Below are 57,671 nucleotides of genomic sequence, written 5' to 3'. Positions count from 1 at the left end.
GGTGGCCAGCGGGTCGAGGACGCGCAGGACGTTCACGATGGCGGGCAGTGCCGTCTCGTCGCCGGCCAGCAGGAAGCGCTCGGCCGTGCCGGGCGTCCAGTCCACGCCGGCCGCCTCGTGGCCGGGCACCTCGGCATCGGGCCCCCAGAGCATGACCGGGTCCCCAACCTGCACGCCCAGCGCCCAGCGGGACCCCGGGCCGGTGTCGCCGTGCACGGCCACGTCCACGTCCACCTCGCCCTCGGAGCGGCGCACGGCCGAGGGGGTGTAGGTGCGGAAGGTGTTGCGGCGGTCCTCGGGCATCTCGCGCCACTCCAGGTACCAGGTGTCGCCGGTGGGGAAGCTGGCGAAGGGATCGGCGTCCGGCTGTGCGTCGGGGCCGGCCTCGAGGGGGAACACGAGCTTGATGCGCTGGTCCAGACAGGTGTCGCCGAAGCGGCGCAGGTCCGGATCGCGCAGGGTGACGCGGACGAAGCTCGGTGAGACCCGGCGCACGGCGGCGACGGTGGCACGGAAGTCACGGAAGGTCGGCTGGGCCATGCGCGCAGCCTACGTGAGGTGAGGCTGACCTCACCCGCGGCTCGCTCAGAGCCAGTCGACCTGCGGGGCCACGAGCGCGTACCCGACGAAGGCCACGAGGTCGATGAGCACGTGCGCCCCCACCAACGGCGCCACGCGGCGCGTGCGCAGGAACCAGGCCCCCAGCAGCAGGCCCATGGCCACGTTGCCCACTCCCCCGCCGATGCCCTGGTAGAGGTGGTAGCAGCCGCGCAGCAGGGCCACCGCCACCACCGCCGCCACCGGCCCCCGGCCGAGCTGCCGGGCGCGGGTGAGCAGGTAGGCCAGCACCACCTCCTCGAGCACGCCGTTCTTCACGGCCGCCAGCACGAGGAGACCCAGCGACCACCACGGCGCCCCCTCGGAGGCCGCCTGCACGGTGGTGTTCACCCCGGCCGCCGTGGCCACCAGGTAGAGCCCCAGCCCGGGGATGCCGATGAGGGCGGCCAGCAGCGTGGCGTCGCGCAGGTCTCGCCCGGGGCGGCGCAGGTCGAGGCCGAGACGGCGGGCCCCGGCCAGGAGGGGGCGGTCCGCGTCCCGGGTGTCCGCGGCGCCCCGGCCCGTGGCACCCGTCGTGCCCGGCGCCGCAGCGTCATCCCGGCCCGTCACGGCATCGCGGCCGAGGAGGAACAGCACCAGGGCGGCCGGCACGAGGGCGAGGCCCACTCCCACCAGCTCCGTGGCCACCGACAGCCACGGGCGCCCCGGGTCGGCCGGCACGTTCATGCGCGTGGTGGCGCCCGCCAGCCCGCCGGGCCGCGTGAGCAGGTCCACCAGCCGCAGCAGCGACCAGACGGCCGAGGCCCCGAGGGAGAGGCCGAGCACCAGCCAGACCTCGGTGCGCAGCACGGAACGGTTCATGCACGGAAGGCTACGGCGACGTGGGGTCTGGGAGGATGCGGCCCATGCTGCGCCCCGCCCTCACCGCCGCCCCGCACACGGCCGCGATCTTCGTGGTCAACGGCTTCCTCATCGGCACCTGGGGCGGGCTGCTGGCCAGCGTCCGGCAGCGCGTCGGCATCCACGAGGGCGACGTGAGCGTGCTGCTCGTGGTGCTCGGCTGCTCAGCGGCGGTGACCATGCAGGTGACCGGGCGCCTCGCCGACCGCATCGGCGCACGCCGCCCCACCGTGGTGGGCGCGGGGGTGATGCTGGTGGCCTTCGCCGTGCTCGCGGCGGCGACCTCCTGGCCGATGGTGCTGGCGGCCGCGGTGCTGCTGGGCCTGGGCAACGGGGCCATGGACGTCTCCATGAACGCCATGGCCGTGCACGCCGAGAAGCGGTCGGGCCGGCGCATCCTCAGCACCCTGCACGCGTTCTTCTCGGTCGGGTCGCTCCTGGGGGCCAGCGCGGTGCTGCTCGCCGGGCTGCTCACCGACGGGCCGGGTGGCACGGTGGTGGCGGCCACGCTGGCGGCCGTCGTGCTGGCCGGCGGTCTCCTGGCCGTCACCGCACCTGGCACGCCGGACACCCCCGTGGTCTCCCACCGCACCGAGGAGGGCCACCGCACCCGGCTGCCGGCGGTGACCTGGCTGCTGGCCGCGATGGCGGTGCTCTTCGGCATCACCGAGGGGACCGGCTGGGACTGGTCCACCATCCACGTCACCGACGTCACCGGCGTCTCCCCCGGCCGGGGCGCGGCGGGGCTGGCCGTGTTCTCGGCTGCGATGGTGACCCTGCGCCTGTGCGGTGACTGGCTGGTGGAGCGCCTCGGCGCCCGCACCGCCCTGGCCGGGGGCGCCGGCATCGCGGCCGTGGGCTACCTGGTGGGTGTCACCCAGGACGCGTTCTGGGTGGTGCTGCTCGGCTGGCTGCTGGTGGGCACGGGCGTGGCCGTCCTGGCGCCCCTGATCTACGGCATGGCCGGGCACCTCGGCGGCGGACGGATGCTGGCCGTGGTGGCCGGCGCGGGCTACCTGACCTTCCTGGCGGGCCCCGCCCTCATCGGGTGGACGAGCCTGCACTGGGGCATGGGCGGCGCGATGGTGGTGCCCACCACCACTGCGCTGGCCGTGGCCTCGCTGGCACTGGCCCTGCCGCGCAGCGCCGCGGAGGCGGCCACGGCCGAGGCCGGGGGCGACTCCGCGGCGCACTGAGCGAGGTCCTCAGGAGGCCGAGGCAGCGGCGTCCGGGGCGGGCGCGGTGGTCGCCGCGTCGTCGGAGGTCTCACCGTCCCCGGCGGAGGGGGCCTGCTCGCTGCGCTCGCCGTGGTCGCCGTGGTCGCCGCGATCGCCCTGCTCACCGTGGTCGCCGCGCTCACCCGGCTCGGGCAGCTGCTCGTCGAGCATCTCGGTGAGGCGCTCCTTCTCGTCGGCGAGCATCGCGTCCACGAGCGTCTCGCGGTCCACGCCGGCAGCGTCCGCGACCTCGCCCAGGGTCTGGTCCCCGAGCTTCTCGCGGAGCTGGTCGGTGGTCAGGCCCAGGGTCTCGGCGGCCGCGTCGAGGGAGGGCCCGCCACGGTGCTCGTGCTCCGGGCCGCCCTGCGGGCCGTGGCCGTGGTGGCCGCCGGGGCCGTCCTGCGGGCCGCGCACGTCGTCGGGACGCTCCCGGTCGGTGTCGCCCTGCCGACCGGGGGCCGCCTGGTCCCCCGCCGTGACCTGGCCGCCGGGGGTCACGCTGCTGGCAGTGGAACTGGAGGCCTGGCCGCTGCCGCCCGTGTGCCCGTCGGCGAGGGCCGGGGCGGCGAGGGCGACGGACGCACCGGCGACGGCGACGGCCGCCAGGGTGAGGGGCTTGCTGAAGCGAGGTGCCATGACGCACTCCTGTCGTCTCCCGGGAGGACCCCGGACCGGCAGCGGTTGCCGGTGACGGGTGGACAACGGGGCGACTCTGGGAGAACACCCCCGGAGGCGCTGTGGTGGCGCTGTGGATCTGCCCCCAGGAACCTGTGAGCGGCGAGGGGGTGTGGGCCGGGTCAGTGCACGGCGGCGCGGGCGGTCTCGCGGCGACCGATCCACACCAGCAGCGCCACCCCCATCACCACGCCGGTGAGGGCGAAGGCCACCCCGTAGCCGTAGTGCTCGGCCACCAGCCCGACGAGGATCGGGCCGAGGATGGCGCCCACGTCCTGCGCCATCTGGAAGCCGGCGAGCACCGTGCCGGCGGAGCGTTCGTTGCCCACCACGTCGGCCACGGCGGCCTGCTGCGCGGGGTTGAGCAGACCGGCGCCGACGCCCGCCACCGCCATCACCGCGAGGTACACCCACACGTTGGTGATGACGCCGGAGAAGGCCGTGAACACGCCGCAGAGCACCAACCCGCCCAGCACCAGCGGGCGGCGGCCGATGCGGTCGCTCAGACGTCCGGCGTGGTTGAGCACGGCCACGTTGCCCACGGCGAACGCGGCCAGCGCGAACCCGGCGGTCTGCGGACCGGCGTGGAGCACCTCCACCACGAACAGCGGCACCAGCGCCACACGGACGCCGAAGTTGGCCCACCCGTTGGCGAAGCCGCTGGTGAGGCAGGCACGGTAGACCGGGTCGCCCCAGGCCTCGCGGACGCTCATGCGCGGCGGCACGGCCCCGACCCCGGCCGGCGATCGGATGGCCTCGGGGCGGATCCCCAGGCCCACCACGACCGCGGCCACCAGCAGCGAGCCGCCGTAGATGAGGAAGGGCGCGCGCAGCCCCAGCGGCGCGAGCAGCCCCCCGAGCACGGGTCCGAAGACGTTGCCCAGCAGGAAGGCCGAGCCGTAGGCGGCCGAGACCCGCCCCCGGTGGGTGGGCGGGGAGAGCCGCACGAGGAGCGCCACCGCCGAGACGGTGAACATCGTGGAGCCGATGCCGCCGACGGACCGGAAGGCCAGCAACCAGCCGTAGCTCGAGGCCAGCCCGGCCGCGGCCGTGGAGAGCGCCACCACGAGCAGGCCCACGAGGTAGACGGGCCGTTCGCCGAACCGCTCCGAGAGGCGCCCTCCCACCGGGGCGAAGAGCAGCCGGAAGGCGGCGAAGGTGGACACGATGGTGGCCGCGGCGGTGGGGCCCACCCCGAAGCTCCGGGCGAACTGCGGGATGGCCGGGGCCACGATGCCGAAGCCCACGGCCACGACGAAGGCGGCGCCGATGAGGATCCAGACCTCCCTCGAGAAGGCCTTCTCCTGCACCTGCGCCGCCTGCGTCGTCATCGGGGGCAGCCTACGGCGGGCCACCTGCCCCCGACCGTCGGGTCACGCCGTGGTGTGCCCCTCGGCGTCCACACCGTGGCTGCGCTGCAGCTTGGCGCCCTCCACGTCGAGGTCCGGCAGCAGCCGGTCGAGCCAGCGCGGCATCCACCACGCCTTCTCGCCCAGGAGGTGCATGAGGGCCGGGGTGAGCGTCATGCGCACCACGAAGGCGTCCACGAGCACGCCCAGCGCCAGGCCCAGACCCATCGGCCGGATCATCACCAGCTCGGCGTGGATGAAGCCGGCGAACACCGACACCATGATGAGCGCGGCGGCCGTGACCACCGAGACCCCGGCGCCGAAGCCCTTGTGCACCGCCTCGCGGGCGCTGGCCCCGTGGGCCCAGGCCTCGCGCATGCCGGAGACGAGGAACATCTGGTAATCCATGGCCAGCCCGAAGAGCACACCGATGACGATGGTGGGCAGGAAGGACAGGATGGGTCCGCCCTCGTTGACCGCGAAGACCGGGCCCAGCCAGCCCCACTGGTAGACCGCGACGACGGCACCGAAGGCCGCCCCGACGCTCAGCAGGAAGCCGGCGGTGGCCACCAGCGGCACGAGCAGGCTGCGGAAGACGAGCACCAGCAGCAGCAGGCTGAGGCCCACCACCACGGCCAGGTACAGCGGCAGGCTGCTGGCCAGTGCGTCGGAGACGTCGATGTTGGCCACGGTGAGGCCGGTGAAGCCCAGCTCCACGTGGTCCTCCTGCTCGATGCCGGTGGCGGCGTCGCGCAGGCGGTTGACGGTGTCCACGGTGGCCGCGTCGCCGGGGCCGGTGGTCGGCGTGATCTGGAAGGCCATCACCGAGCGGTCCTCGCTGGTGCCGATGGGCACCACGTGGTCCACGCCCTCGACGTCCTTGAGGGCCATCCCGATGGAGGTCTGGCGCTCGGCCACCTCGGCCTTGCTCAGACCCTCGGGCGCCTCGGCCATGGCCACCAGGGCGCCGTTGGCACCGGGACCGAACTCCTCGCGGATGGTGTCGAAGGTCTGGTAGCCCTGCGACGCCGCAGGGGCGGTGGAGCCGTCGGGCATGCCCAGGCGCATGTCGGTGACCGGCCACGCCATCGTGCCCAGGACGGCCACCACGGCGGCCACGGTGAGCCACGGGGCACGGGTCACCCAGCGGGTCCAGCGGGGGTGGTCGTCCTCGGGCGTGACGTGCTTCCAGGCCGAGGTCGCACCACCGGCGGCGCGCTTCTCGGCCGGGGTGGCGGCGTGGGCGCGGGCGTCCAGCTCGGCGCGGCGGGCGGCGCGACCACGACGGCCGAGCACGCGGTCACCGAGGAGCGACATGAGCGCCGGCCCCAGGGTCCAGGTCAGCAGCACCGCCACCAGCACGGTGCCGGCGGCCACCAGGCCCATCACGGACAGGAAGGGGATGCCGGTGAGGGTGAGCGCCGCCAGGGCGATGACGACCGTGGCGCCGGCCACGCCCACGGCGTTGCCCGCGGTGCCGGTGGCCAGGCCGAGGGACTCGTGCTTGTCCATGCCGGAGGCCATCTGGGTGCGGTGGCGGTGCAGGATGAACAGCGTGTAGTCGATGCCGACCGCCAGGCCGAGCATCACGGCCAGCGCCGGGGTGATGCTCTGCATCGTCACCACCGAGCTGAGGGCCATGGCGGCCCCGACCCCGACGGCCACGCCGATGACGGCGTTGACCAGCGGCAGCCCGGCGGCGAGCAGGCCGCGGAGCATGACCAGCAGCACGAGGGCGGCCACGGCCAGGCCGATGATCTCGCCGGGCCCCATGATGGAGCTCGCGTCCTGGCTCATCTCCTCCGAGAAGGTGGTGGTGATGCCGTGCTCGGACAGCCCGTCGGCCTTGGCCATGACGGCCTCGCGCTGCTCGATGGGCAGGCTGCTGAGCTGCTCGGTGAAGCGGATCTGGGTGTACGCGGTGGTGCCGGAGGAGGCGACGAAGCGCATGCCCTCGGACATCTTCTGCTGGGCCTCGCCCTGCTCCAGCTGCGTGCGGCCGTCGGCGAGGTCGGACTCGGCGTCGTCGAGCTTCTTCTCGTTCTGGCGCACCTGCTGCTGGCCGGCGCGGAGCTTCTTCTCGTTGCGCTCCAGCTCGGCCTGCCCGGCCTCGAGCTCCTTCTCGCCGGCCTCGAGGCGGGCGCGGCCCTGCTCGAGCTGGGCGGTCATGCCCTGCACGCGGGGGTCGTCCGGCCCGGCCTGGGCGCGCAGGGCGGCGAGCTGCTCCTCGGCCTGCTCCAGCTCGGTGCGCTTGCCCTCGAGCTGCTTGCGGCCGGAGGCCAGCTCCTTGCGGCCCTTCTCCAGCTGCTTGCGGCCGTCGGCGAGGTCGGCCTTCGCCTTCTCGAGCTTCTCGCGCCCGGCCTCCACCTCCTTGCGACCGGAGGCCAGCTCCTTGCGGCCCTTCTCCAGCTCGTCGCCGCTGCCGTCGATGCGCTTCTGCAGGGCGAAGGGGTTCTCCGCCCCGGTCACGCCCTCGGAGTCGGCGAAGTCCTTGACGGTGGCGGCGATGGCGCGGCGCTGCTCGGAGGTGAACTCCGAGCCGTCCCGCGTGGAGAACACGACGGTGCCCACACCGCCGGCGGCGTCGGGCAGCTCGGACTTCAGCTGGTCATTGACCCGCTGGAACTCGGTGCCGGGAATGGTGAACTCGGTGCTCAGCGGCTTGGAGAAGGCCGCGGCGGCACCGCCGACGGCGCCGAGCACGAGGAGCCAGGCCAGCAGGACCGGCCACACGTGGCGGGAGGCCCAGTGGCCGAGGGAGTAGAGACGTTCGGCCATCAGGCCCGTCCTTCCGGGGTCGTGGGGAGGGTGGTCGTGTCGAGGGAGGGTTCGGGGGAAGCGGGGGCGCTGCCGTACCCGGCACGCAGGTGGTCCAGGGCACGGCGGGCGTGCTCGAGGAAGAGGGCGCGGGAGTCCGCGTCGGCCCGCCCGGAGGTCTCCTCCAGCCAGACCCCGGCCGCGGTCTCGATGACGCCGAGGCCGCTGCGGACCAGCCCCCCGAGGTAGAGCCGGTCGACCGACCCGCCGGGGGTGCGCAGGCGATCGCTCAGCAGGTGCACGGCATCGGCGACGCAGCGGGCCACCAACGTGGCCTCGGCCCGCTCGAGGGTGGGGCTGGAGGTGGCCACGGCGCGGATGCGGGCGAAGTGCTCGAAACGCGCCTCGTCGAACACGCGCGGCAGGGCCTCACGGAGCACGTCGAGCGGCGGCGTGCCGGCCGGCGCCCGGTCGAACTCGGCCACGACCGCCTCCAGCGCGGAGCCGACCGGGGCCAGCAGGCACTCCTCGACGCTGCCGAAGTAGTTGAAGAGGGTGCGGCGCGAGACGCCGGCCTGCTCGGCCACGGCCTCGGCCGTCAGCGCGGCGATGCCGTCGGAGTCGACGACCCGGGCCGCGGGCAGCCACGAGGGCTGCCCGCGTGCGTTCCTTGTGGGCCGCTCTCAGTGACATGGCACCAGCGTAGGAAGGAAGATGCACTGCGTGCAAACTTGCCCGTCGTGCAAGACCCTCTCCCCTCCCCCGCATTCGGCACCACGTCAACGAATCGCCCCACGAGCGTGTGACCGGCCGCACAGCTGATGCGGGGAGCGTCACGCTCGGCACCCCGGGAACCGGGCCCGAGCCGTGCAGAATGTGCGCATGGCAACCCCCCTCACCACCCCTGACACCGAGCCCACCAGCGGCTCCGGCGGCACCGACGGCGACCAGAAGCAGTCGACCCTCGGCCTGCCGCAGCTCACCGCGCTGGTCGTCGGCTCCATGGTCGGCGGCGGCATCTTCGGCCTGCCCATGAACATGGCACAGGCCGCGGCCCCCGGCCCCCTCCTCATCGGGTGGGGCATCACCGGCGTCGGCATGCTCATGCTCGCCCTGACCTTCACGCTCCTGGCCCGACTGGCCCCGAACCCCGACGGCGGCGTCTACGGGTACGCCCGCGACGGCTTCGGTCGCTTCCTCGGCTTCTCCTCGGCCTGGGGCTACTGGATCAGCGCCCTGCTGGGCAACCTCTCCTACTTCATCCTCGTCTTCTCCACGCTCGGCCTCTGGTGGCCGAGCATCTTTGGCGAGGGCAACACGCTCGCCTCCTTGGCCGGGCAGACCGTGCTGCTGTGGCTCTACGTGGCCCTCATGCTGCGCGGCGTCCGGGAGGCCGCGGGCTTCAACCTGGTCATCACCATCGCCAAGATCGTGCCCATCCTGGCCTTCGTGGTGCTCACGGCCGTGGCCTGGGACTACGGCGTCTTCTCCACCGACTTCTGGGGCCACGAGACCACCGGCGACAGCATTCTCACCCAGGTGCGCGGCATGATGATCGTGACCGTGTGGATGTTCGTCGGCATCGAGGGCGCCACCGTGTACTCCCAGCGCGCCCGCAACCGCAAGGACATCTCCAAGGCCACCGTGGTGGGCTTCCTCGGCGTCATCGCCCTGCTGGTGGCGGTCAACATGCTCAGCGCCGGCATCCTCAGCCAGGCCGAGCTGGCCGGCCTGCAGGACCCGTCCATGGCAGGCGTGCTCAAGGAGGCCGTCGGCCCCTGGGGTGCCGGCCTGGTGAGCGTGGGCCTGCTGGTCTCCGTCATCGGCGCCCTGCTGGCCTGGATGCTGCTGTGCGCCGAGATCCTCAGCGTCACCGCCCGCGACGGCGCCATGCCCCGCGGCCTGGCCACGGAGAACAAGCACGGCACCGCCACGTGGTCGGTGCTCGTGAGCGCCCTCGCGCTGCAGGCCTCGATCATCTACGCCCACTTCGCCGGGTCCAACTACCTGGTGGTCATCCTCATGGCCGGCTCGATGATCCTGCTGCCCTATCTGCTCTCGGCCCTCTACGGCGCGGCCCTGGCCTGGCGCCACCGCAACGGCCGGGGCGCCTCGATGGTGCACGTGGTGATGGCCGCCATCGCCGCGCTCTACTCGCTGTGGCTGATCTACGCCGGCGGCCTGAACTACCTGCTCATGACCATGCTGTTCTACGTGCCCGGCCTACTGGTCTACCTGTGGGCCCAGAAGGAGGGGCGCGTGCGCCCGGCCATGAAGGGCTACGAGTGGGTCGTGTTCGGCATCATGCTCGTGGGCTTCATCGCGGCAGTGGTGGGTCTGCAGCAGGGGTGGCTCTCCACCGAGTGACCCCCGCACCCCACACACCCGGAGGGCGGTCCGTCACCGACGGGCCGCCCTCCGGCGCATCCATCAGTCCCCTGTGTCCCCGGTGACGACCTCGCGGGCCACCTCGGCCAGCCGCACGTTGGTGGTGCGGGAGCGCTGGCGCAGCAACTCAAAGGCCCCCTCGGGGCCGGCCCCAGTGCGCTCCATGAGCACACCCTTGGCCTGCCCGATGAGGTCCCGGCTGTCCAGGGCGCGGTGCAGGTGGCTGATGTGCTGGCGGTGGCTCAGCGCCAGCGAGGCGGGGGCCTCCACCAGGCGAGCCCGGTGCTCTGCGTCGTCGTCGAAACGGTGCGGGGCGTCGGCGTAGAAGTTCAGCGCCCCCAGGCCGGCGCCGCCGACCTCGTCGACCGCCCCCTCGAAGGTGTGCAGGCGCACGCCCATCATCGAGGCCACGCCGTGGTCGGCGGCCCAGCGGCTGAAGCGGGGCCAGGTGGTGTCGGTGGCCGTGTCGGGCAGGTGGGTCACCGGGGCCTCCCGGACGGCCGAGACGCACGGCCCCTCGCCGTACTGCTCCTGGAAGCGGTCCACCTCGAAGCAGACCGGTACCGTCGCGGCCACGGTGTCGATGCGGCCCCCGGCCCGCAGCAGCGTCACGGCCACCTCGCACCCCTCGCCCACGAGTTCGCGGGCCGCGCGGCAGATCTCCGCGGCGAGGTCCTCCACCTCCTCGGAGGCACGGAAGCGGTGGGTGATGGCGGCCAGGCGTGCGGCGAGGTCACCGGTGGGGGTCTGGGTCATGCCCACCATCGTCGCCCGCCGGCGGCACGAGTGCCACCGCAGTCAGCCGAGGACCTCCTCCGGGGAGCCGCGGCGCAGCACCCGGCCGGCGTCCATGAGCACCACGGCGTCGGCCAGCCGGGCCTCGTCGTGGTCGTGGGTCACCAGCAGCGCGGTGGTCGAGCTCTCGGCCACGAGGCGCCGCAGGTCCTGCCCCAGGGCCACGCGCAGGTCGCGGTCGAGGGCGCTGAGGGGCTCGTCGAGCAGGAGCACGTCCGGGTCCGCGGCCAGCCCCCGCGCCAGGGCCACACGCTGCCGCTGGCCGCCGGAGAGGGTGCGCGGGTCGCGGTCCTGGGTGCCGGGCAGGCCCACCTGCTCCAGCAGCTCGGCCGTGCGCTGCCGGCGGGCGGCGCGGGAGACGCCGCGCAGGCGCAGGGCGTAGCCCACGTTGTCGGCCACGGAGAGGTGGTCGAACAACTGGCCGTCCTGGAAGACGAGCACGAAGTTGCGGCGGTGCGGTGGCACGCCGGTGACCTCCCGTCCGCCGAAGCACACCGTGCCGGCTGCGACCTGCTCGAGGCCGGCCACCACACGCAGCAGCGTGCTCTTGCCGCACCCGGAGGGGCCGAGGACGGCGGTCATGGTGCCGCGGGGCAGGTCGAGGTCCACGGCGTCCAGGGCGCGGACGGAGCCACGGCGCGCGGGGAAGTCCACGGTGGCGCCGCGCACCTCCAGGCCAGCGGGGCGGTCGGTCTCGGCAGGGCGGTCGGTCTCGGCGGGGCGGGTGGGCTCGGCATCGGATGACGTCACCAGGAACCTCCGGCGGACGGGGCGAGGCGGTCGACCACGGCCATGACGGCCACGGTCACGGCGGCCAGCAGCACGCTGGCCGCCAGGGCGAGGCCGAAGCCGGAGCCGCCGGGACGGCCCACCAGCTCGGCGATGACGACGGGGACGGTCGGGGCGTCCGGTCGGGCCAGGAAGCTCGTGGCGCCGAACTCCCCCAGGCACACCGCGAGCGCGAAGCCAGCCGCAGCGGCAGCGGGGCGGGCGGCCAGGCGGGCGTCCACGGTGAGGAACTGCCGCCACGGCGGGGCCCCCAGGGAGGCGGCCACCTGCCGCTGCCGGTCGTCGATGCCCTGGAGCACCGGGGTCAGGGTGCGCACCACCAGCGGGGCGGCCACGAGCGCCTGCGCCAACGGGACGAGCAGCGGTGAGCTGCGCAGGTCCACCGGCGGGGAGTCCAGGGCGATGAGGAAGCCGAAGCCCACCGTCACCGCGGAGACCCCCAGCGGCACCATGAAGAGCAGGTCGAGCACGCGGACGGTGGCCGCCCGGGCCGGCGTGCGGGTGGGCCGCGAGAGCGCGATGGCGACGAGCACCCCCAGCACGAGCGCCACCATCGTGCCGTCCACCGCGGCGCGCCAGGAGTTCTCCAGCGCCTGGAGCACAGTGACCTGGAGGCCGGCGTCGGCGGCCGCCTCCGGGGAGGACAGAGCGCGGTAGTTGCGCAGCGACCAGGCAGTCCCCTCCGCGGTGCGCACCTGCAGCGAGCGCACCACCAAGGTGGCCACCGGTGCGGTGACGAAGGCCAGCACGGCCACAGCCACGGCCACCGCGGGCAGGTCGCCCCGGCGCACCGGGCGCGGCGCCGCCCCCGCCCCCGTGGCCCGCGCGGAGCCGCGCAGCCGGGCGGCCGTCCCCACGAGCAGGGCCACGGTCACCACCTGCAGCACCGAGAGCACGGCGGCGGCCCGCAGGTCCAGGTACTGGGTGGTCAGCAGGTAGATCTCGGTCTCCAGGGTGCGGTGGCGCAACCCGCCGAGGGTGAGCACCACCCCGAAGGCGGTGCTGCAGAACAGGAAGACCACCACCGCGGCGCTCGTGATGGCCGGGGCCAGGCGGGGCAGGGTGATGTCGCGCAGCACCTGCCAGGGCGCCGCACCCAGCGAGGCGGCGGCCTCCTCGGCGCGGCGGTCCAGCCCGGCCCAGGCCCCGCCCACGGTGCGCACCACCACGGCCAGGTTGAAGAACACGAACGCCGCCCCGATGGCCCACGGCGTGCCGTCCCAGCCCAGGAATCCCAGCGGCCCCTGCGGGCTGAGCAGGCTGCGGAACATCACGCCCACCACCACGGTGGGCATGACGAAGGGCATGACCACCCACGAGCGCAGCAGGCCCCGCAGCGGCAGGCGCAGCCGGTACAGGGCGAAGGCCGTGGGCACGCCGAGCAGCACGGTCACCGCGGTGCCGGCCAGCGCCATCGCCACGGTGAAGCCGAGCACGCGCAGGGTGCGGCTGCGGCCCAGCACCTCGGGCACCACCGAGAGGTCGAGCTGGCCGTGCGGGGCCAGGCCGCGTCCCACCATCGTGCCGACGGGCAGCACGAAGAAGACGGCCAGGAAGGCCAGGGGCAGGGCCGCCCAGAGCAGGGGGACCCACGCCCCTCCGCGGGAGCGCCTCACTGGCCGGTGGCCTCGCTCCAGCGCGTCAGCCACTCCTCGCGGTGCTCCTGGATGCGGGCGGCGTCCACCTCGATGGGCTCCTTGGCGGACGGGGCCCACTTCTCCCACTCGGCCGGGAGCTCCACGTCCGAGCGCACCGGGTAGACGTACATCGACTCCGGCAGCCCGGCCTGGAAGTCCTTGCCCAGCAGGTACTCCACCAGTTTCGCGCCCGCCTCGGGCTCCTCGGCGCCCTCGAGCACGCCGGCGTACTCCACCTGGCGGAAGCAGGTGTCCAGCAGGGCCGAGGTGGTGGGCTCCTTGCCCCCCTCGGGCACGGTGAAGGGCGGGCTGGAGGCGTAGCTGAGCACGATGGGCCGGTCCCCCTTGCCGCCGCCGGCGGTGAAGTCGACGGTGTACGCGTCCTCCCAGCCGGCGGTGATCTTGGCGTCGTTGGCCACGAGGTCCTTCCAGTACTGCTCCCAGCCGTCGTCGCCCTTGGCACCGATGGTGGCCAGCAGGAAGGCCAGACCGGGGCTCGACGTGGCGGCACCGGGGGTGACGAACAGGCCCTTGTACTCGGGCTTGGTGAGGTCGTCGAGACCCTGGGGCGGGTTGACGCCCTTCTTCTCGAACCACGTGTCGTCCACGTTGACGCAGACGTCGCCGTAGTCCACCGGGGCCAGGCGGGCGCCCCCGTCGGTCTCGATGGTGTGCCGGTCGACCCCCTGGGGCAGCGACACACCGTGCTCGGCCACCACGCCCTCGGCCAGGGCCCGGCCGCCGAACGTGTTGTCGATGCCGAAGACCACGTCGCCCAGCGGCTTCTCCTTGGTGAGCACCAGCTTGTTGGTGAGCGCCCCGGCATCGCCGGACTTCAGCACCTTGACCGTGATGCCGGTGTCCTTGGTGAACTCCTTGAGCGCACCCTTCGGCGGGTTGAACGAGTCGTGGGTCACGAGAGTGACGGTGCGGCCCTCCAGGTCACCGTCGGAGGCGCCGTCGCCGGAACCCTGCGAGGGCGACGAGGACTCCTGGTCGGACCCCTCACCCTGGCCGCCCAGGGAGCACCCCGCCAGCAGGCCGAGGGCGGTGACGGCGGCCAGACCCGTCGTGACCGCGCGACGGGGGGCCCGGACGGCCGTGGTGCTGCGGTGCGGGGAGGGGCGAGTGGGCTGTGCGGTGGTGGGCATGTGCGCTCCTGTGTCGACTTCCTCCGCCGGCGGTCCCGGCCAGGTTCCAAGGGTCTGCGGTCTCCCGCACTCTCAACGCTCCGGGCGCTCCCCTGTCGTGGCCCCGAACATACCCCCTGACCCGCGCGCCGGTCGGCCGACCCGGTGGCGGCCGCGCCATGCCACCCGGCGGAGGTCACACCGCACCACCGGGCGGGGGCGGGTGCGTCGTGACAGACTCGGGAACGATTGCACGACCGCCGCGCACACCGCGCCGGCGCCCAGCAGGCGAAGGAGAGTTGCATGAACCTCGCGTACAAGGCCCTCGCGACCGCGCTGCCGATCGTGGCCAGCGTCGTGGCCTCCAAGGTGGCCGACGGCACCTGGAAGATCACCACCGGCCGCTCGGCCCAGAACCCGGACGACCCGGAGGTGGGCATCAAGGAGGCCGCCGCCTTCGCGCTGCTCTCCGGCGCCGCGGTGGGTGTGGCCAAGATGCTGGCCAACCGTCAGGCCTCGCACTTCTACATGAAGAACAACGGCATGCTGCCGCCGGAGCTCACCAAGCGCCTGGGTCTCACCGAGGAGCAGTCCCGCGCCAAGGCCCAGGCCAAGCTGGCCTCCGAGGGCAACCGCAAGGACGCCAAGAAGGCCGCCGCCAAGGCCTGAGTCACAAGGCTCGGCCCAGCGCCCCGGCGCCCCGTCCACCCGATGCGGTGGGCGGGGCGCCGAGCGCTGTTCCGGGCCGGGCCGACGGGTGCAGGTCAGGTGGTGTGAGGGGCTGCCCCGCAGGTCAGAGGTCGCGTCGGAGGTCGCCCCCGGGGTCGCCCCCGAGGTCGCCCCCGGGGGCGCGCCGGAGACCGTGCCGGGGGCTCTGGGCCCATGCGGCGCCCGCCCATGCGAGGGCGGCCACGGCGAAGGCGACACCGAAGGTCACCCGTCCTGCCGGCGGCAGGTAGTACTGCGGCAGCACGAGCGCCACCAGACCGCCCAGTGGCCAGCCCGCCCACCGCAGGCCCCCGTGGGCTGCCCGCTGCCACGCCAGGGCCGCCAGCAGCCCGGCCGCAGCGAGCATCAGCAGACCGGCAGCGAACAGGGACACGCCCACGAAGTTGCCGCGGACCGCCTCGACCAGTGCCATGGCCTGATCCGGGGCGAGATCCTCTGCTGACACGGCACGACCCAGCTCGTGCAGGGCCAGCGCCTCGACCCCGTAGTAGGGCATCACCAGACCGGCATCCACCAGACCGCACCAACCGCACCAGCGCGCGATGCGGGAGGCCTTTCCGGGAACCAGCTCGGAGCAGCGCACCGCCACCCAACCCACCGAGGCGAGTGCCGCCATGCCTGCCAGGTGGGCCACCACCCAGAGTGGCTGGGCGAAGGCGGCCAAGGCCACGGCAGGGTCCTGTGAGTGGTCACCGTAGGGGCGCAGACCGAGGTAGACAGCCATTCCCAGACCAGCACCCACGAGAGGGACCATGAGCCGCGGCGAGGGCGCAGCACGGCCTGGGGAGGGGGTGCGGGGATCCGAGACGGGATCGGGACGACCGGCGGGATGAGTGGGCATGTGATCTTCCGGGAATGGCCAGCGGTCGGGCACTCCTGACCGTAGGACACTCATCTCTCCGCCCGACACTGTCGGAACGTGACCATGGGCCGCACAGCAGGTGCGCCACGGTGGCCGGTGGTCGGGGACCGACCTCGCCTCAGCCGCGAAGGAAGTCCGCCACGGCCCGGATGTAGCCGGGCCGGTCGGCGAAGTAGGCCCCGCAGTGGTCCACCCCGTCCACGATGCGCAGCTCGGCCCCCTGGCCGGCCGCAGCCGCCAGCCGGTGGGCGTGGGCCACGGGGATCACGGAGTCCTCGGTGCCGTGCACGAGCAGCAGCGGGCGCGGTGCGATGTCGGCCACCACTTCCACCGGCTCCACCTCGCTGAACCGGTACCCGTAGCGCCATCGCGTGACGCGGTCCACCAGGTGCACCAGCGGCACCGGGGGCAGCCGCATGCCGCGAGCCGCCGTCGCCACCACGTCGCGCATGTCGGCGAAGGACGAGTCCGCAACCACCCGTGCCACCCGCTGGTCCCGGGCGGCCACCTGCAGGACGACGGCGGCACCCATCGAGAACCCGACGAGGTCGATGCCGGCACCCGGGCGCCGGGCGGCCACCCAGTCGAGGGCGGCCTCGAGGTCGAGCTGCTCGTAGTGCGCCAGGGACTGCGGGCCGTCGGCGGAGTCCCCGTTGCCGCGGAAGTCGAGGAGCAGGACCGACCACCCCTCGCGCCACAGCCCCGGCCCGATGCCGAGCATGTCCGCCTTGGAACCGCGGTGGCCGTGGCACACCACCGCCACCCGGCCGGACTCCCCCTGCAGCCACCAGCCCGCCAGGCGCGTGCCGTCGGCCGCGTGAAGTTCCACGTCCTCCACCGCGTCGTCGGGCACCCGCACCTCGTAGGGCGTGAACCCGTAGGGCACGGGCGGGCGCTGCGGCCCGCTGATCTGCCGCGCACCCCACAGGGCCCCCACCGCGGCACCGGCCATCCCCACGGCGGCGGTGACGGGCAGGGCCAGCAGGGCGGTTCGACGCATGGCGCCACCCTACGAGGGCCTCATCCAGGCTCGGTGGACTCACCGGGCGGGTGCCACACCCACCGGTTCCCGGTGCGAGTGGCCGTCAGGCCGTCCCGGTGCACCACGGTGTGGTGCCGCGAACAGAGCAGCACCAGGTTGTCCAGGTCCGTCGGCCCGCCGTCGATCCAGTGGGTGATGTGGTGCGCGTGGCACCAGCCCGGTGGACGTCCACACCCCTCGAAGGAGCAGCCACCGTCGCGGCGCGCCAGGGCCATCCGTTGGGAACCGGTCGCGAACCGCTCCGCCTCCCCCACGTCCAGCGGCACCGAGTCCTTGCCGAGGACCACCGGGACCACCTGCGCGTCACAGGCAGCCTGCCTCACCTGCGCCGGGGTCATGACCTCTCCGTTGACCGTGGTGGCAAAACCTGCCGGTCCGGCGTCCTCCACCGTGTCGGCCAGTCCCCGCCCCCATCCCACCCCGCGGGGGCCACGAGGCCGCCGCGCCAGCTCGGAGACGAGCGCCTGGTGGTCCAGGGTCACCACGAGCGTGGTGGAGCCCGACAGGCCACAGCCCCCGGCCGTGCCGTCTCGGTCAGCCGCCTGCGCACGCTCCACCAGCTCCAGCAGGGCGTCCGCGCGGCGACGAGCCGGGGACCGAGGGTCCCGCACGACCTCCCCGTCCACGTCCCGCCCGGGCCGTGGAGCTGCCAGCCCGTCCACCGCCGCACGCACCCGCGCGGCGTCGGGCTGGTTGAGCTCCCACGTGAAGCGCACCAGCCCGGTGGACAGCGTCCGCTCGGTGAGCACCGAGCACTCCTTGGCGTGGTCGTCCTGCTCGTCGAGGGCGTGCTGGCCGAAGCGGGCGATGATCTCGCGCGACAGCTGCCGCAGCGCACGGTCACCCGCTGTGTGCCCCATGGCGGCCAGGTTCTCCGCGTGCGTGAGGTAGTGGCCCAGCACCTCCGCCCGGTCTGCCCCGGGCAGCACGGGCCGCACCTTCTCGGCCTCCCGCAGCATCACGTGCGCAGCACCGACCGAGACCCCGCCACCCCAGACCGCATCGGCCAGCGGACCTGTCCCCGGCTCCGTGGTGGCCTCGCCCACGGTGGCGATGGCGTGGGCCCGGCCCGCGTCCACGATGCCCGCCTGCTGACGCACCCAGGCCGTGGTGCCTGCTGCCCGGGACTCGTCGACCACGCCCCGGGTGTACGCCTCGGCCGTCAGTCCCGTCATCGCCGCCTCGGCCGCCCGCACGAGATCGCTCAGCATCCCCACCAGGGGCGCCAGGTCGTCGGACGCCACCCGCCACAGCTCCGGCCGCACGGTCTGCAGCCCTGCGATGACCCCCTCAGCCCGCGCGAACAGGCACGCCGCGTCGTCCGCCCTCCCGGCCGCTGGTCCCCCGGGATCCGTCCACGCACCACCGACCCCGCCGTCCTGCCGCTTCACACCGATCACCCCCGTGCCCCCTCGCGTCGGGAACGCACCACGGCGCCCCCACCTCCGATCGACACCCCCACCATACAACACACTTACGATTCAATGCAACATCTGTTCGACACACCATCCGCCCGGCGACGCCCGGCCCCGCCCCACCACACCCTGCACGCGACCTGAGCCATACTGCGTGGTGGCCCACGTCACACCACCCGGGAGGACCCATGCCCACCCCGCAGGACCTGCTGCCCAGCAGCGAACCGGTCCAGTTCATCGCCCCCGGCGGCGAGCTGACCGCCCAGACCCACCCCCGCGGCTACCGCCTCCCCGAGGCCGACCGCCTGCTCGCCCTGCACCGGGGCATGGTGCTGGGCCGTCGCTTCGACAAGCAGGCCACGGCCCTCACCAAGCAGGGCCGCCTGGCGGTGTACCCCTCCAGCCACGGCCAGGACGCCTGCCAGGTGGCCTGCGCCCAGGCGCTGCGCGAGGACGACTGGTTCTTCCCCACCTACCGCGACTCGATGGCGCTGGTGACCCGCGGCATCGACCCGGTGGAGGTGCTCACGCTCCTCAAGGGCGACTGGCACGCCGGCTACGACGTGGCCGCCACCCGCACCGCCCCGCAGTGCACGCCGCTGGCCACCCAGCTGGTGCACGCCGCCGGCACCGGCTCGGCCCTGGCCCGCAAGGGCTCCGATGCCGCGGTGCTCGCCTTCATCGGCGACGGCGCCACCTCCGAGGGCGACTTCCACGAGGGCCTCAACTTCGCCGCCGTGTTCAACGCCCCGGTGGTCTTCGTGGTGCAGAACAACACGTACGCCATCTCCGTGCCGCTCTCCAAGCAGACCAAGGCACCCTCGCTGGCGTACAAGGGCATCGGCTACGGCATCCCGTCCGAGCAGGTGGACGGCAACGACGCCGCCGCCGTGGCCGCGGTCATGGACGCCGCCCTGGAGCGCGCCCGCAGCGGCGGCGGTCCCACCCTGCTGGAGCTGCACACCTACCGCATGGACGCCCACACCAACGCCGACGACGCCACCCGCTACCGCGAGGACTCCGAGGTGGAGGGCTGGGTGGCCAAGGACCCGATCGTGCGTCTGGAGCGCTACCTGCTGTCCCAGGGCCTGCTCGACGAGGCCGCCGTCGAGGCGATCCACGCCGAGGGCGAGGAGCAGTCCGCCCGCCTGCGCGAGCGCATGAACGCCGACGTCCAGCACGACCCGCTGGAGCTGTTCGAGCACGTCTTCGCCGAGCCCACCCCGCAGCTGCTGGAGCAGCGGGCCGTCGTGGAGGCCGAGCTGGCCGCCGCCCGCGCCGACCAGGACCACACCGCCCAGGAGGCCACCCGATGACCGTGACCATGGCTCAGGCCCTCAACCAGGCCCTGCGCGACGCGATGACCGCCGACGAGAAGGTGCTCGTGTTCGGCGAGGACGTCGGCACCCTGGGCGGCGTCTTCCGCATCACCGACGGCCTCACCCGCGACTTCGGCGAGGAGCGCTGCTTCGACACCCCGCTGGCCGAGGCCGGCATCATGGGCTTCGCCGTCGGCCTGGCCATTGAGGGCTTCCGCCCCGTGGTCGAGATGCAGTTCGACGCGTTCGGCTACCCCGCCTTCGAGCAGGTGGTGAGCCACGTGGCCAAGATGCGCAACCGCACCCGCGGCTCGGTGCAGCTGCCGATGGTGATCCGCGTGCCCTACGCCGGCGGCATCGGCGGTGTGGAGCACCACTGCGACTCCTCCGAGGGCTACTACGCGCACACCCCGGGCCTCAAGGTGGTCACGCCGGCCACCCCCGCGGACGCCTACTCCCTGCTGCGCGAGGCGATCTCCAGCGACGACCCGGTGGTCTTCATGGAGCCCAAGGTGGGCTACTGGACCAAGGAGGAGGTCGAGCTGCCTGTGGAGCGCGAGCCCTTCGGCACCTCCGTGGTGCGCCGCGAGGGCTCCGACGTGACGCTGGTGACCTACGGCCCGCAGCTGCGGACCTGCCTGCAGGCCGCCGAGGCCGCCGCCGAGCTGGGCTACGACTGCGAGGTGGTGGACCTGCGCACCATCGTCCCGTTCGACGACGAGGGCGTGGCGCGCTCCGTGCGCAGGACGGGCCGGTGCGTCGTGGTGTCCGAGGCCCAGGGCTTCGGCGGCGTGGCCGCCGAGGTGGCCGCCCGCGTGCAGGAGCGCTGCTTCCACTCGCTGGCCGCTCCGGTGCTGCGCGTCACCGGCTTCGACATCCCCTACCCCGCACCGAAGCTCGAGCACACCCAGCTGCCGAACGTGGACCGCGTGCTCGACGCCATCGAGCGCCTGCAGTGGGACGACCAGCCGGACCTCACCCACGCGGGGGCGTCCGCCGACGCACAGGGAGGTGCCCGATGAGCGAGCAGGTGTTCATGCTGCCGGACCTCGGCGAGGGACTCACCGAGGCCGAGGTCGTGGAGTGGCTCGTGGCCGTGGGCGACGAGGTCACCATCGACCAGAACGTGGTGACCGTGGAGACCGCCAAGGCCACCGTGGAGGTGCCGATCCCGTTCGCGGGCACCGTCTCGGCGCTGCACGGCGAGGTCGGCCAGGTCATGGAGGTGGGCCGCCCGCTCATCTCCGTGGGCGGGGCCACCGGCGCCTCGGGCGGGGCCTCCACCGGGGCCACCTCCGATGCCGGCGGCGACCCCCGCGCGGGCCACGACCAGTACCGCACCGAGGAGCGCGCCGGGTCCACCGTGCCCACCGAGGGCGGCGAGACCACCGACGAGGGGTCCGGCGCCGTGCTCATCGGCTTCGGCACCGGCCACGGGGGCGGCGCGCGGCGCCGTCGCGTCGCCCGCGGGGCTGCCTCGCAACCGGCGGCACGGCCTGCCACCGAGCAGCCGTCCGAGCCGTCGACGACGCAGTCCGCACCCGCGCAGCCCACCCTGGGGGCGCCCAAGGTCATCTCCCCGCTGGTGCGCCGCCTGGCCGCGGAGAAGGGCCTCGACCTGACGGGCATCACCCCCTCGGCCCCCGATGGCGTGATCCGTCGCGCCGACGTGGAGGCCGCTGCCGCCCCGGGCGCCGCGGCCGCCGCGCAGGCCACCGCGCCCCAGCCGGCCACCTCGTCGCCCACCGCGCCGACCGCACCCGGCCGCGAGGCTGCCCCGGTCGACGACGCCCCGCGCCTGTCCGACGAGCGCACCCCGCTCACCGGCCTCATGCGCATGATGAGTGAGCGCCTCACGGCCAGCCGCTCGGAGATCCCCGACGCCACCACCTGGGTGGACGCCGACGCCACCGAGCTGCTGCGCACCAAGGACGCGCTCAAGGCGGCCCGTCCGGAGGCCGGCATCGGCGTGCTGCCGCTGGTGGCCCGCATCGTGGTGGCCGGCCTGCACCGCTTCCCGGCGCTCAACGCCTCCGTCGAGATGGTCGACGGCACCGCCGTGGCCGTCCAGCGCCACGCACGGGTCAACCTGGGCTTCGCCGCCCAGTCGCCCCGCGGCCTGGTGGTGCCGGTGGTGCACGACGCACAGGACATGTCCACCGCCGAGCTGGCCGCCGCCCTGCGCGAGCTGACCGGCCTGGCCCGCGAAGGGCGCCTCACCCCGGCGCAGCTCACCGGCGGCACGTTCACGCTCAACAACTACGGCGTGTTCGGCGTGGACGGCTCCACTCCGATCATCAACCACCCCGAGGCCGCGATGCTGGGCGTGGGCCGCATCATCGACCGGCCGTGGGCCGTGGACGGCGAGCTGGCGGTGCGCAAGGTGGCCCAGCTGGGCTTCACCTTCGACCACCGCGTGTGCGACGGCGGCACGGCCGGGGGCTTCCTGCGCTTCGTGGCCGACTGCGTGGAGAACCCGGCGGTGCTGCTCAGCGAGCTCTGACCCCTCCCCGCCCCCGGGCACGACAAAGGCGTTCCGCGACGTCCCCTCACCGGACCGCGGAACGCCTCTGTCGTTCCCCTCGCCCACGAGGCTACGAGGGCCGCATCGGGCGGGAAGTCCGTCGCCGGCAGGGCCGCCCGCGCCCTGCCGGCGGCTCCGTCATCCCCAGGGGGGAGGGTTTCCTCAGCGGCGGGGTGCCGCCGGACGGTCGTCGCCGCGCGTCGTCATCGATCGCAGCGCCTGACGGCCCGGGATGAGGATGACCAGGCCCAGCACGAGGGAGACCCAGCGGGCCACCTCGGGGCTCATCCCGAACCACTCGATGAGGGCGTAGCGGAGCCCTGTGAAGACGAGGACCGCCAGCACGATGCTGACGACCCAGGAGATGACGGACTGCATGGTGACTCGCTCTCGGTAGGGGGCCCGACCGTGCCGCCGGGCGCCCCCACCGTACGCGAGGAGGCTCAGGCGCCGGGGGTGCCCGGAGCCGGGCGGGTGCCGCCGGGCGGGCCCACGATGCCGGCCTCGTAGGCGGTGATGACCAGCTGCACGCGGTCGCGGCAGCCCAGCTTGAACAGCAGGCGGCCGATGTGGGTCTTGATGGTGGCCTCGGCCACGAAGAGCTCCTTGGCGATCTCCGTGTTGCTCAGGCCCGCGGCCACCAGCTCGAACACCTCGAACTCGCGCTCGGTGAGCACCTCGCGCAGGTACTCCTGCTGCTCGGCGGGGCTGGCCACCTCCTCGGCCTCGGCGCTCAGGGTGGGCACGAAGCGCTCCAGCAGGCGGCGCGTGGTGGAGGGCGCCACGACGGCGTCACCGGAGGCCACGGCACGGATGGCGGTGAGCAGCTCCTCGGGGCCGGCGTCCTTGAGCAGGAAGCCGGACGCGCCGGCCTCCAGAGCGGCGTAGGCGTACTCGTCCATGTCGAAGGTGGTGAGCACCACGACCTTGGGGTCGGCGTCGGCGGGGTGCTTGTCGCGGCCCAGCAGCACCCGCGTGGCCTCGATGCCGTCCATGCGGGGCATGCGGATGTCCATCAGCACCACGTCGGCGGCGATGGTCTTGAGCTGGTCCACGGCCGACTGCCCGTCGGGGGCCTCGCCGACGACGGTCATGTCCGGCTGGGCGTCCAGCACCATGCGGAAGCCGGCACGCACGAGGGACTGGTCGTCCACGAGGAAGATGCGCGAGGTCATGGGGTCTCCAGGGTGTGCTCGGGGGCGGGGGACGCGCCCGGGGCGGGTGGGTCGGTGTGGTGGGGGTCGGTGACGGCCATGGCCATCTCCTCCTCCACCGTGTCGGGGACGTAGTCAGTCTGCCTGCTGCGACGGCGGCGCACGGCCCCAGGATCCAGCGGGAACCGGGCCCGCACCAGGAACCCGCCGCCGCTGCGCATGCCGGTGAGCAGCTCGCCCCCCAGGGCGGCCACGCGCTCGTGCATGCCGAGGATGCCGTGCCCTCCCCCGGCGTCGCGGGCGGTCGGGCCCTCGCCGTCGTCGGCCACGCTCACGGTGAGGTCGGTGCCCTCCACCCGCACCCGGATGCGCAGCACGGTGATGGCGCCGGCATGCTTGATGACGTTGGTGGTGGCCTCCTGCACCACCCGGTAGGCGGCCGCCGAGAGCGATGTGCTGACCTCCGTCTGGGGCACGCCGCCCTCGGGCTCCAGGCCCATCGCCTCGGCGAGGGTGGGGTCGAGGATGGCCTGCACGGGCAGGTGCGAGTCCTCCAGCCGCCCGATGAGGGCCGGCAGGTCCCCCAGACCCTGGCCGGGGGTGTACTCGGCACCGCTGGCGGGGTCGCGCAGCACACCCACCAGGCGGCGAGTCTCCCCGAGGGCCTCACGGGCGGTGGTGGCGATCTGGTCGAGCGCGGTCTGCGCCCCCTCGAGCTGCCCGGCCTGAGCGGCGTACCGGCCGCCGTCGGCCTGGACGATCACCACCGAGAGCGAGTGGGCGATGATGTCGTGCATCTCGCGGGCGATGGCGGCCCGCTCGGAGGTGACGGCCAGCTGGGCGCGCTGCTCGCGGTCGCGGGCCAGGGCCTCGCGCTGGGCGGACTCCCGGGCCAGCAGCCCGCGGCGGTGACGCACCAGGTCGCCCAGCAGCCACGGCAGGAACAGCCCGATGGCGTAGATCACCACCATTGCGACGGCGGCCACGCCGGTGGGGGCGAAGTCGATGCCGGCCAGCAGGGCGGCCAGCAGCAGGAGCACCAGAGTGACCACCCGCACCCGGCGCCGGCCCCGGCTGGTGGCCTGGTAGACCGCCAGCGGCACGAGGAAGTTGCCCGGCACCACGATGTCGGTGAACGCCACCTGGGCCACGCCCAGCACGGACAGCGCCGCGAGCATGAGCGGCAGCCCCGCCGAGCGCAGCAGGTAGGCCCCCAGGTAGGCGGCCGACCACAGCAGGGCCCACCACGGCAGGGTCCAGGCGGTGGCCAGGGTGAAGACGGTGACCACGGCCACGCCGAGCACCGCGTCGGCGAGCACGGGGTGCCGCCGCGTGGAGTCGGTGAGCGTGTAGGCCCAGCGGAGGAGCTCGAGGTCCTCGGCGCGGGCGCGGGTCTGGTCAGGCATCGGGTCGAGGGTAGGGAGGCGTGGACGGCACCATCGTCCGCCCACGGTCGGGCGTCACGCACCCGGACCACCACCGGGCGGCCTATCGTGGGGAGACGCACTCGGCACCACGCCCTCCTGAGGGAAAGCACCATGCAGCACCTTGCCCGACGCACGCTCCTGACGGCTGCGGGGCGGCCGTCGTGGGCGGCGGCACCACGCTCACCACACCCGCCCTGGCCTGGGACGTCAGCCGGCTGGGCCCGTCCACCCTCCGCCCCGGCTCACGGGGTGGTTACGTCTCGCGCCTGCAGTGGGCCCTCAACAAGGTCGGCGGGGCATCGATCCGCATCGACGGCGTGTACGGCGCCAGCACCACCCGGGCGGTCCGTGCCTTCCAGCGCCGTCAGGGGCTGGCCGCCGACGGCATCGCCGGGGCGGCCACCAAGCGCCGGCTGGACGCCCTGCTGGACCGCATCTACCCGGACCCCACCGGCGGCAACGGCCCCGGCCTGCTGCAGCCGGTCGCCCGCATCGCGGCGGCGCCGCGCGGCACCACCATCCGCCCGGGCTACTGCGGCACCCGCGTCAAGCTGCTGCTGAAGCGCCTGCGCGTGCCCCACTCGGAGCTGCTGCACCGCATGACGCCCGAGGCGGTGGCCGCGGTGCGCACCTTCCAGAGGCGCCGCGGGCTGGCGGTGGACGGCCTCGTGGGCCCGGCCACCTGGCGCGCCCTGGGCTTCAACGCCGAGGGCTTCCGTCTGGACGGCTGGCAGCAGCAGCCGCGCCTGGGGCTGCAGGCCGGGCCGGCCCCCCGCATCGAGGCGATGATCCGGTTCGCCCGCGAGCAGTCCGGCGCCGACTACACGTGGGGTGGCGCCGGGCCGTACAAGTACGGCTTCGACTGCTCCGGACTGGTGCTGCAGGCCATGCACGCGGCCGGCGTGCAGCCGCTGCCCGTGACCGTGCACACCCACCAGCACCCCGGCACCCGCACCACGCGGACCCTCTACGCCAACCCGCGACTGCGCAGGGTGCCGCTGCGGCAGCGCACGCGGGGCGACCTCGTCTGGTACACCGACGCCCGGGGCGCCATCCAGCACGTGGCGGTCTACCTGGGCGGGGGCCAGGTGGTGGACTCGATGTACTCGGTGAAGGTGCGCCGCGACTCGGCCCGCCTGCACGGCTTCCACCGTCTGGGCACCGTGAGCCGCGTGTTCGCCTGAGGCACCGGGCTCCGCGCCCGCGCCTCAGCCCTCGGCCAGCACCTGCACACCGCCGAGGTAGCCGGCCACCAGCGTGCGCGCCATGGTGCCGATCACCTCGGCGGGCGGCAGGAAGCGCGCGTCGTGCAGGCCGGGGCCGCCCTCGCCGTCGAGGGGGCGCGTGCCCACGAAGGCCATGAGCCCGGGCATGCGGTCGGTGAAGAACGAGAAGTCGTCGGCCCCCATCGAGCGCATCGGCTCGGCGGCGCGGATGCCGGACTCCATGAGCCAGCGGTCGGTGAAGCCAACGAGCCGCTCGTCGTTGGCCAGCACCGGCATCCCCCGGGTGTGCGAGACCTCCGCGCGCACCCCGAATGCCTCGGCGATGCGCAGGGCGTGCAGGCGCACCGCGTCCTGCACGCGGGCGCGGTCGTCGGCGTCCACGGTGCGCAGCGTGCCGCGGATGCGCCCGTCCTCGGGCAATACGTTGTCCGCGTCCGGCCCGGCCTCGAGGTGACCGACGGTCAGCACCACGGGGCGCATGGGGTTCACCACCTTGCGCACCACGTCCTGCAGGCCCAGCGCGATGGTGGCCACGGCCGCCATCACGTCGTTGCCGGTGTGCGGGTAGGCGCCGTGCCCGCCGGACCCGTGCACCGTGATGTGGAAGCTGTCGGCGGCGGCGTTGACCACTCCCCCGCCGGTGGACACGCTGCCCAACGGCACGGCAGCGTGCACGTGGGCGCCCACCGAGACGCCCACCTGGTGCTCGTCGAGGACGCCGCTGCTCACCACGTCGTAGGCGCCGTGCGGCGGGGCCTCCTCGCGGGGCTGCAGCAGCGGCACCAGGCCCACCGGCAGGTCCAGGCCGCGGGCGGCGCGCACGCAGGCCACCAGGGCGGCCATGTGCACGTCGTGCCCGCAGGCGTGCATGGCCCCGTTGGTGGAGGCGTAGGGGGCGCCGGTGGCCTCCTCGACGGGCAGGGCGTCCATCTCCGCGCGGAGCATGACCGAGGGGCCGCCGGCGGGTCCGATGCGGCCGATGCGGCCGGTCTGGGCGATGCGCTCCATGCGCAGGTCGAGGGCGTCCTCCAGCAGCAGGGCCGTGGCCTCCTCGTCGCCGGAGAGGTGCGGGGCGGCGTGGATGCGCTCGCGGAGGTTGCGGGCGGCGGGCAGCTCTGCGGTGAGGTTGGTGAGCCACGCCTCGCGGAGGGCGGCCAGGTCGGCGAGGGGGAGGGCGGGCATGGTGCGCAGGATACGTGGGGCGCGGGGTACCGGGCAGGGCGCGCGGGCCGGGCCCGGTGAAGCGCCTCAGAGCGGCAGGGTGCTCAGACGTCGTCCTCGTACACGCCGTGCTCGTGCCCCAACCGCGCGATCTCGTCCAACGCCTCGCGGGTGGTCGCACGCTGCTTCTCGGCGAGCGCCGCCAGGTCAAGGACAGCTTGGTGTGCCACCGTGCCAGCGACGTACCGCTCCCCGATCTCGGGCAGGTACAGGTCCGGCAGGGACTCCGGCGGGGGCAGGAGCTCGGCGGCCGAGTCGACCAGTTGGTTCACCCGGGCAAGGTAGGCATCGTCCCGGGTCGCGTCTGCCGTCCACTGGGGTGGGGTGTCCGTCCACGCACCGATCCGCTCGTGAGCCGCGGACCTCCAGGCGTTCCACGCAACAGCCTGCCGCTTGTACCGGCGGTGTGCCTGCATCTCCCGGGCGCTGACCAACAACATGATCCCCCAGATCGCGGCGAGCAGGATCGCGATGCCCGGCAGGAAAAGAACACCCAACGAGAGGGCCCACGTCAGCGGGGTGAGCTCCTGCTCGTCGTTGGCGATGTACGGCGCGGCCGCTGCGATGCAGACGATCCACAGGACAAGGCACACCAAGGCCGGGATCCACAGACGTGGGACGCGTGGCCCCTGAGGCGTGCCGTGCACGTAGTGCTCCGGCGGCCTGACCGGTTTGGTTCGCTCCTCCTCCGCCCATGCACTGACAACCCGCCCACGCACGAAGGCATCACGCTCGCGAGCGACGTCCAACAGGGGCAGGGCAGCGTCCTGCCAGGCGAGATAGTGCTGACCGTCCGGGGTCTGCCTCCAGTGGGCAAAGTTCGCACGGGCCTGCAGATCACTTTGCCGTTGAGCCTCGAGCAGCTGTTCATGGGCCAGCTGGGCAGCCTGATGCTGGTTCACCGCCTGGTCGGCACGCAGTGCGTCGAGTTCCGCGTGCAGACCCCGCATGGCCTGCTGGCTCTCAGCGTGCCGCAGCGCGCCGCTCAGGAACAGAAAGGTGGTACCGCCGCGCCCCATCGCGCTCTCCTCGTATCCTCAGTTCGCAGTCTCCCGGCCATGATGCACATCACCACCGACTTCCCGCGTCACGGCATCCACATGCCGGCGCACACCTCAGAGCGGCAGGGTGCTCATCCCCACCAGGGCGGCCGCGGCGCCGGCCGACGGCGGGGGGCGTCCTTCAACACTCCGTCAAGATTCGCTCGCTCGGGTTTCCTCCGACCCCAGCGAGCGAGACGGTGGGGACACTCACGCAAGAAAGGCCCTGCGCCATCGATTCATGAGGGGAACCCGTGCACACAACACATCTCGTCCACGGTTCGGCGTGCCGGCGTCGAACGAGCCCGATCGGCTGACCGCCCGAGGAGTGAGGATGTCTGCGACCTACAAGTCCGTCTGGACGCTGGCGATCGTTGCCGCCACCGGTGCTCTGAGTTGGGCCTTGGCCTCCGCTGGCACGGCGTACGTGACCACCCTTTGCATACTCGCCGCCTTCTTGGTCGTCACCATGTGGCTGGCCGGTGCACCGCAGCGGGTTCTGGGGTGGCTCGTGGCCGGCGCCTCCGTTACGGCCGGGTTCGTCTGGGCCCTCCGCGGTGACGCGCTGGACGCGTGGCCGTTCCTCGCGCTGGCACTGGGAGCCGTGGAGATCGTCAACAGCGTCAGGAGTGGTGACCGATCCCATCACGAGGAAGCCGTCGGGTCGACTGCCTGAGGGGCCGACCAGCCTGTCAGAGCGGCAAGGTGCTCATGCCCACCAGTGCGGCCGCGGCGCCGGCCGAGATGCTGGCGACCGGCATGTTCCAGGACGGGCGGTCCGGCCCCCTGCCCAGCAGCCAGCGGGTGGCGGCGAACGCACCGCCGGCCAGCGCGAACGCCACACCCAGCGCGCTCGTCCAGACACCGGTGGTGGTGAGCAGGTGGGCGAGTCCGGCATCGCCGTGGAGGCTGCGGACCACGATCAGCAGCAAGGCGCTGAACCCCCACAGCGCCACGAAAGGCACCACGCCCAGCTCCTCCAGCTCGCGACGGCGGTCCGCCCGCCCCGGGCCGACCACGAGCGACACCCCGTGGGCGATGAGGGCGGCGAGCGCGAGCAGGACGACGGCGGTGGCGAGGGCGTTCACAGAACTCCTGGGCGGGTCTGGGTGCGGCTGGACGGCGTCAGTGTCTCAACCGGCCCACAGAAGCTGCACGGCACGGCCAGCCACGACGAACGGCCACAGCACCAACTCCACCACCATCTCCCCGAGCCAGAGCGCCAGCACCACCAGGAACGGGATGAGCGCCAGGAGCGAGAGGAAGTCCGCGATGGGGTTGTTGCCCACGGGCCCGTGGAACATGAGGTCCCACATCAACTTCAGCCAGTCGCCGGTCACCGGTTTCCACGGCAGCCGCCACACCGAGCGACGGGGACCCCCTCGCCCGGATGCCACGCCGCTGCCCGTCCTGCCGTCCCCTCCTGTGCTCACGTGACCAGCATGCCACTGTCATGACTCCCACGGATGGTGCGGACAGACCGCGCTGCCCCGCCCTCACACCTCCAGCGCGCGCACCGCCATGGCGATCATGAACGGCATCGAGCTGGAGTAGCAGGTGCCCGGGTCGGCAGTTGCTGGCCAGCGCCACCTTCGCCCCGGCGTCGATGCTCCTGAGCAGGTGGCCGATGCCGCCGCCACCAGAGAGGCCGCGGGTCACCAGCACCACCACGGCACAGGCCACCCACAGCGTCACGAAGGGGAACCACGCCCAGCTCCTCAAGCTCCCGGCGGCGCTCCGCCCGGCCGGGGCCGAGCACGAGCGAGAGCCCGTGGGAGAGGAGCGCGGCGAGTGCCAGCAGGACGACGGCGGTGGCGGGGGCGTTCACGGGGCTCCTGGGGTCGGACGGGTGTCAGAGGCCGAGTCTCTCAACCGGCCTTGAGGCGGGCGGAGACACTCGAATGGCCATGGCTCGCCCCGGACCCCGCAATGGAGCCTCTCCCCGGAGGGAGAGGTCACGTGTCGGCGGAGCCGGTGCGGAGGTTGAGGTAGCCGCGGCCGCAATGGAGCCTCTCCCCGGAGGGAGAGGTCACGGGGCGGACCTGCGATCGACGCTTTCGGTGGCGAGCCCGCAATGGAGCCTCTCCCCGGAGGGAGAGGTCACCCTGGTCGGCCGTGGCGCCGCCGCTGTGGTCACCAACCCGCAATGGAGCCTCTCCCCGGAGGGAGAGGTCACTGCCGCGCGTGCCCACCACCTTGCCCGCGAGGTCCAGCCCGCAATGGAGCCTCTCCCCGGAGGGAGAGGTCACAGGTGGCCGAGGCCAAGCGCCGGGTCACCGAGGCGCACCCTCAATGGAGCCTCTCCCCGGAGGGAGAGGTCACGCGCTCGCGCAGGCGTCCCGCGAGCAGATCAAGCAGATCCCGCAATGGAGCCTCTCCCCGGAGGGAGAGGTCACCCAGGGGCGCGGTGAGACTGACCGTCTCCCCCTCTGGCCCGCAATGGAGCCTCTCCCCGGAGGGAGAGGTCACCGTGTAGACGCCGCCGCGCGCTGTGAGCATCAGGCACCCGCAATGGAGCCTCTCCCCGGAGGGAGAGGTCACCCACGGCCGCCCCCGAACTGCTGCTGCGCGCCGGCGACCCGCAATGGAGCCTCTCCCCGGAGGGAGAGGTCACCTGTGCGGCGCGGAGGGCGTTCCACGTGTCGAGCCGCCCGCAATGGAGCCTCTCCCCGGAGGGAGAGGTCACCAGCCCGGACCTTCAAGAACTGGGCGACCTTCGCGGTCCCGCAATGGAGCCTCTCCCCGGAGGGAGAGGTCACTTGTGCCCGGCCTGCGAGCCCGCCACCCGGACGGCCCCCCGCAATGGAGCCTCTCCCCGGAGGGAGAGGTCACTTACAACCTGCTCTCCGAGATCGCCAAGGGCGGTCACCCGCAATGGAGCCTCTCCCCGGAGGGAGAGGTCACCCTCCGTGCGCCCACCAAGGAGAAACCTCATGCCAGCCCCGCAATGGAGCCTCTCCCCGGAGGGAGAGGTCACCTGCATCCGAGACGTGCGACAGCGGCGCCGCCGGGCGACCCCCGCAATGGAGCCTCTCCCCGGAGGGAGAGGTCACTCGGTGAGACTCGTCCGTCCCGTCCGTCTTCGCGGCCCCGCAATGGAGCCTCTCCCCGGAGGGAGAGGTCACCGATCCACCGGGTGGCGAGCTCGAAGGTGGGGACCTCCCCGCAATGGAGCCTCTCCCCGGAGGGAGAGGTCACGTGGACGCCGTGGTGGCCGTCGCGGGCGAGCTGCCGGGCCCGCAATGGAGCCTCTCCCCGGAGGGAGAGGTCACCCAAGGCACTGGATGACACCAGAAACCTCACCGCATGCCCGCAATGGAGCCTCTCCCCGGAGGGAGAGGTCACTGGTCAAGGCGTGGGACAACCTGGAGTCCGAGACGCTCCCGCAATGGAGCCTCTCCCCGGAGGGAGAGGTCACGCGGAAGCAGGTCGCAGACGTGGAGCGGCAGATCAAGCCCGCAATGGAGCCTCTCCCCGGAGGGAGAGGTCACTCCTGGACGAGGAGCCCACTGAGGACCCCATGGACGACCCGCAATGGAGCCTCTCCCCGGAGGGAGAGGTCACAGAACGCTGCCGCCCGGGCCGAGGCCATCGGCACGCCCGCAATGGAGCCTCTCCCCGGAGGGAGAGGTCACCGTCGGTGCCGTGAGGTTCAGCTCGGCGGCACGGCCCCCGCAATGGAGCCTCTCCCCGGAGGGAGAGGTCACCAGCGCGCCCTCAAGCGCCTCGAGTCCCTGGGACTCATCCCGCAATGGAGCCTCTCCCCGGAGGGAGAGGTCACCCGCCGGGCCGCCCGAGAGCGGTACCAGCGGGACATGCACCCGCAATGGAGCCTCTCCCCGGAGGGAGAGGTCACTGAGGCCATCGCCGCGACGGCGGAGACGGACCTGCCCCCGCAATGGAGCCTCTCCCCGGAGGGAGAGGTCACTCGAGCCGCAGCCCACGAAGGGCCGGAGCGATGGACTCACCCGCAATGGAGCCTCTCCCCGGAGGGAGAGGTCACTGGCCTTGAGCTGGACCGCCTGGGCGGCACCGGGGTTCCCGCAATGGAGCCTCTCCCCGGAGGGAGAGGTCACTACGCCTACACCAAGGAAGTCACCCTGTTCCGGGCCCCCGCAATGGAGCCTCTCCCCGGAGGGAGAGGTCACTGCGGCCCGTCTGGAGGAAGATGCCGCCCAGCTGGCGCCCGCAATGGAGCCTCTCCCCGGAGGGAGAGGTCACCCGAAGCCGGCTGCGACGCTGTGACCGTCGTCGTGCTCCCCGCAATGGAGCCTCTCCCCGGAGGGAGAGGTCACCCTGCTCGGTGCGCTCGCTCTTCATCTGGCCACCGACCCCGCAATGGAGCCTCTCCCCGGAGGGAGAGGTCACGGCTCGCGCGAAAGCGCTTACCGCGGAGGGGGGGAACCCCAAGGGTTCGAGAGCTGTTCCAATCTGTCCGGTCACATCGTGCACTGTGCGATTGAGAAGGATCTCAGGGCGCCACGTTGCGCGCTGCGAGACCTCCCCGGGTGGATCTGTCGTAAGTCAGGTCTCGCAATCACACGATCATGGCGCCGCTGCGGGGCAGCGTACGCGGCGCCCCAATGACCGTGAGATCTTCCTGACCCGGAGAACCGACGTCGATCACGACCACCGAGTCCACACTGAGGTCGATCACGTCCAGGATCTCCGAGCGCCAACGCGCCAGCCCTCCAGGGCTCATGTCACACAAGAAGACCGAGTACTGGAGTCGCTCTCCGTACGACTCCATGACCTTGACGACCCGGCGGAGCCGACGCTCGTCAGCGATGTCGTACGCGATCAGGTGCCGTCTCCTGGCCACCGCGTCACCTCGTCTCCATGGGCACGTACTCGCGGAGTTCCCCCAGGAAGACACCCGCCAACATCCGGACCTGGACATCGAGAACCCGCCGGTAGGAGATGCGGTACCCGAACACCGGGTGCGTCACCTCGCTCTCCAAGCGGCGCTCGAACGCGCGCAACACCGCTCTCCGACCGTCCTGAGTCAACGTGACTCCGAGGGGACCCCGCCGAACGGCGGTTTCACCAACCTCCCGGTTGTTGACCACCTGGAGCACAACGGAGTCCGCGATCAGGGGGCGAAACTCCTCGGCAAGGTCCAGCGCGAGGCTGGGCCTGCCGTACCGCGACCGGTGGAGCACTCCGAGGTAGGGATCGAGGCCCACGCCGAGGCACGCCACCGTCAGTTCCTTGGCCAAGAGCGAGTACGTGAAACCCAGCAGGGCGTTGATCGGGTCAGGAGCAGGACGGCGCTGCCGTCCGTTCTGTTCGAACTCCCCCGCCCACGGATGGTCGGGGACGACCATCCGAGCGAAGTGCTCGAAGTAGAGACGGGCGGCTGTCCCCTCGATGCCGAGCAACTCCTCGCGGGTCGTAGCGTCCAGAGCCGAGTCGGCCAGTGTCCGTAGCGCACGCAGGACCTCCGCGGGCGGGGCGGCCTTGGCACTGCGCCGCAGGAGGGTGCGCTGATTGCGCACCTTCCCGCGGATCATCCGGGCCGCCTCGGACACGCCCTGGGCATGGGCATGAACCTGCTTGCGCCGAAGCTCCACGTGCTTTCCCATGGGCGGCTGTGACCACCCGTTCAACCATCCGCCTCGCGAGAGCCACAGAATCACCTGACCGCGCTTCCACAGTGCGGTCATGGCCTGGGTGCTCACCTGGACGTTCCCGAACACGGCCACGTGGCTCACGTCCTCCAAGCGAGCTGAGGACAGCGGCTCACCGTTGAGGGTCACCACCAGGCGCCCACCCGAGACCCCGACGCGTGCGCCCGGGATCGTGACGTACAGAGGGCGCTGGTCGGGGGCGCGAGGAACGATCCGACGAGGCGGTAGGTCAGAACGCCCGAGGAGCGCATTCACCTCGTCAGGCATGCACAGACCGGCCAAGGAGCACCGGACGCACTTGGGGCTGTCCACCAGCGGCAGAGGTGCCTGCAGCTGTGAGGCGGTGGCGCGAGCTGCCTGCACCGCCGCGTGCAGCTCCTCCCGCTCGGCCTCACCCCAGAGCAGCGACACCACCCCGCCTCCCCCTCGGTAGGAGAGGCGTGCCTCGCGGACCGTGTACCCGGCGTGCTCGAGCAACGCGGCCTGGGCGAAGACCTGCACCCTGTCGGCGGGCCACGCATCCGCGTCGTCGGGAGCCCGCCCCTTCTTGACGTCCAACGGGGAGCACGAGCCATCGGCATGGTCCACCCGGTCGATGACAGCCGCCAGTCCGAGCTCCTCGGACTCCACCCTCACCTGGGCCGTCCGCTGAGGCGGCGCGGGGTCAGACGGCTCAGGCATCCTGCCCCCACGACGGTCCGTGGCGCGGTGTTCCGCATCGCCCAGGTCGGTGTCGTCGTTGCTCGCCCACTCCCGATTGACCCACTCGAGGTAGAAGAGGCGGGGGCAGTAGACGTGTTCGTTGAGCATGCGCGCAGGCAGGAGCTCCGGCTGGTCCTCCATGGCAGCCCCTAACGCTCCGGCCGGAAACGTCCGAAGCCGAAGTGGCTCAGCGCTCCCAGGGACAAGGGTCCGGGGAAGGGACGGGCCAGGTGCAGACGCACCGCGAACGCGTCCCGCCGGGACGCCGCAGACTGCGACCACCGGTACCGCCGGTGGAGACGAGCCGCCTCCTGATCCGCTGGAGTGACCCCGACCTCGACCGACACCACCTCCGGTGCCTGCACCCCCAGGACCTCCCACAGCCGGGAACGGTGGGCCAGTTCGCGGCGGACGTCATCTTCCACGTAGCGCTCCACGTCCGCGTCCCGCTTCTGCTTACGGTGGCGCACGGGCAGATAGGGCGTCTCCGCCACCCAGGTGTCCGCCGGCCCCGCAAGCTCGGGGATCACCTGGGACCAGTCCCCGACACCCATCACCTGCAGGGAACCGCTGACGAAACCCTCCGGGACGTAGCCGCTCGCGCCCGCCGAGGGGTAGCCGTTGTCGACCAGTCCCGCCAACGTCGCCGTGATGCCGTCCACGGTGGGCAGTCCCTCGGGGACCCACAGAGCCAGGTCGCGCACCACCGTCCGGCGAGGGTGGGCCAGACCCATCGGGGAGCGACTGGCGCCGTCAACACCCCAGAGGGGGTCCCCCAACCAGAACCACGACGCGTGCATGTGGTCCCGCACAGGGTCGTTCTCGACCGTCTTGCCGCGGAGCAGCTCCCGCTGTCGTTGGGCCCCCACGCCCCCGGCCAGGAGCTTCTCACGCTCCCGGGGCAGCGCCCGGCCAAGAGCCAGACGTCTCAACGCCTCAGTGGCCAGGACCCCGATGCCCCCTCGCATCTCCGGGGTGGTCGACAGCCTCCACCTGATGGCGGTCGGCGCAGTACGGGAGTTTTCCCCGGCCCGACTGGTGGCCACTGTCGGTGAACCCGGCTCCGCGTAGTCGACCCACCGCGCCCCCTGGGGGAGGGACAGCTTCGCCTTGCGGATGTCAGCGGGGGCCACCTCGAGCTGGGACCGCGTGACACCACCGTCACCGCACAGCACTCGAGTGGCCCCTCCTGCTCCGGGGCGCCACCACGAGGACAGGTCGGACCCCGGATCGACGTGCTCAGCGGTGCCCGGCAGGACGAGCCGTGCCTCCACCACGGACTCGGCACGTCCGAGGTAGGTGACCGCGGCGAACAGTTCCCTGGCCACCTCCACCTCCGCCTCGCCCAGGTCGGGCGAGGGCCAGTGGACCACCACCGGGGCGCTGGGGTCGATGCTCAGGTGCGGGTCCAGGGCCTTGGCTGTGCCGCCCGTCGCATCGCGACGGTGTGTCGAGAGCGGCAGGTAGTGACGCGTGTGGCCCTGCCGTGTCTCCGGGGTGAGGTACCACGCGGGCTCGGCAACGGCAGCCGCCACCCGCTCCACCAGTGCGGCGTCGAACCCCGGCCGGCGGAGGTGCCACACCGACAGGAGCGCCCGGGCGATCCTCCACGGGGACGGCGGCCACTCCACCTCGCCGGAGTTGAGAGCCACGTTCCACGGGGTGGCGCGGACCTGCCCGTGCAGATAGCGCACATGGACCTGGAGGCCTGCTCCCGGGACGTCACCAGTCATCGAGCCACCTTGCGCAGGGTGGTCACATCACCGAGGAGCCCAGCTCCCCGGGCAGCCTCGATGGCTGCCCGAACGCGCTTCTCGGCGGTGTCGACCTGCGGCAGCGCGCCCTCCTCACCGGACACCAGCACCTCCTCGGTGATGACCTGGAAGTCACAGGCCGTACGCAGGCGAAGACCACCGCTGAAGAGCACCGCGAGCTCGTACTCCACGAGGGACTCCAGCAGCTCCGTGCCCTCGTCTCCCAAGGCGTAGGAACGGATCTGCTCGTGGTCGACGGTGACGTACGCCGTGATCTTCTCCGCCGTGAACTCCAGGCGCTGGTGCGGCACCATGCCGTAGCCCTCCTTGGACCCGGCGCCCTCGGACGCCGTGGTGCGGACCACGTCGGTCTTCACGCCACCGCTGTGCGCGGGGCGTACGTTGGTGGCGTCGATGAAGCTCGTGACCGCCCGGGCCACCTTCGGCTGCCAGCCGAAGTCCTTCTGCGCAAAGAAGACACCGTGCACGAGCGACAGCGGGTCCATGCGGAGGACCGCACGATGCACTTGGTGGTACCTGTTGGCCGGGTCGTCCTTGCCAGCGCCCAGCTCTGCCATGAGCCAGTCGCGACCGGTCTCACCGGTCTCCGTCACGGCGTTCATCACGTATGCGCTGGCCAGACGGTGCGCCTCACGCCGAGAGCACGTCACGAAGGCGTCCTCCCCATCCCGCTCCTCGACGACCTGCACGTACGGCAATCCCTCGAGGACCGACGGCTGGACGTCCTCACCCTCCAGCCACGTGGTCGCCTCCAGCCGGTTGGCCATGGACTGGGGCGACTCCACGTGCAGCGCGTTGACCCAGTCCTTGCGGTCCGCGTCCCACCGGGAGAACTCCGCGGGCCCGAGGTCCGGAAAGCCGGTCGGCTGGAAGCGGTCCCCCGCAACCGGGGTCAACGGAATGGTGTACGTGGTGCGTGTTGCTCGCATGATGATCTCCTTCATCGGGTGGTGTCGGTGGACAGGGCATCGGAAACAGCCCAGCGGGTGACGGGGTGGGGACTGGACGGCCCGCACAACGCCGCCGCCAGGCGTCGCCCCGGGACAAGTGGCAAAGGCGCGTGGACAGCGACCCGTCGCGTTTCCACGTGGCTCCCCCGGGGCTGCCAGACACCAGAACGGTTCAGGACACCCGCTGCCGCTGCCACGGCGCGCGTGGTCGCCTCAGGGGTCCCGGCCACGAGTTGGGCGATCCATTGCGGTTCCACCCCGCGGGCCGCGCCCGCCGCGTCCTCGGCGTACCCGTCCCGCACACGGCCCGCGGCAAAGGCCTGGAGGATCGCCAATGACGGGTCGAACCACCCCTCCGCAGGCAGGCTCCGGCCTCGCGCCTCCCCGAAGTCCACCGCAAGGAAGGCCGTGAAGGCCATAGCCACCTCCCGGTCATCCAGTTCGCCACGCACCCAGGCGTGCAGATCCTCCTGAGCACAGACGAAGCCGTGATCCTCGGCAATCCTCACGCCTCGCGTCAGGTCGCCGCCCCCGTTCGGAGCGTGCGTCGCGACCCACTGGGCCACACCGGAGAGCAAGCGCTCCAGATCGCCTTCGGCCAGCCCTGAGGCGACCGGCGGGTGCCAGTGGTCCTCGTGGTCATGCCACCCGATCACCAGATCCCGCACGGGTCTGGTGGAACTCCTCACCCCACGCTGTGCGCCGGCGCGGGGCGCCCCAGTCCATGCGCCACCGCCCGGGACCGAGGCGCGACCGCTGGCCAGTGCTGCACCCACCCGCCACTCGGATGACTGCAACGTGCCCTCACCCCCTCGGAGCAGGTCCAGGGACAGCGCGGCATCGGGACGACGCACACCACGGGTCACCGCCTCGCGGCCGCGCGGGGTGCGCATGCCCACCGCTTCCACGTGGGTGAGCGCGGCGAGCGCACCCAGGAGGTTCCTCGCGGAAGGCTCTCGCGCGAACGCGAGCTGGGCCGACTCCGCCCGCCGGAGTGCGCGCTTGGACGCGAGCCCGGGCAGGCGACGGAACATGCCCAGGCGGCGCTCCAGCTGCAGGGCAACGTCCATCCCTGGCGCGGGCTGGTTCTGGACGACCTCCCGCAGCTCGGCCATGAAGGCCAAGCCGTTGCGCTGGGAGATCGCGAAGCGCATGAACCTGTCGATGCGCCGATCCACACCATGGGCGTGCACGGCGCCGTACATCTGCGATGCAGTCGTGGGTGTACGACCACCCCACTGTCCCTTGGCCTGTACGAAGAGGTGACTCCAACTCGAGTAGTCCAGAAGTTGCGGCGAGGCATCGACGACGGGTGCCCAGACCTCACCCCTAACCTCCTCGCCGCTGGCACCGGCACCTGGACCGTCAGGGCTGCTGGCCACGGTGAAGGGGAGACTCGCCCGCCCCACCCCGCCATGACCAAGACGCTTGGCTGCCGACCCGGCGAACATCATCGCGCCCTCGACGAGGAGGACGTAGGCCCACGGATTGCCCACGGACGGGGTGTCGTCCAAGGGCGAACCCCCGACACCACCTGCCGCAGCGGCGTCGAACTGCCCCAAGGACTTCGGGGCCAGTTTCTGCCCGCTTGTCCCGTTCAGCAGGTCGAGCGCCCACCCCTGAGTGACGGCACGGCTCGCACCCAGCTCAGGCATCACCAGCGCAAGGTTCTGGTGGAAGGTCGTGGAGAACTCCAGCCTCCCGTCATTCCCGCCTGTTCCGAGAAGTGGTGGGAACTGGAGCACGTCCTTGTCGTCCGTCGAGGTGAGGATGATGGCCGCGTCCAACCACGCAAGACCCTCGTCGGGGAGCCAGTTGCGCAGAGACCTGACGATCGCCTCCTTTTCCGACTCCCGCTCCCGCACCTCACGACTCAGCGCATCGATCTCACGGAATGCGCTAAAGCGCTCCCCCGGCGCGGCGACGATGCGGTCGACGAACTCCCGCGGCTTCTTGTCCTTGGGGCCGTATCCGGAACCGTTGTTCCAGGGGCTCAGGACGGGCGTGGGCCGGTATGCCTCGACCATCCAGGCCCCGAGGTCCTCCACGGACGTCTCGAGCACGAAGGTCAGGCCGTCCCACCCGAGACGCAACTCGGGGTCAGCCTGTTCGGCGACCACCCGCGCGAGACCCAGCGCGGCGAGGTACCGGGCGAAGTTCCGCGGTTCCAGCCCGCGAAGTTCGTGTCGCATGGTCAGATCTCCTCCACCGTGGGGTGCTCACTCGCCCGCCAGTCAGCCACGCGGACTACAGCTTCCATCCACGCCAGACGGAACGGACCGTGCAGACTCAACAGCGAGGTGGTCATCTCCGACCAGGTCTGCAGGGGCTCCTGGTCCGCGGACCCCGCCACCCGGGCGGCGCCTCGCACGAAATCGGCGTGACCCGCGTCAGCCAGCCGCTCACCTGTGCGGGGGTCGATCCATGGGACGGGCTCACCGTGCTGCAGCCCGAGCCAGTGGACAAGTTCCTTTCCAGAGCCGTCCCCCGTGGGGTTCGGCGGCATGATGCGGACGTACCCGTGGTGGGCCCCCACCAGGTAGCGCACCAACGCAGCATCGTCCACGGCCACGCCCTCGTCCGCGAGCCAGGCACGCCCCGCCTCGGTCTGGAGCGCGAGGGCCGACACGAACTCGTGGCGCAGCCCGTGCGGGAGACGGGCGCGGGAACGCCCGCCGGACTTGGCAAGGGGAACGCCCTCGGTTTCGACCGGACGCCCTGCCGCAGCGTGGATGAACTCCTGCCACTGCGGATGAACCTTCCCCACGTCGTGGGACCGAGCCGCGGCCACCAGGGCCTCGTGCAGTCCCGGTCGAAGATCGACGTCGAGTTCCCGGAGCAGGTCCTCAGCCGCACGGGCGGCATCCGCGAGGTGAGTGGTGAGAACCACCGGCACCTCAACCCCACCCCGCTGACCAGCATCCGCATCGCTCGCTTCCTGCTGCAGCGGGTCCGACGGGATGTCGTTCACACCTGGGAGGGGTTCCACCACGGCCTTGTGGGTCAGGGAGAAACCACGCTCCACCTCGTAGCCGCCACGCGACGCCCCAGCGACGAGCGCCATCCCGGGACGGATGTCCCGGATGGCCACAGGGCGCCAGCGGTTGGCCGTGGGGTCGAACGCGAAGAGCGCACCAGGGTGCTTCTCGGCCCACTTCCGCAGCCGCCGCAAGGGCACCGGGCAGCGCCACTCGTGGCTCGGTAGAGGAGAACGCGGCAGGTCCTCGACGCTGCCGCCCTGAGGTCCTTGCCCCGGCAGCCAGGCATCCGGAACCCACGCGACCGTCACCGTCGCATCCTCGGATGCCCGGATGTACCGAGAGACATCCAGGTCCTGACCGGAGAGGTCCGGAGCGGTGTCGACGAGCGCCAACAGGTCCTTCCGCCGCAGGAAGTGCAGCGTGGGCTCGGCCCACTCGACCTCCATGCTCAACAGCTGTGGACTCGTGACCTCCTGGCCCTCAAGCGTCTCCAGCACAGCAGCCGTGGAGGCAAGATCGGTCTTCTCGTAGGGGCCGGAGCCCAAAGCGGGGAACCACAGGACACGCGCCCCGTCAATCTCCCCCCGGCGATTGCAGCGCCCCACACGCTGGCAGAAGGACGGCCACGGGCTCGCCTCGGTCACGAGAGTGGCCGCGTCCAGGTCCACGCCCGCCTCGACGGCCTGCGTCGCCACCACGACCGTCCCCTCGGCCGGCCACTCCTGCTCACCCAGGCGCTCCATCAGGGCTTGGCGTTCGTGCGGGCGGAACTGGCTGTGGACCAGATGGAGCTCAGTGGATGCTCCCTGCTTGTTGAGCGCCTTGGCGAGCTTGGCGTGGACATCGGCGGCGGTGTCCACCGTGTTGAGCACCACCAGCGTGAGGGTCCCCAGCCGGTGAGCCGCCAGCACCTGGTCAGCCAACTGCGCGGTCTTGCCCGCAGGGATCTGGCGGATCTCCTTGGCGGCTTGGAGGCGCCGGGCGAGCGCTCCGTCGATGGGGCCCATCTCCATCACCTGAGACGCCTCGAAGCGGAAGTCGACCGTGTCGAGAGCCGCGGTCGAGGGAGTGGCCGACATGCAGGTCAGCCCCGCGGGCTCGGATGTACCACCCAAGGCCGTCGAGGCCTGGAATGCGGCCACCTGCCGCAGGGTGGCTGTCGCCTGCTCCGCCAACTGCATCTCGTCGACCACGAGATGCGCACCGTTGAGGACGAGCGCGGCCTCCATGGGGTAGGCCGGCCGCCGGGCGCCATATCCCCGGAACAAGGCGCGGCTCACCACCGCATCAACCGTGCCCACGACCACGGCATCCCGAGCCATGGACATCCGCCAGTCCCGTTGACGCTCGCGGGTGAACAGGCCCCCCATCAGCTCGTGAACGTCCACCTCATCCTGCAGCATCCCCGCGGCGGCGAGCGCCTCAAGCCAATGACGCACCGACCTCGCCGTCTGCTCCGTCAACGTGCGCATCGGCTGCGCGATGACCAGCCGTCGAGGAGTCGCACGCCGGGTCTCGAGGTCAGCGAACTGCCGACGGTAGAGCCACCCCAGCACGATCGCTGCAGTCTTCCCGGCCCCGGTCGCCGCCGTGAGCACCGGAGGCAGGCCCTCCTTGGCGATGCGGCACTGGTAGTCGTACGGCGCCGAGCCCGTCGCGGCCTCGAACACCTGCGTGAACGTGTGTGTCATCAACTGCCTCCCATACCCCCATCAAACCGCCTCCCACCGACAACATGGGTGGCGCGGCCCCTGCCGGACCCGCGCCACCCATGAGGTCACATCACACAGTCGTGCCGCTCCCATGCAGACCACTCGGGCTCCGCCGGAGACACCGGACGCCCGGAGCCCACAGACCACTGGCTCCAGAGATATCGGGCAGACGGACACCGCACCGGCTCGTGGACCACATGGTCGGACATGTCGAGCAAGTACGCCGGACACACAGTTGCCGTCATGGCAACTCCTCTCTGATATGTGCCCTCGGCGCTGATACGGTGAAGGTGTCTAATCTCGCGGATCAGCGCCTCGAGGGGCCGGGTGATCACCCGGCCCCTCGAGTGTATTCACCACTCGCCGACTCGCGCAAGGTTCACGCTATTTAGCGCTTGTTAGCTATCCTAGGAGCGCGGGGCGGGCTCCATTGCGGCACGCTCTTCAGGGCTTGCACCCGTTGCATGCCGTCAACCACCCGCCCCGCCGCCTCACACCTCCAGCGCGCGCACCACCGGCACCCCCATGCGGTACGGGATGTGCAGCCAACTCGGCCCGTCGATGCGCGCCAGGTCGGCCCGCATACCCACACGCACGGCGCCCACGTCCTCACGGCGCAGCGAGAGCGCCCCGCCCACGGTGGCTGCCTGCAGCGCCTCGGCCGGGGTCATGCCCATCTCGCGCACCGCCATGGCAATCATGAACGGCATCGAGGACGAGTAGCAGGTGCCCGGGTTGCAGTCGCTGGCCAGCGCCACCTTCGCCCCGGCGTCGATGAGGCGCCGCGCGTCGATGTACGGGTGCTTGGTGCTGAACTCCACACCCGGCAGCAGCCCCGCCACGGTGCCGTCCGCGCCATCGGCCCAGGACCCGGCCAGGGCCTCCACGTCGGCGTCGGAGAGGTACGTGCAGTGGTCCACCGCGGCCGCACCGAACTCCACCGCCAGCTGCGCACCGGGTCCCTCGCCCAGCTGGTTGCCGTGCAGGCGCAGGCCCATCCCCGCATCGCGGCCGGCCTCCAGCACGCGGCGCGACTCCTCCCCGGTGAACGAGTACGGGCTGTTGGGCTCGCAGAACACGTCCACCCAGCGCACGTGCGGCGTCACCTCGCGCAGCATCTCGCCGCACACCAGGTCCAGGTAGCCCTCGCGCGAACCGGCCTCGCCGTCGCGGTACTCCGGCGGCACCACGTGGGCGCCCAGGAAGGTCACCTCGTCGGTCACCTCGCGCAGGCGGCGCGCGGCCTCGGCCTCGGTCGCCACGTCGAGCCCGTAGCCGGTCTTGACCTCCACCGTGGTGGTGCCCTGCGCGCGCATCTCCGCCAGGCGGCGGCGCACCAGCTCGGCCACGTCCGCCGGGCGCGCGGCCCGCGTGGCCTCGATGGTGGTGGCGATGCCGCCACCGTCGTAGGCCTGGCCGGCCATGCGGGCGGCGAACTCCGCCGAGCGGTCGCCGGCGAACCACAGGTGGGAGTGGGAGTCCACGAACCCGGGGATGACGGCACTGCCCTCCACGGACACCGCCCAGTCGGCCTGGGGCGCGTCCGCGGCGCGCCCCACCCACTGGATGGTGGTCGGCTCGCCCTCGGCGTCCGAGCCGACCACCACGGCGGCGTCGCGGATGACGCCGAGCCCGGCGTGCATCGCGTCCGCCCCGGTGGCCCGGCCCAGCGCGTCCAGGCTGTCCGGGTGGGTGGGGTCGTTGGTGACCAGTTCAGCGATGTCGGTGATGAGCATGCCCATGCCCGGCATCGTCTCAGGCGCGGGACGCCTGCTCGCCACCGCCCGCGGCCTCCGTGTGGCGGTCACCGGTGCGCCCGGCCTCGATGCGGCGCTGACGCTCCCGCTGACCGTGGGTGATGCTGCGCACGTCCGTGCTGGAGTCGAAGGACGAGCCCAGCGCACCGGCAATCACCCCCGTGACCACGAGCCGCCACCACGAGAGCGCGTCGGACATCTGCCAGATGGAGCTGTAGAAGATGCCGAAGGCCCCGGTGGCCGCCGCGGCCGCCAGGACGCTGGAGAGCTGCGGGCGGTGCGCCACGGCACCTTCATGGCCACCACGCTCTCCACGATCGCGGTGGTGAGGTGCCGCCGCAGACCGACCAGCCCCAGCGACGGCAGGGACACCACCGACACGTCCGGCTCGGCGAACACGTCGGCCACCACCGGGGTGCCCTCGGCGTGGCGCGGCATCTCGGTGACCAGCACGACGGCGTCCACCCGGGTGTGCTCCCGTGCGATGTCCTCGGCGGCCTCGACGCCCAGGGTGTTGTCCTACGACACCTGGATGAACGACCGCTCCACCGCGAGGAATCCACGGTGCTCCGAGCTATGGGCCATGCCACGCCGCCAGCCCGCCGGTCTCAGGCGGGCACGGGGCTGTGCTCCGCCCACGCCTGGGCGGCCACCACCTCCGGGGTGACGCCCCGCAGCCCGGACTCGGCCAGCACCTGCAGGGAGCGCGAGCTGATGGTGCGCATGACGTACTGGTCCACCGCGGCCTGGTCGAGGGCGTCGTAGAGCTCACGGTCGCGCCACTCCAGCGCGTCGCACAGCACGGCCCCGGAGTTGGCCACGTAGTCCGGCAGGTAGTGGATGCCGCGCTCCTCGGCGGTGCGCTGCGCCTCCGGGGTGGCGAACGGCGCGTTGGCCGAGGCCACCACCCAGCGCGGGTTCATGGTGGCCGCCACCTCCTCGGTGACGATGCCGGACAGCGAGCAGAGCACCACCACGTCGTAGCCCCCGGTGAACAGCTCGTCGGAGTCCACAGCGCGCACGCCCAGGGCCTCGGCGGCCTCGGGGCGCACGTCGAAGCCAGCCACGTCGTAACCCGCGTTGCGCGCCAGCCGGGCCACCTGGCCACCCACCTTGCCCAGGCCGTGCACCGCGATGCGGGGGCGCTCACCCGGCAGCAGGGTGCTGGTCAAGGCGGCGAAGACACCGCTGCCGGTGGCCGTCGAGGTGCACACCGCGGGGTTGGTCAGCGAGTCCAGCACCGCCGGGTAGCGGGCAGCCACCTCACGCATGTCGGCACTCGTGGTGTTGAGGTCGCAGCCGGTGTACAGGGCACCGTCGTGCTGGCGCAGCACCTCGGCCAGGGCGTCGTGCACCAGGCTGCGGTCGGCCAGGTCCAGCGGGCCGTCGATGACGAGCTTGGTGCCGCAGAAGCCGGTCTCGTAGAGGGAGTGCTTGCGCGTCATGCACTGGGCCAGCACGAGCGCCTCGGCGGCCGCCGCCTCGGTGGAGGGGTACTGCAGCCAGCGGGTGCCCCCGTTGCCCGGCAGCTGGGCCGAGGCGCGGGTCTCGTGCGCCACCGAGACGGTGTGCTGCTCGGTGAATCGGTAGGTGGACACGGTGTAGGCACCGTGCTCCTCGCGGCGCATCAGCTCGATCATCCCCAGCCCCTTTCCGGCCTCGCCGCGACCCACGCGGCCTGTGACCCCCACCACATCGATGGGGTCGGCACACCGTGGCACGGGAGGCTGGGAGTGTCAATGGGTCAGGAAACCGGAGGATTTCCCTCCACACCCCGCATCGACCGGAAGATCTCCCCCAGACCGTCGAGCACCGCACGGACACTGGCCCGTTCGCGCTGGGCGTCGGTGGCCAGCGCCACCACGGTGCGGCGACCCGAGCGGGGCGCCGGGTGCACCTGGAGGTCGCGCGGGTGCACCCGCAGCATCAGGGGGGTCACGAGCGCCCGCCCCACCCCGGCCTCGGCGAGCGCCACCATGAGCGCGGTGTCGGTCACCACGTGCGCGGTACCGGTGTCCTCCCCCGCCCGCCGCAGCGCCGCCTGCACCGCCATGCCGAAGGTCTCGGTGACCGGCGGCACGATCCACGGGGCGTCGGCCACCAGGTCGGCGGCGCGCACCTCCACGAAGGGCTCGGTGAGCAGCTCGATGGCCACCACGCCGGGGGGCAGCGTGACCGGCACCAGCTCGTAGTGCACCGAGAGGGCCAGGTCCACGGTGCCGGCGCGCACCGCGTCCACCGCGCGCTCCACGTCGACCTCCTCGAAGACGACGTCCACCGGCGGCTCGGCCACGGCGGCGCGGCGCAGCACCTCGCGGCAGGAGACGGCGCCGGCGGTCTCGAAGATCCCCACCCGCACGGTGGCCCGCCCGGTACGCAGCTCGGCCAGGGCGCGGCGGGCGGCGCGGTCCTCCTCGAGCACCCGGCGCGCCAGCGGCAGGAACCCGTGGCCTGCGTCGGAGAGCACCACGCCCCGCCCCGAGCGCAGGAAGAGCTCCCCGCCCACGGCCCGGGAGAGGGCCGCCATCTGCTGGGAGACCGCCCCGGGGGTGTAGCCCAGGCGCTCGGCGGCGGCGTGCATCGAGCCACCCTCGGCCACGGCGCGGAAGGTCTCCAACTGGGTCAGGGTCCAGGCCACGGGGCGCCTCCTCCCGGTCCGGCCGGGCGGCCGCGACTCATCAGATGGGGTGAACGATTCAGGTGAGGACTTGTCGCTTGTGCTGATGATATGACCCACATCACGGTGTGCCTGACCGATCCCGTCCCCAGGAGGCACCCCGTGACCGTGGCCCAGCACGAGCTCCGCGCCCGCTTCGCCGCCCGTATGTCCCGCATGTACGGCCAGGAGGTGCCCGCCTACACCACGTTGGTGGAGGTCTCCGAGGGCGTGAACCGCGACCACATCGCGCAGTTGGGGGCCGAGGCCGAGCGCCTGGGCAGCATCGAGCGCGTCACGGCCGAGCGCCACGGCGCCATCCGCGTGGGCACGCCCGAGGAGCTGGGCCACGTGGCCCGGGTCTTCGCCGCGTTCGGCATGCACCCGGTGGGCTTCTACGACCTGCGCGACTCCGCCTCGGCCGTGCCGGTGGTGAGCACCGCCTTCCGCCCCGTGGACCGCGACGAGCTGGCCCGCAACCCCTTCCGCGTCTTCACCTCGATGCTGGTGACCACCGATCCGCGCTTCTTCGACGAGTCCCTGCAGCAGGAGTTGGCCGACTTCCTGGCCCGGCGCCGCCTGTTCGACGACGAGCTGCTGGCCCTGGCCGACCGCGCCGCCGCGCAGGGCGGCCTGCCCGAGGACGAGGCCGACGAGCTGGTGGAGCGCGCCACCGCCGTGTTCGAGCTCTCCGAGGAGCCCGTCGACGAGGAGTGGTACCGCCGGCTGGAGCAGATCTCCTCGGTGGCCGCAGACATCGGCGGCGTGCCCACCACGCACATCAACCACCTCACCCCGCGCGTGCTCGACATCGAGGCCCTCTACGAGCGGATGGAGGCGCGCGGCATCGAGATGATCGACCAGATCCAGGGCCCGCCCTCGTGGGACGGCCCGGACGTGCTGCTGCGCCAGACCTCCTTCCGCGCCCTGGACGAGGAGCGCCGCTTCCTCAAGGCCGACGGCACGGTGGGCCCCGGCACGCTGCGGGTGCGCTTCGGCGAGGTGGAGCAGCGCGGTGTGGCCCTCACCCAGGCCGGTCGCGACCTCTACGACCGGATGCTGGCCGAGGCCGACGAGTTGCTGGCGACCGAGGGCGGCGAGCGCCCCGACGTGCTGCGCCGCGTGTGGGCCACGCACCTGCCCAACACCGAGATGGGTCTGGCCGAGGCCGAGCTGGCCTTCTTCACCTACGCCCTGGCCGAGGGTGTGGCCGAGCTGCCGCAGGGCCGGCGCGCCCACGAACTGGTGGCCAGCGGGCACCTCGTGGCCACCCCCGTGGTCTACGAGGACTTCCTGCCCCGCTCCGCGGCCGGCATCTTCCAGTCCAACCTCACCACCGCCGGCAGCAAGGACGAGGCGCAGCAGGGCGTCGCCTTCGACATGGCCCGCCTCTCGCAGATCTGCGGCGTGGAGATCCGCGACCCGTACGCGCTGTACGCCGCGGAGCAGCAGGCCTCCCTCGATGCCGTGGAGACCGCCACCGGCGTGGCCGTGCGCCCCTGAACCACCCGACCGAACGACCACCACCCCGACGGACCCCAGGAGGGAACCGCAATGACCCACCCCATCCACGAGAAGGTGCGCCAGGCCCTCGAGGCGTGCGGCGCCACCGTGCCGCAGGGCACCGACCTGCAGGCCCGCACCCCCATCACCGGCGAGGACCTCATGGGCCTGGCGGCCACCACCGAGGCGGAGCTGGACACCGCCATCAGCACCGCCGCGGAGGTGTTCACCACCTGGCGTGACACCCCTGCCCCGGTGCGCGGCGCCCTCGTGAAGCGCTGGGGCGAGCTGCTCACCGAGCACAAGGACGACCTGGCCGTGCTGGTGACCGCCGAGGCGGGCAAGATCCCGTCCGAGGCCGCCGGCGAGGTGCAGGAGATGATCGACATCTGCGACCTGGCCGTGGGCCTGTCGCGCCAGCTGTTCGGCCGCACCATGCCCTCCGAGCGCCCCGGCCACCGCATGATGGAGACCTGGCACCCCCTGGGCGTGGTGGGCGTCATCAGCGCCTTCAACTTCCCCGTGGCCGTCTACGCGTGGAACACCGCCATCGCCCTGGTGTGCGGCAACACCGTGGTGTGGAAGCCGTCCGAGGCCACGCTGCTCAGCGCCCTGGCCACCGACGCCCTGTTGGCCCGTGCGGTCAAGGACGTGGGCGCCCCCGAGGGCCTGCACCACGTGCTGCTGGGCGACCGCACCCTCGGCGAGAAGATGGTGGACGACACCCGCATCCCGCTGGTCTCGGCCACCGGCTCCACCCGCATGGGCGCCGAGGTGGGGCCGCGCGTGGCGGCGCGCTTCGGCCGGAGCCTGCTGGAGCTCGGCGGCAACAACGCCGCCATCGTGGCCCCCTCGGCCGACTTGGACCTGGCCCTGCGTGGCGTCGCCTTCGCCGCCGTGGGCACCGCCGGCCAGCGCTGCACCACCATGCGCCGCCTCATCGTCCACGAGGACGTGGCCGCGGACTTCACCGACCGCCTCGTGAAGGCCTACGGGACCCTGACGATCGGCGACCCGAGCACCGGCAAGGACCTGGTGGGCCCGCTGGTGAACAAGGCCTCCTACGACGCCATGCAGAAGGCCCTGGAGGACGCGCGGGCACAGGGCGGCGAGGTGCTCTGCGGCGGCGGGCGCGTGCTGGCCGACGAGTTCCCGGACGCGTACTACGTGGAGCCGGCCATCGTGCGGATGCCCGCGCAGACCGAGGTCGTGCGGACCGAGACCTTCGCGCCGATCCTCTACGTGCTCACCTACCGCGAGCTCGACGAGGCCATCGCCCTGCAGAACGACGTGCCGCAGGGCCTCTCCTCGGCCATCTTCACCACCGACGTCCGCGAGGGCGAGCGCTTCGTGAGCGACGCCGGCTCGGACTGCGGCATCGCCAACGTGAACATCGGCACCTCCGGGGCGGAGATCGGCGGCGCCTTCGGCGGCGAGAAGCACACCGGCGGCGGCCGCGAGTCCGGCTCCGACGCGTGGCGCGCCTACATGCGGCGGGCCACCAACACCGTCAACTACTCCGACGAGCTGCCGCTGGCGCAGGGCGTCGAGTTCCTCTGAGGAGGCAGCCGTGTTCGAGCTCGTCGACGAGTGGGGACCGGAGAAGGTCGTCACCGTGAGCCACCCGCGCAGCGGGATGCAGGGGGTGCTCGTCATCGACAACACCTCCCGCGGCCCGGGCAAGGGCGGCACCCGCATGAGCCCCGACCTCACCGTGGAGGAGGTGGCCCGCCTGGCCCGCGTGATGACGTGGAAGTGGGCCGCCGTGGACCTGTACCAGGGCGGCGCCAAGGCCGGCATCCGGTTCGACCCGACCTCCCCCCGCAAGGAGGAGGCGCTGCGGGCGTTCGCGCGGATGCTGCGCAACGAGGTGCCGGCGGAGTACGTCTTCGGGCTGGACATGGGGCTCGACGAGACGGACGCGGCCATCCTCTGCGACGAGCTCGGTGACCGGGGTGCCGCCACCGGCACCCCGGCCGCCCTCGGCGGCGTGGCCTACGACGCCCTGGGCATCACCGGCCACGGGGTCGCCGAGGCGGTCGACGCCGCCGCGGCGCACACGGACCTGGACGACCGGCGCGTGGTGATCCAGGGCTTCGGCGCCGTCGGGCACGCCACCGCCCGGCGCCTGGTGGAGCTCGGGTACACCGTGGTGGCCGTCTCCACCGCGACCGGGGCCGTGCACGACCCCGACGGCCTGGACGTCGAGGAGCTGCTGGCCCTGCGCGCCGAGCACGGCGACGCCCTGGTGGACCACGCCGGCGGGCAGCGGCTCGACGCCGGGCAGGAGCTGCACCTGGACGCCGGCGTGCTGGTGCCGGCTGCGCGGCAGGGCGTCATCGACGCCGGCAACGCCGACGGCATCCGCGCCCGCCTGGTGGTGGAGGGGGCCAACCTGCCCACCGACGCCGCTGCCCAGCAGGCCCTGGCCGACCGCGGCGTCACCGTGGTGCCGGACTTCATCGCCAACGCCGGCGGCATCATCGCCGCGGCCTTCGGCATGCGCGACCGCTACTCCCCCTTCGGCGTGGACACCACGCAGATCGTGCCCACGGTCACCGAGCGGATGCGCACCAACACCACCACCGTGCTGCAGGCCGCCGCCGAGTCCGGGACCATCCCGCACGCGGCAGCCGGCCAGCTGGCCCGCGACCGGGTCCGCGAGGCGATGCGCCTGCGCGGGCAGCTGCCGTGCTGACCGCCGCGGAGAAGTCCGGCGTGGACGCCTGGATGGAGTCCTGGTTCGGCCCGGTGGTCGAGTGGCTGAGCTCGGTGGTCTTCGCCACCTTCCCGCTGGCCGACACCGAGATGCCCTACCTCGTCGTCTGGCTGCTGCTGGGCGGACTGGTGATGACGGCCCTCATCGGCCCCCAGTTCGCCTACGGCTACCGGCAGCTGCGCGGCATCGTGCAGGGGCGCCACAACCGGCGCACCGACCCCGGCGAGATCACCAGCTACCAGGCCATGGCTACCGAGCTCTCCGGCACCGTCGGCCTGGGCAACGTGGCCGGCGTGGCCGTGGCCATCACCATCGGTGGTCCCGGCGCCACGCTGTGGATCATCCTGGCCGGGTTCCTCGGCATGTCCCTCAAGGCCGCCGAGGCCACCCTGGGAGCGAAGTACCGCCGCATCAACGACGACGGCAGCGTCTCCGGCGGCCCGATGTACTACCTGCAGCGCGGGCTGGCGGAGAAGGGGATGGCGCCCCTCGGCATCGTGCTGGCCGGGCTCTACGCGGTGTCGATGATGATCGGCGCCCTGGGCGCCGGCAACATCTTCCAGGCCAACCAGGTGGCCGTGCAGCTGACCAACGTGACCGGCGGCGACTCCAGCGTCCTTGCCGGCCGCGGCTGGATCGTCGGCCTGGTGCTGGCCGTCCTCGCCGCGGTGGTCATCCTCGGCGGCATCACCTCCATCGCCCGCTGGACCTCACGGCTGACCCCGATCATGGCCGTCAGCTACGTGCTGTGCGTGCTGGTCATCCTGGCCGCCAACCTCGGCTCGCTGCCCGGTGCGGTGAGCGAGATCTTCTCCGGGGCGTTCACCGGCGAGGGCGTGGAGGGAGGCCTGGTCGGTGTGGCCATCATCGGCATCCAGCGGGCCCTGTTCTCCAACGCGGCCGGCGTCGGCTCGGCGGGCATCGCGCACTCGACCGTCCGCACCCGTCGTCCCGCCCAGGAGGGCATCGTCGCCTCCTTGGAGCCGTTCATCGACTCCGTGGTGATCTGCACGATGACCGCGCTGGCCATCGTCGTCACCGGACTGCACACCTCGTCCGAGGCCGACGGCGTGGCCCTGACCTCCGAGGCGTTCGCCACCGTCCACGCCGTGTTCCCGTGGCTGCTCACCGTGATCGTCCTGCTGCTCGCGTTCTCGACGGTCCTCAGCTACTCGTACTACGGCAAGAAGGCCGCCGGGTACCTCTTCGGCAACAGCCGGGCCGTGGAGCTCGCCTACGACGTGCTGTGGATCCTCATGATCGTCGTCGGTGCGGCGGTCTCGCTGGACACGGTCGTCGGCTTCTCGGACTCCATGTTCTTCCTCATGACCCTGCCCAACCTCATCGGCCTCTACCTGCTCTCCGGCGTCCTGCGCCGGGAGATGACCGACCACACCCGGGCCCTGGCGCGCGGCGAGTTGGAGGAGGTCCCGGAGGCCGAGCGCAGCGTCCCCGACCACGTCGCCGGCGCCTGACCGGCACGAACCGCAAGGAGTACCCATGTCGGACAAGACCTTCCCCACCCGCGCCGAGGTCGTCGTCATCGGCGGCGGCGTCATGGGCCTGTCCACCGCCTACCACCTGGCCAAGGGCGGCACCACGGACGTGGTGGTGCTCGAGAAGGACGAGCTGGGCTCCGGCTCCACCTGCAAGGCCGCCGGTGGCGTACGCGCGCAGTTCAGCGATGCCGTGAACGTAGAGCTGGGCATGCGCAGCCTGGAGGTGTTCCGGAACTTCCCCGAGCTGTTCGACCAGGAGATCGACTACCACGAGAGCGGCTACCTGTTCCTGCTCGAGCGCGAGGAGGACCTGCACACCTTCGAGCGCAACGTGGAGCTGCAGAACTCCCTGGGCCTGGCGAGCCGGATCATCGGGGTGGAGGAGGCGGCAGCGATGTCGCCGCTGGCCTCCACCGAGGGGCTCCTCGCGGGCGTCTGGTCGCCGGAGGCCGGGCACTGCACGCCGGAGTCCGTGGTGCAGGGCTACGCCCGGGCCGCCCGCGCGCTGGGTGTGCGCATCATCCGCCAGTGCGAGGTGACCGACGTGGTGCGCGACGGCGACACCCTCACCGGGGTGGTGACCAGCCAGGGCGACATCGCCACCGACACGGTGGTCTGCTGCGCCGGTGCGTGGTCGCGGAGGCTGGGCGAGATGGTGGGCGTGGACCTGCCCGTGGACCCGGTGCGCCGCGAGCTGCTGGTGACCGAGCCCATCGCGGACCTGCCCGACCGGGTGCCCTTCACCATCGACTTCTCCAGCACCCTGTACTTCCACCGCGAGGGCCCGGGGCTGCTGGTGGGCATGTCCAACCAGGACGAGGAGCCGGGCTGGTCGCTGGAGCACACCGACGCGTGGCTGGAGCAGGTCATCGAGGTGGCCGAGCGCCGCGTGCCGCTGCTGGAGGAGGTGGGCATGGCCTCCCGCTGGGCCGGCTACTACGAGGTGACACCGGACCACAACGCGCTCATCGGCGAGGCCGAGGGCGTCTCGCGGTTCCTGTACGCCACCGGGTTCTCCGGCCACGGGTTCCTGCAGGGCCCGGCGGTGGGCCAGGTGATGGCGGAGATGTACCGCGGCGAAGCGCTCTCGGTGGACGTGTCGGGCATGAGCACCGAGCGCTTCGCCGGGGCCGGGCTGCGGCGGGAGTTCAACATCGTCTGACGCCCCGGTGGCCGAGACCCGCACCGGTGCCGTTCTCGACTGCCACCCCCACCCAGGTCCGCACCGGTGCTGAACTCGACTGTCGAGTTCAGCACCGGTGCGGTTCTCGATGCGGTGTCAGGCCCAACTCAGCACCGGTGCGGTTCTCGGCCTGCCCACGCCCGGCGGACGCCCCGCCGGCGCACAAAGGTCCGGCTGCGGTCCAGAGGTACACCCCATAGGGCGGATCTACGGACCACAGCCGGACCTCTGCGCGCGCAGGTCCGGCCGACCGGCCCGTCAGAGCTCCACGGCCGTGCCCACCCCGGCCTCCCGGGCCCGGCGCAGCACCTCCTCGGCCACAGTGGCGTCCTGCGCGGCCACGCCCACGGAGTTGTAGAACACCACGTCGTCCTCGCGGGCCCGGCCCGGGTGCGCCCCGCAGGCCACCCGGCCCAGCGGCACCGGGTCCGCGGCGTCCACGGCACCGGCGTCCACCGCATCGATGATGCTCCCCGCCTGCGCGCACGCGGTGTCCACGTCGTCCACCACCACCAGGTCGGCCCGGCCCACGAGATCGGGGGCCACCTCGCTGCGGTCCGGGGCGAACGACCCCACGGACACCACCAGCGCCCCCGGCCGCACCGGCCCGGCGTCGAGCAGCGGCGTGGTGCTGGTGGTGCACAACGCCACCACGTCCGACTCCGGCGCCACGGCCGCCAGGTCCGTGGAGGCCTCCGCGGCCAGGCCCAGCTCGTCACGGGCGCGGGCGGCCAGTTCCTCGGCCGCCTCGGCCCGGCGCCCCACCACGTGCACCGTGGTGAAGGACCGCACACGCGTCAGCGCCCGCAGGTGCGCCCAGGCCTGCACACCGGTCCCCACCACCGTGAGCACGGCGGCGTCGCGGCGCGCCAGCAGGTCGGTGGCCACGGCGGACCCGGCCGCTGTGCGCGGGGTGGTGAGCGCCGGCCCGTCGAGCAGCGCGATGGGGCGGCCGATCGCCCCGTCGAGCACCAACACGGCGCCCTGCACCGGGTCGAGCCCCTGCTGCGGGTTGCCCGGGTGGAAGCCGATCACCTTCACCACGCCGGGCGCCTCCTGCGCGCTGCGGGCGGTGTAGGTCAGCAGCGAGGCGCCGTCGGCCCCGGGCACGGACACCTTGGGCGCCATGCAGGCCTCCCCCGTGCCCAGCCGCTCGAAGGCACGCATCTGCGAGGCGTGCACCCCCTCCAGGTCCAGCAGGTCCTCGATCTCGCGGGCGCTCAGCACCAGCATCTCGTGGCTCATCGTTCCTCCTCGTCGATGGGGTGGGGGCGGTCGTCGGGCGCGCCCCGCCCCTCGATGCGGGGCGCCTCGCCCAGGTGCTCGGCGAGCAGCTCGGCCAGGTGCCGGCCCTGCGCGCCACCCAGGTCGTCGGCCTGCAGGCGGCACGAGAAGCCGTCGGTGAGCACCACGTCGTGCCCGCCGCGCCGCAGCGCCGGCAGCAGGTGCTGCTCGGCCACGGCCACCGACACCTCGTAGTGCCCTGCCTCCACGCCGAAGTTTCCGGCCAGCCCGCAGCACCCGGCCAGCGCCTCCACCTGGGCGCCGGCCCCCTCCAGCAGTGCCCGGTCGGCCTCCCACCCCATGACGGCGTGGTGGTGGCAGTGCGGTTGGGCCAGCACGCGCAGCCCGTCCAGGCGGGGCGGTTCCCACCCGACCCGCGCGAGCACCTCGGCCAGCGTGAAGGTGCTGGCGGCCACCCGGCGGGCGGTGTCGTCGGCCAGCAGCTCGACGGCGTCCTTGCGCAGCACGCCGGTGCACGACGGCTCGATGCCGACCACCAGCACCCCGGCCTCCACGTACGGCAGCAGCTGGTCCACGGTGCGCCGCAGCAGCTGGCGGGCGGTGTCGAGCTGCCCGGTGGTGATCCAGGTCAGGCCGCAGCAGGTGCGCCGCGGCAGGAGCTCCACGGTGAGCCCAGCGGCCTCGAGCACGCGCACGGCGGCCGTGGCGGACTGCGGGGTGAACGCGTTGCTGAAGGTGTCCACGAAGAGCACCACCCGCCCGCTCGATGCCGCGTCCGCCGTCACCGGACGCGCCGCCCGGGCACGGTTCCCCGCATCGGACCAGAAGGGACGCCGCGCGAAGGTGGGCAGCCCCCGCCGCGGGTCGATGCCGGCCACCCGCATCGCCCCCGGCACCCGGCGGACCACCTGCATCGCTGCGTTGGCCACGCGGGGCATCCGGCTGGCGGCCACGGTCCACAGCGGCAGCCAGCCGAGCGAGTAGTGCGTCACCGGCCGCAGCCGGCGGCGGTAGGTCTGGTGCAGCACCTCGGACTTCAGCGTGGCCATGTCCACCCCGGTGGGGCAGTCCGACGAGCACCCCTTGCACGAGAGGCACAGGTCCAGCGCGTCGTGCACCGCTGGGGAGTCCACCGTGAGCTCACTGCTGCCGTTGACCACCTCCTGCAGCAGGCGCGCCCGCCCCCGGGTGGAGTGCTCCTCCTCGCGGGTGGCCAGCCAGGACGGACACATCACCGTCTGCGCGCCGTCGAGCACCCCGTCAGCGGTGCACTTGCCCACGCCCGTGCAGCGGTGCACGGCCGCGGAGAAGCTGCCGCCGTCCTCGGGGTAGGCGAACGCCGGGGTGGGCAGGTCGCAGGTGGCACCGGGCAGGCGCAGGTCGGCGTCGAGGGGCGCCGGGTCCACGAGCACCCCCGGGTTGAGCAGCCCGTCGGGGTCGCACGCGTGCTTCACCGCGCCGAAGAGCGCCAGCGCGCGTTCGGAGTACATGAGGGGCAGCAGCTCGCTGCGGGCGCGGCCGTCGCCGTGCTCACCGGAGCACGAGCCACCGAAGCCGGCCACGAGGCGCGCGGCGTCCTCGAGGAAGGCCCGGGACCGCGCCACACCACCCGGTGCGCCGAGCGGCAGGTCCAGGCGCACGTGCATGCACCCCTCACCGAAGTGCCCGTAGGGCGCCGCGGAGAGGTCGTACGCGGCAAGCAGGTCGTCGAACCCGCGGAGGTACTCCCCCAGCCGCTCCGGGGGCACGGCGGCGTCCTCCCAGCCCGCCCACGCAGGGCGTCCTGCCGGGGACCGCCCCGCCAGGCCCGCCCCGTCGGACCGGATGCGCCACAGCGCCGCCGCCTCGGTGGCTTTGGGCACGGCCCGCACGTCCACGGCCCCGGCATCGATGCGGGCGGTGGCCACGAGCGCGGTGGAGGCGGCCTCCAGCTCCCCGGCGGTCTCCGCTGCCACCTCGCAGAAGAGCCAGGCATCGCCGCGGGGCAGTTCCGGCACCGATGCCGGACCGCGCCGCTCCACGAGCACGTCCACGAGCCGGCGGTCCAGCCCCTCGCAGGCCGTGAGCCCCTGTGTCAGGAGCGTGGGGACGGCATCCGCAGCGGCGGGCATCGTGTCGAAGCCGATGACCACCAGGCGGGTGTGGGCCGGTGCCCTCACCAGGCGGACGGTGGCCTCCGTGAGGACGGCGAGCGTGCCCTCGGAGCCGACGAGGAAGCGCGCCAGGTCAACGCCCTTCTCCGGCAGCAGGTGCTCGAGGGCGTAACCGCTCGCCTGGCGCCCGAAGCGGGCGAACTCGGTGCGCACGGTGGCGAGGTCACTCGCCACCACCGACGCGAGCCGCTCCCGCAGGGCCGCGGTACCGGCGTCCACGGGCGACGTGTCCAGGGGGCTCCCGTCCGCCCAGACACCCCGGGCTCCCAGCACGTTGTCCGAGGTGCGTCCGTAGGCGAGGCTGCGGCTGCCGCACGCGTTGTTACCGATCATCCCCCCGATGGTGCAGCGCGTGGACGTCGACGGGTCAGGGCCGAACCGCAGGCCGTGCGGCCGCGCTGCGTCCTGCAGGCGGGCCTGGACCACACCGGGTTGCACGCGAGCCGTCCCGGCCTCGGGGTCGAGCTCGAGGACCTGTTGCATGTGCCGGCGGAAGTCGAGGACGATTCCCGGGCCGATGGCGTTGCCCGCAATGGACGTCCCTGCACCCCGAGCGGTGAGTGGCAGTCCCTCTGCCCGCGCGGTCTGGACCGCCAGGGTGACCTCGTCGGCGTGCCGGGGGAACACCACGGCCTGAGGCTCCACGCGGTAGAGCGAGGCGTCACTGGAGTGGGTGCCACGGATGGCTGCGTCGTCGCGGACGTCGGACAGGCCAACTGCCCTCAGGCGAGCCACCAGGCGGGACGAGGACACGACGGCCACAGAACCTCCAGAACACGGTGCGGACCGCCATGTCATCACACAAGTGTGACCCGCGCCACCCCTGGTGCGAACTGCCGGTCACGGCATCAGCGCCCCCCGCACCCACCCCCGCCTGGGCGTGCGATCCAGGCCCACCCATCCCCGATGGACACGAACCCTCTCCCTTCCCCATGGGGACGCGCACGGCCCACCCCCAACACAACCCCCGGGAATGGTTTCAGCCCCGCCCAACAACAGTTGGGCGGGGCTGAAACAAACGTTGAGTTCGGCGGTGTCCTACTCTCCCACAC

At 72.6% G+C, this 57,671-nt stretch carries 45 protein-coding genes and 1 CRISPR repeat array (1 of these 46 running past the window's edge); of the genes, 13 read left to right on the top strand and 32 right to left on the bottom strand.

Annotated elements, in window-relative coordinates; genetic code table 11:
• Positions 1–540 carry the 5' portion of a siderophore-interacting protein gene (locus CYJ76_RS06885; RefSeq protein ID WP_070703408.1) on the bottom strand. It extends 393 nt beyond the left edge of the window, so 540 of the gene's 933 nt are visible here — the first part of the coding sequence; the start codon lies at positions 538–540; the stop codon falls past the left edge of the window.
• A gap of 45 nt (positions 541–585) precedes the next feature.
• The gene (locus CYJ76_RS06880) at positions 586–1,419 is read right to left on the bottom strand and encodes a CPBP family intramembrane glutamic endopeptidase (protein ID WP_101849638.1); all 834 of its coding nucleotides are present in this window, start codon (positions 1,417–1,419) and stop codon (positions 586–588) included.
• Positions 1,420–1,463: 44 nt separating this feature from the next.
• Here CYJ76_RS06880 and CYJ76_RS06875 point away from each other — a divergent pair, with 44 nt between their 5' ends.
• A complete protein-coding gene (locus CYJ76_RS06875; protein WP_070703406.1) occupies positions 1,464–2,654 on the top strand; it encodes an MFS transporter in 1,191 nt (396 codons plus the stop codon).
• 9 nt (positions 2,655–2,663) lie between these two features.
• Here CYJ76_RS06875 and CYJ76_RS06870 read toward each other — a convergent pair whose 3' ends face one another.
• From CYJ76_RS06870 to CYJ76_RS06855, 4 genes are all read right to left on the bottom strand, one after another.
• On the bottom strand, positions 2,664–3,311 hold the full coding sequence (locus CYJ76_RS06870; protein ID WP_101849637.1) for a hypothetical protein: 648 nt from the start codon (positions 3,309–3,311) through the stop codon (positions 2,664–2,666).
• 161 nt (positions 3,312–3,472) lie between these two features.
• Positions 3,473–4,681, bottom strand: coding sequence for an MFS transporter (locus CYJ76_RS06865; protein ID WP_101849636.1), 1,209 nt, complete (start codon positions 4,679–4,681; stop codon positions 3,473–3,475).
• 42 nt (positions 4,682–4,723) lie between these two features.
• Positions 4,724–7,477: an MMPL family transporter gene (locus CYJ76_RS06860; protein ID WP_101849635.1), complete on the bottom strand. Its 2,754-nt coding sequence runs from the start codon at positions 7,475–7,477 to the stop codon at positions 4,724–4,726.
• Positions 7,477–8,100, bottom strand: a complete 624-nt coding sequence (locus tag CYJ76_RS06855; protein WP_101849634.1) for a TetR/AcrR family transcriptional regulator — start codon at positions 8,098–8,100, stop codon at positions 7,477–7,479. Before CYJ76_RS06855 ends, CYJ76_RS06860 begins: the two co-directional genes overlap by 1 nt.
• A 238-nt stretch (positions 8,101–8,338) precedes the next feature.
• On the opposite strand from CYJ76_RS06855, the gene CYJ76_RS06850 reads away from it, so the two are divergent.
• A complete protein-coding gene (locus CYJ76_RS06850; protein WP_083323384.1) occupies positions 8,339–9,823 on the top strand; it encodes a basic amino acid/polyamine antiporter in 1,485 nt (494 codons plus the stop codon).
• Positions 9,824–9,886: 63 nt separating this feature from the next.
• On the opposite strand, the gene CYJ76_RS06845 is transcribed toward CYJ76_RS06850, so the two are convergent.
• The 4 genes from CYJ76_RS06845 to CYJ76_RS06830 are packed head-to-tail and all read right to left on the bottom strand — an operon-like array spanning position 9,887 to position 14,216.
• On the bottom strand, positions 9,887–10,600 hold the full coding sequence (locus CYJ76_RS06845; RefSeq protein WP_168168404.1) for a GAF and ANTAR domain-containing protein: 714 nt from the start codon (positions 10,598–10,600) through the stop codon (positions 9,887–9,889).
• A gap of 42 nt (positions 10,601–10,642) precedes the next feature.
• Positions 10,643–11,389, bottom strand: a complete 747-nt coding sequence (locus CYJ76_RS06840; protein WP_083323383.1) for an ABC transporter ATP-binding protein — start codon at positions 11,387–11,389, stop codon at positions 10,643–10,645.
• Entirely contained in the window at positions 11,386–13,044 is a 1,659-nt protein-coding gene (locus CYJ76_RS06835) for an ABC transporter permease (RefSeq protein ID WP_101849633.1), read from the bottom strand. Before CYJ76_RS06835 ends, CYJ76_RS06840 begins: the two co-directional genes overlap by 4 nt.
• Positions 13,041–14,216, bottom strand: a complete 1,176-nt coding sequence (locus CYJ76_RS06830; protein WP_083323545.1) for a thiamine ABC transporter substrate-binding protein — start codon at positions 14,214–14,216, stop codon at positions 13,041–13,043. Before CYJ76_RS06830 ends, CYJ76_RS06835 begins: the two co-directional genes overlap by 4 nt.
• A 282-nt stretch (positions 14,217–14,498) precedes the next feature.
• Here CYJ76_RS06830 and CYJ76_RS06825 point away from each other — a divergent pair, with 282 nt between their 5' ends.
• Positions 14,499–14,864, top strand: a complete 366-nt coding sequence (locus CYJ76_RS06825; RefSeq protein WP_070705158.1) for a DUF4235 domain-containing protein — start codon at positions 14,499–14,501, stop codon at positions 14,862–14,864.
• Between the two features lie 124 nt (positions 14,865–14,988).
• Here the strand turns inward: CYJ76_RS06825 and CYJ76_RS06820 are convergent, their stop codons facing one another.
• The 3 genes from CYJ76_RS06820 to CYJ76_RS06810 form a co-directional block, all read right to left on the bottom strand.
• Positions 14,989–15,594, bottom strand: a complete 606-nt coding sequence (locus tag CYJ76_RS06820; protein ID WP_144043049.1) for a hypothetical protein — start codon at positions 15,592–15,594, stop codon at positions 14,989–14,991.
• 310 nt (positions 15,595–15,904) lie between these two features.
• Complete coding sequence (locus tag CYJ76_RS06815) at positions 15,905–16,786, bottom strand: alpha/beta hydrolase (protein WP_237769766.1); 882 nt, start codon at positions 16,784–16,786, stop codon at positions 15,905–15,907.
• 20 nt (positions 16,787–16,806) lie between these two features.
• Complete coding sequence (locus tag CYJ76_RS06810) at positions 16,807–18,228, bottom strand: HNH endonuclease signature motif containing protein (protein WP_238138176.1); 1,422 nt, start codon at positions 18,226–18,228, stop codon at positions 16,807–16,809.
• Between the two features lie 203 nt (positions 18,229–18,431).
• Between CYJ76_RS06810 and pdhA the strand changes: the two genes are divergently transcribed.
• Genes pdhA through CYJ76_RS06795 form a run of 3 tightly spaced genes read left to right on the top strand, consistent with a single transcriptional unit; the run spans position 18,432 to position 22,065 of the window.
• Positions 18,432–19,559, top strand: coding sequence for a pyruvate dehydrogenase (acetyl-transferring) E1 component subunit alpha (gene pdhA / locus CYJ76_RS06805; RefSeq protein ID WP_070705147.1), 1,128 nt, complete (start codon positions 18,432–18,434; stop codon positions 19,557–19,559).
• Positions 19,556–20,584 carry an alpha-ketoacid dehydrogenase subunit beta gene (locus CYJ76_RS06800; protein WP_101849631.1) on the top strand — a complete coding sequence of 343 codons (1,029 nt, stop codon included), beginning with the start codon at positions 19,556–19,558 and terminating at the stop codon, positions 20,582–20,584. Before pdhA ends, CYJ76_RS06800 begins: the two co-directional genes overlap by 4 nt.
• Positions 20,581–22,065 (top strand): dihydrolipoamide acetyltransferase family protein, encoded by a 1,485-nt coding sequence (locus CYJ76_RS06795; RefSeq protein ID WP_101849630.1) that lies wholly within the window; start codon positions 20,581–20,583, stop codon positions 22,063–22,065. The genes CYJ76_RS06800 and CYJ76_RS06795 overlap by 4 nt, the downstream gene beginning before the upstream one ends.
• A 183-nt stretch (positions 22,066–22,248) precedes the next feature.
• Here CYJ76_RS06795 and CYJ76_RS06790 read toward each other — a convergent pair whose 3' ends face one another.
• The 3 genes from CYJ76_RS06790 to CYJ76_RS06780 form a co-directional block, all read right to left on the bottom strand.
• Positions 22,249–22,464 (bottom strand): hypothetical protein, encoded by a 216-nt coding sequence (locus CYJ76_RS06790; RefSeq protein ID WP_070703365.1) that lies wholly within the window; start codon positions 22,462–22,464, stop codon positions 22,249–22,251.
• Positions 22,465–22,529: 65 nt separating this feature from the next.
• Positions 22,530–23,261 (bottom strand): response regulator transcription factor, encoded by a 732-nt coding sequence (locus CYJ76_RS06785; protein ID WP_070703366.1) that lies wholly within the window; start codon positions 23,259–23,261, stop codon positions 22,530–22,532.
• A complete protein-coding gene (locus CYJ76_RS06780; protein ID WP_101849629.1) occupies positions 23,258–24,646 on the bottom strand; it encodes a sensor histidine kinase in 1,389 nt (462 codons plus the stop codon). Before CYJ76_RS06780 ends, CYJ76_RS06785 begins: the two co-directional genes overlap by 4 nt.
• A 182-nt stretch (positions 24,647–24,828) precedes the next feature.
• Between CYJ76_RS06780 and CYJ76_RS06775 the strand changes: the two genes are divergently transcribed.
• Positions 24,829–25,851 carry a C40 family peptidase gene (locus tag CYJ76_RS06775; protein WP_180802238.1) on the top strand — a complete coding sequence of 341 codons (1,023 nt, stop codon included), beginning with the start codon at positions 24,829–24,831 and terminating at the stop codon, positions 25,849–25,851.
• A 24-nt stretch (positions 25,852–25,875) separates the two neighbouring features.
• On the opposite strand, the gene CYJ76_RS06770 is transcribed toward CYJ76_RS06775, so the two are convergent.
• Complete coding sequence (locus CYJ76_RS06770) at positions 25,876–27,075, bottom strand: M20 metallopeptidase family protein (protein ID WP_070703370.1); 1,200 nt, start codon at positions 27,073–27,075, stop codon at positions 25,876–25,878.
• An 83-nt stretch (positions 27,076–27,158) separates the two neighbouring features.
• The gene (locus CYJ76_RS06765) at positions 27,159–28,133 is read right to left on the bottom strand and encodes a hypothetical protein (protein ID WP_070703371.1); all 975 of its coding nucleotides are present in this window, start codon (positions 28,131–28,133) and stop codon (positions 27,159–27,161) included.
• Positions 28,134–28,488: 355 nt separating this feature from the next.
• Between CYJ76_RS06765 and CYJ76_RS06760 the strand changes: the two genes are divergently transcribed.
• Entirely contained in the window at positions 28,489–28,830 is a 342-nt protein-coding gene (locus tag CYJ76_RS06760) for a hypothetical protein (protein ID WP_070703372.1), read from the top strand.
• Positions 28,831–28,846: 16 nt separating this feature from the next.
• Here the strand turns inward: CYJ76_RS06760 and CYJ76_RS06755 are convergent, their stop codons facing one another.
• The 12 genes from CYJ76_RS06755 to CYJ76_RS06695 form a co-directional block, all read right to left on the bottom strand.
• A complete protein-coding gene (locus CYJ76_RS06755; protein WP_101849627.1) occupies positions 28,847–29,242 on the bottom strand; it encodes a hypothetical protein in 396 nt (131 codons plus the stop codon).
• Between the two features lie 45 nt (positions 29,243–29,287).
• Positions 29,288–29,494, bottom strand: a complete 207-nt coding sequence (locus CYJ76_RS06750) for a hypothetical protein (protein WP_101849626.1) — start codon at positions 29,492–29,494, stop codon at positions 29,288–29,290.
• Between the two features lie 583 nt (positions 29,495–30,077).
• A CRISPR array of direct repeats spans positions 30,078–32,522; the repeat unit is 36 nt; unit sequence CCCGCAATGGAGCCTCTCCCCGGAGGGAGAGGTCAC.
• Positions 32,523–32,691: 169 nt separating this feature from the next.
• Entirely contained in the window at positions 32,692–32,976 is a 285-nt protein-coding gene (gene cas2, locus CYJ76_RS06740) for a CRISPR-associated endonuclease Cas2 (RefSeq protein ID WP_101849624.1), read from the bottom strand.
• 4 nt (positions 32,977–32,980) lie between these two features.
• Entirely contained in the window at positions 32,981–34,627 is a 1,647-nt protein-coding gene (locus tag CYJ76_RS06735) for a CRISPR-associated endonuclease Cas4/Cas1 (protein WP_101849623.1), read from the bottom strand.
• An 8-nt stretch (positions 34,628–34,635) separates the two neighbouring features.
• Entirely contained in the window at positions 34,636–36,219 is a 1,584-nt protein-coding gene (gene csb2, locus CYJ76_RS06730; protein WP_101849622.1) for a type I-G CRISPR-associated protein Csb2, read from the bottom strand.
• Complete coding sequence (cas7g, locus tag CYJ76_RS06725) at positions 36,216–37,190, bottom strand: type I-G CRISPR-associated RAMP protein Csb1/Cas7g (protein WP_202820462.1); 975 nt, start codon at positions 37,188–37,190, stop codon at positions 36,216–36,218. The genes csb2 and cas7g overlap by 4 nt, the downstream gene beginning before the upstream one ends.
• A gap of 11 nt (positions 37,191–37,201) precedes the next feature.
• Complete coding sequence (cas8g1, locus tag CYJ76_RS06720; RefSeq protein ID WP_101849620.1) at positions 37,202–39,403, bottom strand: type I-G CRISPR-associated protein Cas8g1/Csx17; 2,202 nt, start codon at positions 39,401–39,403, stop codon at positions 37,202–37,204.
• Between the two features lie 2 nt (positions 39,404–39,405).
• Positions 39,406–41,883, bottom strand: coding sequence for a type I-G CRISPR-associated helicase/endonuclease Cas3g (cas3g, locus tag CYJ76_RS06715; RefSeq protein WP_101849619.1), 2,478 nt, complete (start codon positions 41,881–41,883; stop codon positions 39,406–39,408).
• A gap of 512 nt (positions 41,884–42,395) precedes the next feature.
• A complete protein-coding gene (gene hutI, locus CYJ76_RS06710; RefSeq protein WP_101849618.1) occupies positions 42,396–43,646 on the bottom strand; it encodes an imidazolonepropionase in 1,251 nt (416 codons plus the stop codon).
• Between the two features lie 13 nt (positions 43,647–43,659).
• Entirely contained in the window at positions 43,660–43,947 is a 288-nt protein-coding gene (locus CYJ76_RS12455) for a hypothetical protein (RefSeq protein WP_180802237.1), read from the bottom strand.
• Between the two features lie 322 nt (positions 43,948–44,269).
• Positions 44,270–45,301, bottom strand: a complete 1,032-nt coding sequence (locus CYJ76_RS06700) for an NAD(P)-binding domain-containing protein (protein ID WP_144043048.1) — start codon at positions 45,299–45,301, stop codon at positions 44,270–44,272.
• A gap of 104 nt (positions 45,302–45,405) precedes the next feature.
• A complete protein-coding gene (locus tag CYJ76_RS06695; RefSeq protein WP_070703381.1) occupies positions 45,406–46,299 on the bottom strand; it encodes a LysR family transcriptional regulator in 894 nt (297 codons plus the stop codon).
• 141 nt (positions 46,300–46,440) lie between these two features.
• On the opposite strand from CYJ76_RS06695, the gene hglS reads away from it, so the two are divergent.
• The 5 genes from hglS to CYJ76_RS06670 are packed head-to-tail and all read left to right on the top strand — an operon-like array spanning position 46,441 to position 53,200.
• The gene (gene hglS / locus CYJ76_RS06690; RefSeq protein ID WP_238138175.1) at positions 46,441–47,820 is read left to right on the top strand and encodes a 2-oxoadipate dioxygenase/decarboxylase; all 1,380 of its coding nucleotides are present in this window, start codon (positions 46,441–46,443) and stop codon (positions 47,818–47,820) included.
• Between the two features lie 51 nt (positions 47,821–47,871).
• Positions 47,872–49,380, top strand: coding sequence for an L-piperidine-6-carboxylate dehydrogenase (gene amaB, locus CYJ76_RS06685; RefSeq protein ID WP_070703382.1), 1,509 nt, complete (start codon positions 47,872–47,874; stop codon positions 49,378–49,380).
• 10 nt (positions 49,381–49,390) lie between these two features.
• Positions 49,391–50,518, top strand: a complete 1,128-nt coding sequence (locus CYJ76_RS06680) for a Glu/Leu/Phe/Val family dehydrogenase (RefSeq protein ID WP_070703383.1) — start codon at positions 49,391–49,393, stop codon at positions 50,516–50,518.
• Positions 50,512–52,014, top strand: a complete 1,503-nt coding sequence (locus CYJ76_RS06675; protein ID WP_101849615.1) for an alanine/glycine:cation symporter family protein — start codon at positions 50,512–50,514, stop codon at positions 52,012–52,014. The genes CYJ76_RS06680 and CYJ76_RS06675 overlap by 7 nt, the downstream gene beginning before the upstream one ends.
• A gap of 25 nt (positions 52,015–52,039) precedes the next feature.
• Complete coding sequence (locus CYJ76_RS06670; protein WP_101849614.1) at positions 52,040–53,200, top strand: NAD(P)/FAD-dependent oxidoreductase; 1,161 nt, start codon at positions 52,040–52,042, stop codon at positions 53,198–53,200.
• 279 nt (positions 53,201–53,479) lie between these two features.
• Here the strand turns inward: CYJ76_RS06670 and CYJ76_RS06665 are convergent, their stop codons facing one another.
• Both CYJ76_RS06665 and CYJ76_RS13085 read right to left on the bottom strand, forming a co-directional pair.
• On the bottom strand, positions 53,480–54,466 hold the full coding sequence (locus CYJ76_RS06665; protein ID WP_101849613.1) for an ornithine cyclodeaminase family protein: 987 nt from the start codon (positions 54,464–54,466) through the stop codon (positions 53,480–53,482).
• Positions 54,463–57,417: an FAD-binding and (Fe-S)-binding domain-containing protein gene (locus tag CYJ76_RS13085; protein ID WP_101849612.1), complete on the bottom strand. Its 2,955-nt coding sequence runs from the start codon at positions 57,415–57,417 to the stop codon at positions 54,463–54,465. Before CYJ76_RS13085 ends, CYJ76_RS06665 begins: the two co-directional genes overlap by 4 nt.
• Positions 57,418–57,671: the final 254 nt, after the last annotated feature.

The organism is Kytococcus schroeteri (assembly GCF_002847825.1).
Lineage (GTDB): Bacteria > Actinomycetota > Actinomycetes > Actinomycetales > Dermatophilaceae > Kytococcus > Kytococcus schroeteri.
This window is presented reverse-complemented; position numbering and strand designations above follow the sequence as displayed.

Coding starts and splice junctions, on each gene's coding strand:
- CYJ76_RS06880 (WP_101849638.1), bottom strand. CDS start 1,419: ATGAACCGTTCCGTGCTGCGCACCGAGGTCTGGCTGGTGCTCGGCCTC.
- CYJ76_RS06875 (WP_070703406.1), top strand. CDS start 1,464: ATGCTGCGCCCCGCCCTCACCGCCGCCCCGCACACGGCCGCGATCTTC.
- CYJ76_RS06870 (WP_101849637.1), bottom strand. CDS start 3,311: ATGGCACCTCGCTTCAGCAAGCCCCTCACCCTGGCGGCCGTCGCCGTC.
- CYJ76_RS06865 (WP_101849636.1), bottom strand. CDS start 4,681: ATGACGACGCAGGCGGCGCAGGTGCAGGAGAAGGCCTTCTCGAGGGAG.
- CYJ76_RS06860 (WP_101849635.1), bottom strand. CDS start 7,477: ATGGCCGAACGTCTCTACTCCCTCGGCCACTGGGCCTCCCGCCACGTG.
- CYJ76_RS06850 (WP_083323384.1), top strand. CDS start 8,339: ATGGCAACCCCCCTCACCACCCCTGACACCGAGCCCACCAGCGGCTCC.
- CYJ76_RS06845 (WP_168168404.1), bottom strand. CDS start 10,600: ATGACCCAGACCCCCACCGGTGACCTCGCCGCACGCCTGGCCGCCATC.
- CYJ76_RS06830 (WP_083323545.1), bottom strand. CDS start 14,216: ATGCCCACCACCGCACAGCCCACTCGCCCCTCCCCGCACCGCAGCACC.
- CYJ76_RS06825 (WP_070705158.1), top strand. CDS start 14,499: ATGAACCTCGCGTACAAGGCCCTCGCGACCGCGCTGCCGATCGTGGCC.
- CYJ76_RS06815 (WP_237769766.1), bottom strand. CDS start 16,786: ATGCGTCGAACCGCCCTGCTGGCCCTGCCCGTCACCGCCGCCGTGGGG.
- pdhA (WP_070705147.1), top strand. CDS start 18,432: ATGCCCACCCCGCAGGACCTGCTGCCCAGCAGCGAACCGGTCCAGTTC.
- CYJ76_RS06800 (WP_101849631.1), top strand. CDS start 19,556: ATGACCGTGACCATGGCTCAGGCCCTCAACCAGGCCCTGCGCGACGCG.
- CYJ76_RS06795 (WP_101849630.1), top strand. CDS start 20,581: ATGAGCGAGCAGGTGTTCATGCTGCCGGACCTCGGCGAGGGACTCACC.
- CYJ76_RS06790 (WP_070703365.1), bottom strand. CDS start 22,464: ATGCAGTCCGTCATCTCCTGGGTCGTCAGCATCGTGCTGGCGGTCCTC.
- CYJ76_RS06785 (WP_070703366.1), bottom strand. CDS start 23,261: ATGACCTCGCGCATCTTCCTCGTGGACGACCAGTCCCTCGTGCGTGCC.
- CYJ76_RS06780 (WP_101849629.1), bottom strand. CDS start 24,646: ATGCCTGACCAGACCCGCGCCCGCGCCGAGGACCTCGAGCTCCTCCGC.
- CYJ76_RS06770 (WP_070703370.1), bottom strand. CDS start 27,075: ATGCCCGCCCTCCCCCTCGCCGACCTGGCCGCCCTCCGCGAGGCGTGG.
- CYJ76_RS06765 (WP_070703371.1), bottom strand. CDS start 28,133: ATGGGGCGCGGCGGTACCACCTTTCTGTTCCTGAGCGGCGCGCTGCGG.
- CYJ76_RS06760 (WP_070703372.1), top strand. CDS start 28,489: ATGTCTGCGACCTACAAGTCCGTCTGGACGCTGGCGATCGTTGCCGCC.
- CYJ76_RS06735 (WP_101849623.1), bottom strand. CDS start 34,627: ATGGAGGACCAGCCGGAGCTCCTGCCTGCGCGCATGCTCAACGAACAC.
- csb2 (WP_101849622.1), bottom strand. CDS start 36,219: ATGACTGGTGACGTCCCGGGAGCAGGCCTCCAGGTCCATGTGCGCTAT.
- cas7g (WP_202820462.1), bottom strand. CDS start 37,190: ATGCGAGCAACACGCACCACGTACACCATTCCGTTGACCCCGGTTGCG.
- cas8g1 (WP_101849620.1), bottom strand. CDS start 39,403: ATGCGACACGAACTTCGCGGGCTGGAACCGCGGAACTTCGCCCGGTAC.
- cas3g (WP_101849619.1), bottom strand. CDS start 41,883: ATGACACACACGTTCACGCAGGTGTTCGAGGCCGCGACGGGCTCGGCG.
- hutI (WP_101849618.1), bottom strand. CDS start 43,646: ATGGGCATGCTCATCACCGACATCGCTGAACTGGTCACCAACGACCCC.
- CYJ76_RS06700 (WP_144043048.1), bottom strand. CDS start 45,301: ATGATCGAGCTGATGCGCCGCGAGGAGCACGGTGCCTACACCGTGTCC.
- amaB (WP_070703382.1), top strand. CDS start 47,872: ATGACCCACCCCATCCACGAGAAGGTGCGCCAGGCCCTCGAGGCGTGC.
- CYJ76_RS06670 (WP_101849614.1), top strand. CDS start 52,040: ATGTCGGACAAGACCTTCCCCACCCGCGCCGAGGTCGTCGTCATCGGC.
- CYJ76_RS06665 (WP_101849613.1), bottom strand. CDS start 54,466: ATGAGCCACGAGATGCTGGTGCTGAGCGCCCGCGAGATCGAGGACCTG.
- CYJ76_RS13085 (WP_101849612.1), bottom strand. CDS start 57,417: ATGACATGGCGGTCCGCACCGTGTTCTGGAGGTTCTGTGGCCGTCGTG.